The following is a 56,283-nucleotide window of genomic DNA, read 5'->3' as shown; positions in this document are numbered from 1 at the left end:
TGACATTATCGTGAACATTATTGCCGCCAGGCGGTGAAGGAGACGTGAGGATGACCGAGACCAAACCCCGCATAACCATCCGCTATTGCACGCAATGCAACTGGCTGCTTCGGGCAGGCTGGATGGCGCAGGAAATCCTGCAGACCTTCGCTTCCGATGTCGGCGAAGTCAGCCTCGTTCCCTCAACCGGCGGTCTGTTCGAGATCACCGTGGACGGCACGACCATATGGGAACGCAAACGCGATGGCGGTTTTCCCGGCCCCAAAGAACTCAAACAGAGAATCCGTGACATCATCGACCCGGAGCGCGACCTCGGTCATGTGGACAGAACGAAGCATGAAGGGCTCGACACCTGACCCGGCGACATGTTTCAACAGCCCCAACCAAGTTTTTTCCCTTTAAAATCAATGATCGTCATAAAAGTTCAAAAAGTCTGTTGACACCGGGCGGCTGCCCTCGTACATCGCTCTCCGTCGCCCAGATGGCGGAATTGGTAGACGCGCCAGCTTCAGGTGCTGGTACTCGCAAGGGTGTGGAGGTTCGAGTCCTCTTCTGGGCACCATTCCATTTTTGATCTTAGCCAGATCAAGAACTTAGCCGAAAAAACAGCAACATATAGCCGACCGGTAAACGCCGGGAAGCGTGTTGCTTTTTCGCCTTTTCCACTTACAGAAAAGCTACGAACAGGCCGCTTCCGTTTTTGTCGGAAGGCCTGTTTTCCTGTCTGAAATATGATCGACCTTGCCTGTTATGGCTGAGCGTCTTTATCGCCACTATTTTGCGAATGCTGTTCGCAATTCGGCGTACAGGACAGAACGGTCCGCTCCGTCTGCCGGAAAACACGCACCGTATTGCCCTCGTCGATAGAGACGAGAATGCGTTCATCCACGATTGGATTGCCATCGGCATCCAGAAGCACGAGATTGGTTGTGCCGAAACTGCGACCCGTCAAAACAATCGTGGTGGCATCGGCAACCGTGGCATCGGCGACTTTGGAGTTGCCGACGATAACCTTGCTGACGGCGCGATCGAGACGAAGGACACGGGCGTGATTCATCGAAACGCGCAATATGTCATCCTCAGCAAAAGCGGGCTGCAGCGAACCCGATAGAAAGACGGACAAGCCGACCACAATTTTCGCCAGTTTTCCGGATGACACGCGTTTGGCCCTTGCTCACTATCCGCACTTTATTGTTCCACAGAATGCGCGGTTTTAGTGAATGAAGCGTTAAATGGCGAAAATCCGCAAGGAGGATGGTAACCATTCGTAATGTATTGATATTTTCACGTCTCTCCGCCCCGCGTCAAAACTGAACAGCTGCGCCTCTTTCAAAGGAAACTTTGCCGAAAGAGAGAAATGGTCAGTGCCTGAATATATTTGTTTATCAGCAAATATAAAAATGCAGACAATACTTTTTGTTTTTATTTACCAAGAGAAACTCATCCTGCCGTTTACTTTGAGTTAATCGTTTTTTTTAAGCGCTTGGAAATCGCTCGGCTGTAGTTTGAACCCAACCGAACAACGGAGAACAGTTGTCGGCGTGCTGAACCAACACAGAGTTAGGAGAGACCCTATGACCAAGATTTTCGCTCGTTTCCTCAAGGACGAATCCGGTGCGACCGCTATCGAATATGGCCTGATTGCGGCCCTTATTTCTGTTGCCATTATCGGCGGCGCCAAGACCCTGGGCACCAGCCTCAGCACCCAGTTCACGAACCTGGGCAGCTACATGAACGTGAAGACGAATCCGACACCGTAATTTCCGTGTCAAAATGGATTTGATCGTGTTGCCCCGTCATTGCGGGGCAACATAGTTTCTACTTACAGGTATTAAAACCATGACAGTTGCGGCGATATTCCTTATTCTTCCTCTCTGTCTCAGCTTCGCCGCGCTGAACGACCTCTTCACCATGACGATTCCCAACAGGATACCGCTCATCCTGTTATTTTCCTTTATAATTGTCGCGCCCGTTTCAGGCATGGACTGGCAAACTTTTGCCCTTAGTTTCGCCGCCGGAGCCGTAGTTTTTGCCGCCTGTTTTGCGCTCTTCGCCGCCAATGTCATGGGCGGGGGGGATGCGAAGCTCTTGACCGCCGCAGCGATCTGGTATGGCTTCAACATCTCCGTCATCGAGTTTCTACTTGCGGTGACCTTTATCGGCGGTGCTTTGACGGTCGGCATCCTTCTTTTGCGAACACGCTCAAGAGAAATCATGGCGGCCGGCATTCCGGTACCCGATTCCCTGCTGGTGGCAAAAAAAATCCCTTACGGTATCGGCATAGCGATAGCTGGTCTTCTAACCTATGGGGAAACACCACTTGTCAAGGCAGCCATTGCAAGCCTTTCTTGAGTAACCTTGAGGGTTAAGCATCGGTTAACTACAAATCCAAGCATAATATTAACCATAATTATACCAATCGCGCGCCATCCTGACGGGAGAAGAATCTGATTCCCTCAAGGATCGAGCATGAAACCGTCGCGTATCGTCATTCTCTCTGTTGCTCTGGTGGCCGCCGGTCTTGCCGGTGTTGTCGCCATGCAAATTTCCGGCGCGAAGCAGGTCATCGAAAAAGCAGAAACGATCATCCAGAAGGAGCCGACGGTCAACGTTCTCGTTTCGTCGATCAACCTGCCCGTCGGCAGCCGCCTGAATGACAGCTCCGTGCGCTGGACACCCTGGCCACAGGGCAATGTGGTCGACAGTTTCATAACGGAAGCGAAAAGGCCCGACGCCATCACCGAACTCACCGGCGCGGTCGTGCGGCTGCCTCTCTTCGAAGGTGAACCGATCCGGCCGGAAAAAGTGGTCGATTCCAGCACGCGCATCATGTCCTCCCTTTTGCCGGCCGGAAAACGCGCCGTCGCCACCGAGATTTCCGTCTCGACAGGCGCAGGCGGTTTCGTACTGCCGAACGACCGGGTCGATGTGATCATGGTCCGCAAGGGCGACAATAATAACTTTCTGACCGAAAATGTTTTGAACAATGTTCGTGTCCTGGCAATCGATCAGCAGATCAAGGAAGGCGAGGACGGAACGTCGGCGGTGGTCGGCGCAACCGCCACGCTCGAACTCACACCGGAACAGGCGAAGATCATAACGGTGGCGCAGCAAATGGCGGACCGTCTCACGCTTGCTTTGCGCTCCGTCGCCGATGCACAGGAAAACGACACGCTTTCGGCCGGATATCTTCTCAATGGAGGTTCCGGACAACCGGAAATTCAGGTGATCAAATCCGGCTCGATCGTGAAAAGCGGTCAAGGAGCATCACAATGACCGGGGAGCTCATGACAAACCGTCTAAAACAACGCCTGCGTTCATCGATGGCGGGTGGGCTCGCATTCTGCCTGGCCTTTTCAGGTGTTCCCGGCCAGCATGCCCCCGGGTTTCTGCGCGTCAGCGAAGCAGAGGCGCAAAGCGCGAGCGTCGTGCGGATCACCGAAAGCGGCGCTGGCACTCGCAAGCGCTTGAACCTCGGTTTGAACAAGGCGCTCGTCATCGACCTGCCGGAGGATGCCCACGACATTCTTGTTGCCGATCCAAGTCTTGCCGATGCCGTGACCCGCACATCAAGACGCATCTATCTCTTCGGTAAAACGGTGGGACAGACCAACATCTTCATCTTTGGTGAAAATGGCCGGGAAATCGTCAGCCTCGACCTGGAGGTCGAGCGCGACATCTCCGGGCTCGAGGCCAATATCCGCCGTTTCATTCCGGAGTCGGATATCAAGGTAGAAATCGTCTCGGACAACATCGTCCTTACGGGATCCGTGCGTACACCGCAGGACTCCGCGCGCGCCGTTCAACTTGCCGACGCCTTTCTAAAAGGCGGCGAGGCCACCACCCGCAATATATCATTGACGGGCGGCGACAATGGCGGCGATGCGGCGATTTTTGCCGAGCGCCGGCAGGTATCGCAAATCGTCAACATGCTGACGATCGAAGGTGAAGATCAGGTGACGTTGAAGGTCACCGTCGCCGAAGTCAGCAGGCAGGTTCTGAAGCAACTCGGCTTCAATGGCTCCATCAGCAGTTCGACAAGCAACAATGGTTTCGAATTCGCAAACCCTTCCAATCTCGGGAATACAATCGACACTGCATCCAGGATCGCCAGCGGTGCAATAGGCTCCGGCTCACTCAGGTTCGCCTCCTATCTCAATGCCATGGAGCAGGCAGGTGTCATGCGCACTTTGGCAGAACCGAGCCTGACGGCAATTTCTGGTGAACAGGCGAAATTTTACGTCGGGGGAGATTTCCGGATCGCCGCGGAACAGGACGTTTCGCTCGACAAGGATACGAATACCACGGTCGTCAAACGTGAGGTGGAAACGGTCGACTACGGCATTACGCTGAACTTCAAGCCTGTAGTGCTTTCACCCGGAAGAATAAGTCTCAAGATCGAGACCAACGTGTCCGAACCGACTTATGAAGGTAATGTCGTCACCGGAAACTACGGGCGAGGCATTCCAGGTTCAACCTACATGTCTGTCCGCAAGCGTGAAACATCCACAACGGTCGAGCTTCCCTCTGGCGGTTCGATCGTGATCGCAGGTCTCGTTCAGGACAATATCCGCCAGGCAATGTCCGGCCTTCCGGGCATGTCGAAAATACCGATTTTCGGCACGCTTTTTCGCAGCAAGGACTTCCTGCGCAACGAAACGGAACTGGTCATCATTGCAACGCCCTATCTGGTCCGGCCCGTTGCCCGCAATCAGATCGCCCGGCCAGACGATAACTTCAATCCGGAAAACGACGCCGCCATGTATTTCATGAACCGCGTCAACAAGGTCTATGGCCGCAAGGATCAGGTTCAGGCGGCGCCCTATCAGGGGTCAGTGGGGTTCATCTACAAATGACGACACGCACACAAAATCCCCTCTTCACAGCAAGCCCGGTCAGGGCAGGAAACGTCATGAAGGAACCCTATTCCTCCTTTTCCCCCTACCTTTCCGGAAGACGGACCGGCCTCGTCGTCGTTGCCGCGCTTGCCGCTGGCCTTTTGCAGGGCTGCGCACGCGACCCGATGACCACCAACGCCATTCCCGACGATTATCGCACACGCCACCCGATTACCCTGTCGGAAGCGGAGCATTCGCTGGATATTCCGGTCTCGGCCAGCGACAGCCGGCTGACCACAGCGATGGCGGATAATGTCCGCGGTTTTGCCCAGAATTATGCGTCGATGTCGACCGGGATCATCAATATTCAGACCCCGTCGGGATCGGCCAATTCGGCGGCCGCATCGCGAATGGCAAAACAGATCCGCTCGACGCTTTCCGGCGCGGGTGTAGCGCCGGGCAAGATCATGGAGACGCGTTATGCCGCTTCCCCGAATGGCGACACCTCCCCCATCCGCCTGAGCTATGTCGCCGTTACCGCCATGACCGGTCAGTGCGGCCAATGGCCCGAGGATCTCTCGGACAATACCTTCGCCAACAAGAACTGGTACAATTTCGGGTGCGCTTCCCAAAGCAATCTCGCGGCGCAGATTGCCAATCCCATGGATCTGGTCGGCCCGCGCGGTATGAGCCCGATCGATGCCGAGCGCCGAGCGGTCGTCATCGACACCTATCGCGGCAAGACTTCGACCGCGACAACAGATTGATGCAGACCCAACATTTGTCACGGCAGGAAAGACGATGAGCGCTGTAGAATACGATATCAAGCCTAGCGGCGGCGCAGAAGCCGAACCGTCGGTGCGCGCTTCGGATATGGATCGCCTGCGCCCCCTGCCCCGAATTTCCGTTCACGCTTTCTGTGTCAGCGACAATATGCAAGGCGTCATGGACGCATTGTCCAGCGACCGGCGCATGAGCAAGGTCACCCTGCGGGTGACCAAGGGCGATATCAATGCGGCAGCCACGATGTTTTCCACGTCGCCCACGCCCAATCTCATCGTTCTTGAAACGGCAAGCTCAACCGCCTCGCTGCTGGACGATCTCGCGCCCCTGGCAGAAGTTTGCGATCCCTCCACGCGTGTCATCATCGTCGGCCGACACAACGACATAACGCTTTATCGCGATCTCATCCGCAACGGCATTTCCGAATATCTCGTCGCTCCGATCAATATGGCCGATCTCCTGGCCTCTATCGCCGCGATCTTCGTCGATCCGGAAGCGGAGCCGCTGGGCCGCAACATCGCCTTCATTGGCGCCAAGGGCGGCGTAGGCTCATCCACCATAGCGCATAATTGCGCCTTCGGCATTTCGAGTCTTTTCTCCACGGAAACCATTCTGGCGGATATGGACCTTGCCTATGGAACGGCGAATATCGATTTCGATCAGGACCCTGCCCAAGGCATGGCTGAAGCGGTCTTTTCGCCGGAGCGGCTGGACGAGGTATTTCTCGATCGTCTTTTGACGAAATGTTCCGATCATCTGTCGCTTTTGGCAGCGCCGTCTCTTCTCGACAGAACCTATGATCTCGATCGTCAGGCCTTTCTACCGATCCTCGAGGTTTTGCAGCGCAGTGCCCCGGTTGCGGTTCTCGATCTTCCCCACCAATGGTGCGACTGGACACGGGCAGTCCTTTCGGAAGCCGATGAGGTGGTCATAACGGCGGTTCCCGATCTCGCAAATCTGCGCAATACGAAGAACCTCTTCGACGCGCTGATCAAGCTGAGACCCAACGATAAATTGCCGCATCTCGTTCTCAATCAGGTCGGCATGCCCAAGCGTCCGGAAATCGCGCCGACGGATTTCCTTGAGCCGCTGGAAATCGAACCGATCGCGATCATTCCGTTCGACGCACAGTTGTTCGGAAATGCCGCCAATAGCGGCCGTATGATCAGCGAGATGGATGAAAAATCCCAGACGGCGGAAACCTTTTCGCAAATCGCCCATACCATCACAGGCCGCTCCGTGCTGCGCAAAAGCAGGCGCGGCGGTCTGGAAAAACTGAAGAATATTCTCAAGCGCAAGTAGGTCTTCTGCCTGCGTCCTTAAACGGAAACGCCGATGTTCGGAAAACGCGGGCCTGAAGGCCCAGCCAGAAGCACGAAGCCGGATCATGCTGCACCTGTGTCCACGCAGGTGATGACAGCGCCTGAGCCTCGTTCTGCTGCAATTGACACTCTTGAACCCGGCCAATCACCAGTGGTGCGTCAGGCGGCAACGAGCGCACCGCCCGCGCAGAGAAAACGCGCCCGCACGGAAGACTATTACAATACCAAGAGCCAGGTATTTTCCGCGCTTATCGATACGATTGACCTTTCGCAGCTCGCCAAACTCGACGCGGAGAGCGCGCGCGAGGAAATTCGCGATATCGTCAACGACATTATCACGATCAAGAACTTCGCCATGTCGATCGCCGAGCAGGAAGAGCTGCTCGAAGATATCTGCAACGACGTTCTTGGTTACGGTCCGCTGGAGCCGCTTCTCGCACGCGACGACATTGCCGATATCATGGTCAACGGTTCCGGCCAGACCTTCATCGAAGTCGGCGGCAAGACCATCGAATCCGATATCCGCTTTCGTGACAATGCGCAGTTGCTTTCCATCTGCCAACGCATCGTCAGCCAGGTCGGCCGACGCGTGGATGAATCGAGCCCGATATGCGACGCGCGCCTGCCGGACGGATCGCGCGTCAATGTCATCGCTCCGCCGCTTGCCATCGACGGTCCGGCGCTGACGATCCGAAAATTCAAGAAGGACAAGCTAACACTCGACCAGCTCGTGCGTTTTGGAGCGATTACGCCTGAAGGCGCAACATTGCTCAAGATCATCGGTCGCGTCCGCTGCAATGTCGTCATCTCGGGCGGCACCGGCTCGGGTAAGACGACGCTTCTTAACTGCCTGACGAGCTTCATCGACAGGGATGAACGCGTCATCACCTGCGAAGACACCGCCGAACTGCAGCTGCAGCAACCGCATGTGGTGCGGCTCGAAACGCGTCCGCCCAATATCGAAGGGGAAGGCGAGATCACCATGCGCGATCTGGTCAAGAACTGCCTTCGCATGCGGCCCGAACGCATCATCGTCGGCGAAGTGCGCGGACCGGAAGTTTTCGACCTTCTCCAGGCCATGAACACCGGTCACGACGGTTCGATGGGAACACTTCACGCCAATACGCCACGCGAATGCCTCAGCCGTATCGAATCGATGATCGCCATGGGCGGCTTCACCCTGCCGGCCAAGACTGTACGTGAAATCATCTCAGGCTCGATCGATGTCGTCATTCAGGCGGCGCGTCTGCGTGACGGCTCGCGCCGGATAACGCAGATTACGGAAGTGATCGGCATGGAAGGCGATGTCATCGTCACTCAGGATCTGATGCGATACGAAATCGAAGGCGAAGATGCGAACGGCAAGCTGATCGGCAGGCACGTATCGACCGGCATCAGCAAGCCCAATTTCTGGGATCGTGCACGCTATTACGGCGAAGAGAAACGCCTGGCGGCCGCGCTCGATGAGATGGAAAAGACATCCTAAGGGAAAGCGACTGCCATGGACCCGACAATAGTGTTACTGGCCGTACTTGTCGCCATCTCGGCAGGAGCACTCGCCTACGTCTTTCTTTTCCAGCAGATAGAGGTCGAGAAAAAGACCACAAGCCGTTTCAAGCGGGTGCAGGCCGCAGAGACGGATCACGTAAATATCAAAGCTGCACGCGATCGGGTCCAGGAACTCAGCAAGCGCCGCAAATCCATGCAGGACAGCCTGCGGGATATGGAAAAAAAACAAAATGAAAAGGCGAAAAAAGCAAAGAATGTGAGCCTGCGCGATAAACTCGTGCAGGCTGGGCTGGCAATTTCCGTTCGGCAATTCCACCTTCTAAGCGTCGGCGCGGCGGCTTGTTCCGCTTTTATTGCACTTATCTATGGTCTCTCGTTGCTAACCGCTCTCCTCATAGCAGCCGTTGCGGCTTTGGGTTTGCCGCGCTGGGTATTGGCATTTCTCCTCAAGCGCCGGCAGAAAAAATTCCTCGAGGAGTTCCCTAATGCGCTTGATGTCATGTGCCGCTCGATCAAGTCGGGTTTGCCGCTGAACGACGCGGTACGTCTGATCGCCTCGGACGGTCAGGAACCGGTGAAAACGGAGTTTCAGCGGGTTGTCGATGCGCAGCAGGTGGGTATCGGAATCCCACAGGGTATCGAGCGCATGATGCTGACCATGCCGCTTTTCGAAGTCAGCTTCTTCAGCACCGTCATCAATATCCAGGCACAGGCAGGTGGTAATCTTTCGGAGGCATTGTCCAACCTTTCAAGGGTATTACGCGACCGAAGAAAAATGCGCGCCAAAGTGAATGCCCTGTCCATGGAAGCGAAAGCATCTGCCGTCATTATCGGCGCATTGCCTTTTATTGTTATGGTGCTGGTGCACTTCACGTCGCCGGACTATCTCTCGGTACTTTTCACCGATGTGCGGGGCCACATCATTCTGGGCGCATCCGGACTATGGATGCTCATCGGGATTTTCATCATGCGCCAAATGATCAATTTCGATATCTGAGGGGCGGCCATGACAGCAAATCTGCTTTCTCGTCTGACAGACCCGCAGACTATTATCGCCATCCTCGTCACACTGGCGGTTTTCGCGACCCTCTATACGCTGATCATGCCTTTTTTCGAACGGAAAGACTTCGCCAAGCGCATGAAAGCCGTATCGTCAGAGCGGGAACTCATTCGCAGCCGCGAGCGCGAGCGTCTGGCAACCGCGACCAGAGAGGGTAAAACCTCCCTTCGCAGCAATAACAACAAGTCCGCACGGCGCATCGTTGAAAAATTCAATCTTCGCGAAGCGCTCGCCGACAAGAACACGATGAATAAGCTGCGCGCCGCCGGTTTCCGTTCACAGAATGCGCTCAATACATTTCTTGCTGCCCGGTTCGTCTTACCGTTCATTTTCCTGGCCGTGGCATTCACCTGGGTTTTCATTCTCGGAAACCTGGCTGATCAGGCTTTTGTCGTTCGGCTGATGGCGGTGCTTCTCTTCGGCTATGTCGGCTTTTACGCCCCCAATATCTATGTTTCGAACCGCATGACCAAGCGACAGGCCTCGATCAAGCGGGCATGGCCGGATGCACTTGACCTGATGCTGATATGCATCGAATCCGGCGTATCGATGGAAGCAGCCATGCGCCGCGTGGCGGAAGAGATGGGTGAACAGTCGCCTGAACTGGCGGAAGAAATGATCCTGACGACAGCGGAACTATCCTTCCTGCAGGACAGGCGCATGGCCCTTGAGAATTTTGGTATGCGCACCCAGCTGGAAGGCGTCAAAAGCGTGGTGCAGGCCCTTATCCAGGCGGAGCGGTACGGCACCCCGCTCGCTCAGGCCCTGCGCGTTCTCGCGCAGGAAGGCCGGGACGAGCGCATGAATGAAGCCGAGAAAAAGGCGGCTGCACTGCCGCCAAAACTGACCGTGCCGATGATCCTGTTTTTCCTGCCGGTACTCATTGCCGTCATTCTCGGACCAGCCGGCCTTCGAGTCATGGATACGTTCTGACGAAGACACGCGCCGGCAGGTCGAGTGGAACGGAAGTCATAACGTTGCAGGATCGCGCCGGTACAACCGAAAGCGTTATCAACCAGCCGGCTTGCCGTCCTTTTTCGCCAGTTGCTGCCAGGAGTTCTGCTGAGAAAGCATGGCACGCAGATAGGTGAGGTTTGCCTGCGCCTGCTGTGGCGAGAGTTCCTGAACCGCGATGCGCTCGGCTTCGGCAAAGCGGCCCTGTAGACCGACCACGAGCGCGAGGTTCTGGCGAACGCGGCTATCGGCGCCCGGCTGGGCGATGGCGGATTGCAGATATGTTTCGGCAGTGCGCGGATCGCTCGACAGGACATAGGACATGCCGAGGTTGGACAATACGCTCGGGTCGTTCGGCTTCAGGTCAAGCGCCTGCCTGTAGCGGGAACGCGCCTCGTTCGAGCGTCCAAGCTGATCGAGCACGGCGCCCTCGGCGGAATAAAGCCGCCAGTCGGGCCGGTCCGGCGTCTGTGCCCGCTGGATGGTCGAAAGCGCCTGTTCCAGCTGGCCGGCGGCGGCCTGAGATTTGCCATAGGCGGCAAGCACATCACGGTCGGCCGGATTGGCGATGGCGATCTGCTGCATGACCGCAAGAGCCTGTGTGTTCTTGCCGGTCATCATCAGCACGCTGGCATAATTCATGCCGACCGATTTATCCTTGGGGCTGCGTTCATAGGCTTTGCCGGCGCTCTCCTCCGCCTGCCGAAGCTGCTCCATGTTCATGTGATCATAGGAGCGTGTGGCGGCGGGAATGGAGCCGGTGGACATGCGATCAGGCTTGTTGGTGCCCGCGCATCCTGAAACCGCAAGAACCAATGCGGCAAGACATGCTCCCCGCAGCAACCCGGTCCGGCCTGTCTCGCCCAAAGAAAATGCAGTCATGGCAGCGCCCCCGCCCAAGAATGATCAATCTTGCGCCCGACACACGACAGACTCACATGACGCAACTTTCGCTTAAGCAATAATCTGTTAACCCTAACAGAGCGTTAATCGCACCGATTCTCGACATTTACGGAAGCATACAATGGCGCCCTATCAGTTCATCGAACGCCCAACCCCTTTCAGCTCCAAGGCCGGCAGCACATTGCCGGTTTTCGCCGTCACGCCGGCCCATATCGAACAGGGCGCCATCGATCCTGTCGCTCTGGACTGGGCGAAGAAGGCGGGGTTCAAGGCGGAGGCAGGCGCCATCCTCCTGGTTCCTTCCGCCGATGGTTCGCTGGGCGGCGTGCTTCTCGGCCTTGGCGGCAATCCCTCGGAAATCCCCTTCATCACCGGGAAACTTGCCCGTGAGCTGCCGGAAGGCGAATGGCACATCGAGACCGCACCTCTGACGGCCAATCGCCTCGCTCTCGGTTTCGGCCTCGGCAGCTACCGCTTCGACAAATACAAGACCACCAAGACGAACGGGGCAAAGCTCCTTATTCCGCAGGACGCGGAAGACGGCGAGATCAAGCGCGTTCTGGCCGGCGTTTTCCTTGCGCGCGACCTCATCAATGTTCCGGCCAACGATATGGGACCGGATGAGCTTGAGATTGCCTTCCGCGCGCTTGCCGCCCATTACAAGGCAAAGGTGAAGGTCACCACCGGCGATGATCTGCTCAAGGAAAACTTACCCCTGATCCATGCTGTCGGCCGGGCCAGCGAAAGCGCGCCGCGGCTTCTGGAGATGAACTGGGGCAAGAAGGGCAATCCGCGCCTCACTCTCGTCGGCAAGGGCGTCTGCTTCGATACAGGCGGCCTCGATATCAAACCCGCCGCTTCCATGGCGCTGATGAAGAAGGATATGGGAGGTGCGGCCAATGTGCTCGGCCTTGCGCTGATGATCATGGATGCGAAGCTGCCGGTCGATCTTCGCGTTCTCGTGCCCGCGGTCGAAAACTCCATCTCCGCCAATGCCTTCCGCCCCGGCGATATCTACCGCAGCCGCAAGGGGCTGACGGTGCAGATCGACAATACCGACGCTGAAGGCCGTCTTGTTCTGGCGGATGCGCTGGCCTATGCGGACGAAGATGCGCCGGACCTGATGATCGACATGGCGACGCTGACGGGTGCCGCACGCGTCGCGCTCGGCCCGGATCTGCCGCCCTTCTACACCGATGACGAGGATCTGGCGCATGATATCGCGGAAGCCAGCATCGATACGGACGATCCGCTGTGGCGCATGCCGCTCTATATGGGCTACGACAAGGATATCCGCTCACGCGCAGCCGATATCACCAACGCGCCTTCGGGCGGCATGGGCGGATCGATCACCGCCGCCCTGTTCCTGAAGCGTTTCGTCACCAATACCAGGCGCTGGGCACATTTCGATATTTACGGCTGGTCTCTGAGCGAGAGGCATCACTCATCGATTGGCGGGGAGGCGCAGGGTATCCGCGCACTCTTCCACTACATCGCACACCAGTTCGCTAAGTAATCTGCTGATAGGTTCGGGCTTCCACGGGCGCTTCCTTAACCGGAGCGCCCGTTCTCAATTTCGAGCATTTCCGGATGGAAAACGGGGCTCCACTTTTCCTGGAAAGGCTTTAAACCAGAACCTTCTGTTCCTTGTGGTCCTCTTCGCCGAAGAACTTCAGGTAACGCTCCACTTCGGCCGGGTCGCCGGTGGCCTTTTGCGGATTGTCCGAGAGCTTCACCGCCGGCCGGCCATTGGCGTCGCTCACCTTGCAGACGATGGAGATCGGCTTGAGGCTGGCGATGGTTTTTGGCGCGCAGCCGGCAAAATCATTGGTGAGGTTGGTGCCCCAGCCGAAGCTCATGCGAACGCGGCCTTCGAAATGCCTGTAGGTGTCGATAATGGCGTCGACATCCAGACCGTCGGAGAAGATCAGCATCTTCTTGCGCGGATCGCGGCCCATCTTCTGCCACCACTCGATGATCTTTTCGCCGCCTTCGATAGGCGGCGCACTGTCGGGACGGAAACCCGTCCAGTCTGCCACCCATTCCGGCGCGTTGCGCAGGAAGGCCGCCGTGCCGAAGGCGTCCGGCAGCACGATCAGCAGGTTGCCGCCATAAAGCCGGTTCCAGTCCTTCAGAACCTGATAGGGTGCTGCAGCCAGCTCCTCATCCGTCTGCGCCAGCGCCGCGACCACCATCGGCAGTTCATGCGCGTTCGTGCCCACGGCTTCGAGATCGGAATCCATGGCGAGCAGGACGTTACTCGTACCGGTAAAGGCAGGCCCGATGCCTTCCTTCAGCGCTTCGACGCACCAGCGTTGCCAAAGGAAGCTGTGGCGGCGGCGAGTACCGAAATCGGAAATGCGCAGGCCCGGCAGTTCCCGCAGCCGCTCCACCTTCTCCCACATCTTGGCCTTTGCGCGGGCATAAAGCACATCGAGCGTGAAATAACCGAGCGAACGCATGGCGCTGCGCGAGCGCAACTCGTTGATGATGGCGAGCGCCGGGATTTCCCAGAGCGTCGTATCCATCCAGCGGCCATGAAAATTCAGCTCATATTGCCCGTCGCGCTTGAAAAGCTCATATTCCGGCAATTGATAGCTCGACAGCCAGGAGAGGAATTCCGGCTCGAAAATCTGCGAGCGGCCGTAAAACGTGTTACCCGCAAGCCAGATGTTTTCCTTCTTGGAAAGACGCAGGGTGCGTGCATGATCGAGCTGTTCGCGCAGCTCCATCTCGTCGATTTCTTCCGCCAGCCGCACCGTCTTCGTGCGGTTGATCAGGGAAAACGTCGCGTCGACTTCCGGATAGAGTTTCCAGATCATCTGCAACATCAAGAGCTTGTAGAAATCCGTATCGATCAGGCTGCGGACGATAGGGTCGAGTTTCCAGGTATGATTATGGACACGCGTGGCTATATCGGTCTTCGTCATACTCGCATTCCCCAATATCGGCCAAAGGTCAGAATAGCCGATGTCACTCCGCACCCCGGCAGGTATCAACCTGTCATGCGGAAGATTTATCTGAAAAAGCGACAACAAGTCCAGAGCACCGGCCAGGCAAATGCCCGCCGCCACCGCCCGCGCATTGATTTTCCGAAGAGCGCAATGGGGTTTTCGGTCCGCTGCTGGAGCGATGCCGCCTCAGAAGGTCGGGTCTACGGGGTTTATGCCGGGATACCAGTCCTTGGAAACCGGATTTCTGCCGCCGAAGCTGGAAATTCCGTTTTCATCGGTGCAACGATAACCCTGAACGGGAAGTCCACGGCTGCCGAAAACATTCCGGTAGGGGCCGCGCGAATATCCGGTCGAGCCAAGTGCGCTGTGGCAATTGTAACGGACCTTTGGCTGTAGCGTGCGCGGATCCTTGACGCCGGGCAGGTTTGCATAGGCATCCGGTGCGGGGGCAAAACCGTTCTGGAAAACAGTCTGCGCCTGCGCCGACGCGCTCAGCAAAACCGCCGCGAAGATCGCTGCCAATCGTGTCGCCGTTCTTGTCTTCATCGATGCCGGTCCCGAACCATCATCCAACCGATGTAGGCTGTCGGCTGCTCTCGCACAAAGGGCCTCACAGGCACAATTTCGTGAAAGCCGCCTTTTCAGTCTTCCAGGCGGCGGAAAGCCGTCGGCTTTTCGTAAAGCCAGCCGATGCGCTCGATGGCCGCATCGAGATTTTCGCGTGCGACATTCATCGTATGGCCATTGGCATGCAGCAGCGTTTCCTCGTTTTCCATGAGACCGACATGGCCCTTCCAGAAGACGAGATCGCCGCGACGCAATTCATCCCGCTCTATTTCCACGCCGAGCGACTTCACCTGCATGTCGGTATCGCGCAGAACCCGCCGGCCCGTCATGGCCATGGCAAGTTGCACGAGGCCGGAACAATCGATGCCGAAACCGGAGCGGCCGCCCCAGAGATAGGGGGTCTCGATAAAGCGCAGCGCCACCGCCACATAGTCTTCCTCAAGCGCCGCATCGACGGCGCGGCAATGGGCGGCGATGATGCCTTCGCCCTTTTCGGTCAGCAGGTAACGGGTGCCGCGTGTCTCCGCCTCGCCTACGATCTGGATCAAGCTACCCATGGACAGCGCTGCGACCGGCGGTTTGCGCAATTCAGCGGCTGGATAGAGAAAAGTGCGCGGTGCAATCACCCGATGGGTGGCGACAACGACATCGCCGATCGCCGTTTCCGGCACATAGCCGGCATAACCATCCGCATCCGCCTGCACCCATGCCCAGCCGTTCGCCCTGTCGAAAACACGAATAGTTTCGCCAGACAGCAGCTCGGTATCGATGCCGGCGGCAAGGTCCGGCGTCGGCCGCAGGCCAACAACCGGCACCGCGATCTGCGCAGGCGAGCCGCTGACAAAACGTTCGGCCTGCACCACGCCCTGCAGCTTTTCATCGGCGAGATCGGAGCGGAAGACATTCAGGCGGCGGTCGAGCATCATGGGTTTCACATCCAAAGGTTAGATCTTGCGCGCCTGATCAATAATCAGATCGCCGAATTTTTCCAGATAAAGCGCACCGGCCACGGTGCGTTTTATTACGACATTGCGCTTGTCCCGCTCATCGCGAACCCGATCGACCAATCCGAGAGCACCGAGACTGTCGAGGGCACGGGTAATAACCGGCTTGGTCACGCCCAGCATGGCGGCGAGGCCCCGCACGGTGTGCGGCGGCGGCACGAGATAAATCTGCAGCAGGATGGCGGTTTGACGCAAGGTCAAATCCGGCTGATCGTCAATGACCTGCGCCGTGGATACACGATGCCAGAGACCCAGGGCCTCCGTGGGCGACAATTGTGCAGGCAAACCGTGACCCTTCCAGTCGTTGTCTTATCGTTTTCATTCAACCGAACGGAAAACTCAAGAACCATCCCGCACAAACAGAACCGCCGCACGGCGCAGATCGGAAAGATCGCGCGGCGCGGCGGTATTTGTTGACCCGTTTTCGAGCCATAATGTCCCCTCTGGACTTGCAGAATAAGATGCAGGAAGCGTGCCAGTTTTAATGCAACGCACAAATACTCGTAAAAACAGCAACTTAAGGCAAAAATTCCGCCTTATGGCGAAATTTTTCGCAAAGGATAAACAGCAACAAAAACAGGCAAAAAATAATTCAATGCTTAAAAACTGCCTTCCGCCACGACAGCGGAAGGCATGGGTAATTGCGGATCAGATCTCCGCGCCGCGCGCGGCATCGACCGCATCGGCATTCTGTCGCCGGTTATAGCGGATCGACGACCAGAGCGAGATGCCGATCAGGCCCGCACCGCCAAGGCCCGTGATGACCTCCGGAATATGCACCATGGTCTGCACGTACATGATGACGGACAGGATGAGGATTGCATAAAAGGCGCCGTGCTCCAGATAGCGATATTCGGCCAGAGTTCCCTTCTCGACCAGCATGATGGTCATCGAACGCACATACATGGCGCCGATGCCGAGGCCGATGGCGATGATGAAGAGGTTCTGCGTCAGCGCGAAAGCGCCGATAACGCCGTCGAAGGAGAAGCTGGCATCCAGCACTTCGAGATAAAGAAACGCACCGAAGCCGCCTTTCGCCGCACCTTCCAGCATTTCCTGGCTGCGGTCGAGAATGCCGCCGACGACTTCCACCAGCAGGAAGGTCAAAAGACCCCAGATCGCCGAATGGAAGAAGGTGTTGGCCGCGACCGGACCAAGTTCCGGATTGTCGCTTGCGCCGATAATGCGGGAAAAGATCAGCATGACGACCAGCACGAAGGCAATCTCGATGCCCTTGACGGAGGAATAGGTTGCAGCCTTTTCCTCGATCCAGCGCACCCAGTGCACGTCTTTTTCATGGTCGAAGAAGAAGTTGAGACCGACCATCATCAGGAAGGTGCCGCCGAAAGCCGCAATCGGCAGATGGGCGTCACGCATGATTTCCGCATAACGTTCCGGCTGCGTGGCCGCCATGACGAGAGCCGTCCACGGGCCGACATTGGCCGCGACGACCACGATAAGCAGCGGGAAGACGATACGCATGCCGAAAACGGCAATCAGGATACCCCAGGTCAGGAAGCGGTGCTGCCAGACCGGTGTCATATCCTTCAGCTTGTTGGCGTTGACGATGGCGTTGTCGAAGGAAAGTGAGATTTCCAGCACCGCCAGCACGACGCAGATGAAGAAGATCGTCGCCGTGCCGCCGACCGTTCCGGTCATTTCCCAACCGAGATAACCGCCGAGGATCAAACCGACCACGGTGACGATAAAGGCCCACTTGAAGTAGGTAAGGGTGTTTTTCTGGGCGGCGCTCATGTCCGGTCGCCTCCCATAACGAGGGCGTTCACGGACCGACGCAGGGCGTCAGGCCGCACGCAGAAAGCACGCGCGCGAAGCACATTCAGGTTTTTCATAGTTTTTAATCCGCCGGCCAATTTTTGCAGGCGGTACCGACATCGCGAGAGCGCCGTAAAACTCTCGCCAGAGGGGCCCGGCACCTTTGTTTCCTCTGCCGTTGCGAGACAAATCATCGCAGGGCTCTTTCTTACTCCCCGAAGATCACGCCTTCGTCAAGTCCCGTGATCGTGATCAAGGCCCTGAGAAAGATCAAACCTGCTCCACAGCCAGTCCTTCAGCGGTTTCGCGGCGGCGTTTGAGAGTATTTTCGCGGAAGAAGATATAAAGGCCGGAAAGAACGATCAGGCCTGCGCCGACGACGATACTCGTCTGCGGCACATCGCCGAAGAACAGCCAGCCGAAAATCACGGCCCAGAGCAGCAGCGTATATTGCAGCGGCGCGACGGTGGCGGCATCGGCGAGTTTAAGCGCGCGGTTGACCAGCACATGCGCCGTCATGGCGACGACGCCGAGCAGACCAAGGAATGCCAGATCGAAACTGGACTGAACCGGCAGCCATCCCGATGGCGTGAGGAATACCGCGACAATGCCCGCAAGCGCCGCACCGATGATTTGCCAGAAGGCAAGCACCGTATCCGGCGTATTGCGCAGCTGGCGGCCAGATAACATCATGAAGGCGAAAGCGGCGCTGCCGAGGATCGAAAACAATGCGGCGGAGGTGAGGCTTGCCGAACTGGGTTTGAGCGCAATGAGAACGCCGACAAAACCGATGGCGATGGCCGTCCAGCGACGCCAACCCACCTTTTCTCCGAGCAGAAACGGCGAGAGCGCCGCCACATAGATGGGGGCGGCCAGCCAATAGGTCATGACATCGGCGAGCGGCAGGGCCGCGACCGCGAAATAGAAACAGAAAAGCTCTGCGGTGGAAAAGAAAACGCGCGCAAACTGAAGACCGGGACGCTCAATTCTGACAAGGCCGGAGAGGCCGGCACGCCAGACGATCGGAACGAGGATAATAAGCGCCGCCGCGCTGCGAATGAGGATCACCTGACCCTGGCTATAGGTGGCTACGAGCCATTTCCCCATGGCGTCGTTCAGTGCGAAAAGCAGCATTCCAAGCAGCATGACGGCCACGCCGAGGCCAGTCGGCGAAAGCTTACGTATCATAGACATGTCAGTTCCGATCTCTCCCAATGGCTGCATTGGTCGTCCAGCCAGCCATCCTTTGTCAAGCCCCGAACGGCCGGGCCCGAACAATTAATAGTACTAATAATATCGACATGTGGGATGTCAGGTGAAGATTCGCCGTTCTTCGGCTACGAGTTCCTGAAGAAAATCGACCACCGTGCGGACGCGGACCAGTTGACGGGCGGATTCGTGATAGGCGGTCCAGTAGGACCGGCTGATGGTGAGGTGCGGCATGATCCGCAGAAGTTCGGGATATTGCCCGGCGATGTAATTATGCAGGATGCCGATACCCGCACCGGAACGCACCGCCTCGGTCTGCCCGGTGGCGCTGGAGATTTCAAAGGCGGCGTCCCAGTCGCGCATGATCTCACCGGTAAAGTTCAGTGAAGGCGAAAAGATCAGGTCTTCCACATAACCGATCCGCCGGTGGCGCTTCAGCGCCTCGATATCATCAGGCGTTCCATAATCGGCCAGATAGTCCGCGGAGGCATAGAGGCCCAGCGAATAATCGGTGAGCTTCGAAAACATCAGCCTGCCCTGCTCCGGCCTTTCGATGGTGATGGCTATATCGGCCTCGCGCTGCGACAGGGAGAAAGAGCGCGGCACCGGCACGAGCTGGATTTTCAGATCGGGATAACGCGCCGTCAACCGGCCGAGCCGCGGCGCGAGGAAGGAAACGCCGAGACCATCCGGCGCGCCGATGCGCACCGTTCCCGCCACCGCCGTATCGACGCGGCCGAGATTTGCCTGGGCATTCAGCATTTCGGTTTCCATGCGCTCGGCCCCGGCAAGAAGGCGCTGCCCCTCTTCGGTCAGCTCGCAGCCATTGGTGCTCCGCAGGAAGAGCTGCGTGCCGATGGCCGCCTCCAGTGCGGAAATGCGCCGGCTGAGGGTGGCATGGTTGACGCCAAGTTTTCTGGCCGCCGAAAGAAACTGGCCGCTTCGCGCCACGCTTAGAAACAAACGCACATCATCCCAGTTCATGGCACCCTCCTTATGTCTATTTTTGCACAATGGATGCTTATTTCAGGCGATTGATTTGTGCAAATCGAAAGGTAATGCTGCGCCATCACATTCTGGAGGAAAACCCATGAAGGAAATCGGTCATTTCATTAACGGCAAGCATGTGCCGGGCACCAGCGGCCGCACATCGAATGTCTACAACCCGGCCACCGGCGAAGTTCAGGCAACTGTCACGCTTGCAAGCGACGCCGAACTGCGCGCCGCCGTAGAGAGCGCCAAGGCTGCGCAGCCGAAATGGGCCGCCACCAACCCGCAGCGTCGCGCCCGCGTTTTCTTCAAGTTTGTCGAACTTCTGAACCGCGACATGAACGAACTGGCGGTGCTGCTCTCCAGCGAGCATGGCAAGACCGTCGAGGATTCCAAGGGCGATATCGTGCGCGGCCTTGAAGTCTGCGAATTCGTCTGCGGTATTCCGCATCTGCAGAAGGGTGAGTTCACCGAAGGCGCCGGCCCGGCCATCGACATGTACTCGATCCGCCAGCCGGTTGGCATCGGCGCGGGCATCACCCCGTTCAACTTCCCCGGCATGATCCCGATGTGGATGTTTGCGCCGGCAATTGCCTGCGGCAACGCCTTCATTCTCAAGCCTTCCGAGCGCGACCCGTCGCTGCCGATCCGTCTTGCCGAACTGATGATCGAAGCCGGTCTTCCGGCCGGCATCCTGAACGTCGTCAACGGTGACAAGGGCGCCGTCGACGCCATCCTGACCGATCCCGATATCGGCGCGGTCTCCTTCGTCGGCTCGACGCCGATCGCCCGCTATGTCTATGGCACCGCCGCCATGAACGGCAAGCGTGCGCAGTGCTTCGGCGGTGCGAAGAACCACATGATCATCATGCCGGATGCCGATCTCGACCAGGCAGTAAACGCGCTGATGGGCGCGGGTTACGGTTCGGCGGGCGAGCGCTGCATGGCTGTTTCCGTTGCGGTTCCGGTTGGTGAGGAGACGGCAAACCGTCTCGTCGAAAAGCTCATTCCGCAGATCGAAAGCCTGAGAATCGGCCCCTATACCGACGACAAGGCCGATATGGGTCCGCTCGTCACCAAGGAAGCGCAGACGCGCGTCAAGGGCCTGATCGACAGCGGCGTTGCACAGGGTGCGAAGCTTCTGGTCGATGGCCGCGACTTCAAGCTGCAGGGCTATGAAGACGGCTATTTCGTCGGCGGCTGCCTGTTCGACCACGTGACCCCTGATATGGACATCTACAAGACGGAAATCTTCGGACCCGTTCTCTCCGTCGTTCGCGCCAAGAACTACGAAGACGCGCTGGAACTGCCGATGAAGCATGAATATGGCAACGGCGTTGCGATCTATACCCGTGACGGCGATGCCGCCCGCGACTTCGCAAGCCGCGTCAATATCGGCATGATCGGCGTCAACGTTCCGATCCCGGTTCCGCTTGCCTATCACTCCTTCGGCGGCTGGAAGGCTTCGAGCTTCGGCGACCTCAACCAGCACGGGACGGATTCGATCAAGTTCTGGACGAAGACCAAGACGATCACCTCGCGCTGGCCGTCGGGTATCAAGTCGGGCGCTGAATTCGTGATGCCGACAATGAAGTAAGCGGGCAGAGCCCTCTAAATTACAAAGAGCCTCGCTGTTTTCACGGCGGGGCTTTTTTGATTAAAAGATAACTCAAAAAATCACGTTTTCTTCTGTTAAAATAATTCCACTTAAAGCTGTTATGGCGTAAGCGGACGGGTGCGGCGTGGGGACGCTGCAGGACGCCTGCAAATTCAATCCGCCCAGAGAGGGCATGCCATAAAGGATCATTATGAGTGACATCTCTATCAGTGCAGATCAGGGCACGATCGAACGCGGCTCTTTTACCGGAAATGCCAAGGAGTATTTCGGCATCTGGATCGTGAATATTTTTCTGACGATCATAACGCTTGGCATTTATTCCGCCTGGGCGAAGGTGCGCCGCAAGCGTTACTTCAACGGCAATACCGTGCTGGCCGGCCGCGCCTTCGGTTACCACGCTACCGGCGGGCAAATCTTCAAGGGCCGGCTGATCGCCTTTGCCTTCATCGTCATTTCGCAGCTTGTCACCCTCATCCATCCGTTTCTGGTCTTTGCTCCGCTGATCCTGCTGACAATCTTCTTTCCATGGCTGATCACGCGCAGCATTCGTTTCAATGCGCGGGTGACGAGCTATCGCAATGTGCGGTTCGATTTCGTCGGTACAGCCGGTGGTGCTTTCGTCTCGATCATGCTCGGCGGTCTTGTCGCGCTATTTTCCATTGGTATTCTGGCACCATTGAGCAGCCGCTGGGCCAATCGCTACATATTCAGCAACCTGCGATATGGTGATCGTCCGTTCAGTGCCGACCCCAAAATTGTGGAACTGTATGACGTCTGGATCGTGCCCGCCATCATGGTGGTTATCGGAGCCGTTATTTGCGGCCTTGTCGGTTTTTCCATGATGACGTCAAACACCATGATGATCGCGGACGAAGAAACAGCGACGATGATGATCATGGCCGTATTGAATATTGGTCTTTTCGGCGCTTTCGTCGTCTATGGTCTTGCGAGCATCGTCTATCGCGCAGGCGTGCGCAATGTCGTCGTCGCATCGATGCTGCTCGATGGAAAGCATGAGTTGTACAGTGCGATTCAGCGCCGCCGCTACCTGTGGATCGTCATCTCCAACCTCATCGTCACCGTCTTCACGCTTGGCCTGATGCGGCCATGGGCGGCGGTGCGCGAAGCGCGTTACACGGTCGAACGCACGGCAATCCGTTTCAATGGCGATGTCGGTGAGGTTCTCTCCTCGATGGAGGCGACAGGCGCCGCCGTCAGCGCCGAATATATGGATATGGAAGGTTTCGAATTTGGTTTCTGATACCGGAGAAACCGTTGCGGGCGAGTGGCATGCCGCTCGCTCCAACCTTTCCAGCGTCGCCAGGCTGAAGCTTGGCGGCACGGTCCTTCTCGTGCTCGACGCGAAGGACAACCACGTCAGAACCCAGGCCGAGATAAAAACGGTGGAGATCAGCCACCGGGTCGGCACTATCCCCCGGGAGTTGCATTTTCCCGACGGGTCGCTGTTCGAAACCCGTGACAATGACGGCGTGGACCGGCTGCTTGGCCAGCACATTACCAAGCGTTCCGGTTTCGTGCACTGGCTGGAACAGTTCCGCCCACGACTGATCGGCATCACCGCCGCAGCCGTTCTTCTGGCTTACGGCACCTACAAGCTGGCGCTTCCGGCGCTGGTGGAACTGGCGGTCGCCGTAACGCCGCCCATCGTTCCGCAGGTCATGTCGGCCAGCACCATGCAGGCCTTCGACCAGGCGGTATTTTCTCCAAGCGAACTTCCGCAGGAAGAGCAGGACGCCATCCGTGCGGATTTTGCCCGGATCGTCGCCCATGCGGAAGGTTCGCCCGAGGACTACAAGCTGAATTTCCGCAAGGGCGGCTATATCGGCCCCAATGCCTTTGCGCTTCCCGATGGCACGCTGGTATTGACGGACGAGCTGGTGGAACTCGCGGGCGACGACAGGCAGATGATCACCGGGGTTCTCGCCCATGAAATCGGCCATGTGGAATATGAACACAGCCTGCGGCAGCTTTACCGCGCCGCCGGGGTTGCCGGTCTCGTCATGCTGATTGCCGGCGATGTCGGTTCGGCCATGGAAGATATTCTCACCCAGGGCGGCGGTCTTCTGGCGCTATCGCATTCGCGCGATGCCGAGCGGCAGGCGGACCAGCGCTCCGTTGAGCTGATGCGCAAGGCCGGGCTCGACCCAACCGCCATCGAACGGTTCTTTGCGCTGCTGGAGGAAAAGCTGGGCGACAAGGACGGCACCAGTATCGTGTCCACCCATCCCGGAACGCCGGAAAGGCGCAAGGCCATTCTCGATTACAACGCTTCCCTGGACAACCAGCCGGCGGGTAACTGACCCGCCGGTATCGCAACTCTCAGAGTTCGATCAAAAGCCAGCTCAATTGGTGGGGCCGTCGTTGAAACCCACTTCATCAACCAGTTCGGACGCCTGCTTGCGATGGGCCGCTATGTCCGTCAGCGGCAGCTTGTCCGGATTGATGGGGCCGAAGCCCTTCACGACATCGGATGGCTCCGCGCCGGGCAGCACCGGATATTCGAAGACCTGCTTGGCGTAGATTTCCTGCGCCTCGCGCGAGGCCAGGAATTCCATCAGTTTCAGCGCATTGTCTTTGTTGGGGGCGTATTTCGTCAGCGCCATGCCGGAGATATTTACATGCGTGCCGCGATCGCCCGCATTGGGAAAGATCACCCGCACCGATCCGGCCCATTCCTTTTCTTCCGGCTCGCGATCATTGGTCAGCATCAGGCCGACATAATAGGTGTTGCCGAGCGCGATGTCGCATTCACCGGAAAAGATCGATTTCGCCTGGCTGCGGTCGGTTCCGTCAGGCTTGCGCGCAAGATTGTTCTTCAGGCCGGTCAGCCATGTGCGGGTATAATCGACGCCGTGATGGGCGATCATTGAGGCGATCAGCGCGATATTATAGGAATGCTGGCCGTCGCGAATGCAGATCTTGCCCTTCCATTTCGGATCGGCAAGCTCCTCATAGGTAATATCCTTCTGGGTCACCCGCTCCTTCGATGCATAGACCACCCGGCCGCGCGTGGTGAGACCAAACCATTCGCCCTCGGGATCGCGCAGATTGGCGGGGATATCCTTTTCGATGACGGGATCGTTGAGGACCGGCTGGGTAACCTTGCCCTCCTTCGCCTCGACGAGACGGGCGATATCGACCGTCAGCAGCACATCGGCCGGCGAATTGACGCCCTCGGCCTGAATGCGTTCCACCAGCCCCTTATCGAGAAAAAGCACATTCGCCTCTATCCCGGTTTCCTTCGTGAAAGCATCGAGCAGCGGCTGGATCAATTCAGGCTGGCGATAGGAATAGACGTTAACCTCCCCCTCTGCCAAAGCGACGGGCGCGGCGACAAGGATCGTCAGCCCTGAAAAAACGGCAGCGGAAAAGTATGATTTCAAGCTTGCCATTATGAATGCCTCCATTACATTCCGATTCTTGACTTGTTTGTTCATGAATCATCCGGACGGTCAACAAGGCTGTTCGAGAAATATCGGATGGGTGCCAGTTTTTTCAGTTTCTGGAATTGTTCTAAACTGAAAAAGAGACTATATAACTCCACATTGAGAGTTAGGAGACCAGCATGCGCTTGACCAAACAGACCAACTATGCCGTTCGCATGTTGATGTATTGCGCCGCCAATGAAGGCCATCTGAGCCGCATTCCTGAGATCGCCAGAGCCTATGGCGTTTCGGAGCTGTTCCTGTTCAAAATCCTGCAGCCGCTCAATAAGGCAGGCCTGGTGGAAACCGTGCGTGGTCGCAACGGCGGCGTGCGCCTTGGCAAACCCGCCGAAAAGATCAGCCTGTTCGACGTGGTGAAAGTGACGGAAGACAGCTTCGCCATGGCGGAATGCTTCGAGGACGGTGCTGTGGAGTGTCCACTTGTAGATAGCTGCGGCCTCAATTCGGCGCTCCGCAAGGCGCTCAATGCCTTTTTCGACGTTCTGGCGGAATATTCGATCGACGATCTCGTCAAGGCCCGGCCTCAGATCAACTTCCTGTTGGGCCTCGATACGGAAATGCCGAAGATCGCCGCCCTTCCGGCCGCCTGACCGTCCCATTGCCGCATCGGCAATTGCCATAGCCCGTGTCCTTCAGGCCACGGGCTTTTCTTTTATAGAATACGCATGAAATGTAATATTTTTGATCCTGCGTGTTGACGTCGCGAATGGAAGCGGCGCATTTGGTCGCGAGCTTTTTCAAGCAACCAATCAGCGTCGCAATGATCATCAAGCCTGAATTCCATACATTTGCGCTCACCGCGCTCGTCGGCAGCATAGGGGCGCTACTCGCCAGCCTCATCGATATTCCGGCGCCTTTTCTTTCCGGCCCGGCGCTTGCCGTAACGATCACGGGGCTGGCCGGTGTAAGGCTTGGCGTTCCCGCCTTCATCCGCAATGCCTGTTTCGTCGTCGTCGGCATTTCCATGGGAACGAGCGTGACGCCCTCCGTGATCGACGCGGCAAAGACATGGCCCCTGAGCTTCGTCGTTGTGCTCGTCGCTGTCGTTATCATGCTCTATGTCGCCTACTGGATCCTGCATTACGGCTTCGGTTACGACCGGACGACGGCGATGCTGGGCGCCTCTCCCGGTCATCTCAGCTATATCATCAGCCTCGGCGCCGAGACGAAAAGTGACCTTGCGACCGTCAGCATCGTGCAAAGCGTGCGGGTGCTGGCGCTGACGCTTTCCGTGCCGCTGATCGTCGAATATTTCGATCTCGTCAGCACGGAACCGCTTGTGGCCAATCCGCCAATGGGCCTTTTCACGCTGGCGCTGACCATCGGCGCATCGCTTCTGACCGGCTGGCTTTTCCTGCGCTGGAAGTTTCCGGCCGCGCTGCTGCTTGGCGGCGTCGCCATTTCCATCGGCACCCACATTACCGGCCTTACCGAAGGTGGCGTTCCCACCTGGCTCAGCCTGCCCGTCTATGTGCTGATCGGTTGCCTTATCGGCACGCGCTTTTCGAATGTCTCACTGATGGACGTGCGGAAAGGCTTTCTGGCGGGCTTCGTCGTCACCATCGCCGTGATGCTGATTGCCGGCAGCATTGCCTGGATGATTTCCAGCGTGACCGGCGTTCCGCTGAATGCCGTCATGATCGCCTATTCGCCGGGCGGCCTGGAAACCATGGCGGCAATGGCGGTGATGATGCATGCCGATACCGCCTATGTCGGCTCCCACCACGTCATCAGGCTCCTGTTTCTTTCGGTTCTCATGCCGCTGGTCATGGGCAAGGATGCACGCAAGCGCAACGGCGAAACCTGACCATCGGCGTGTAGCCGGAGCCATCGACGCGAAAACGCAGGTGGCATGCAACCATTTTTCCTCCCGGCCGTTTATATTCGGCCGCAATTGCGGCGGCGATCTTTCGCCTGTTCGGCAGGCTGACCCACCGGAGGAACATTCATGAACCGCTTGAAGACGTTGACGGGCGCCGGACTTGCGCTTGCCCTTTCTGTTTCCATCGCTCAGGCGCAGGTGGTTGTGTCGTCGAAGATCGACACGGAAGGCGGTGTTCTCGGCAACATCATCCTCGCCGTCCTTAACCAGAACAAGATCGAAACGACGGATCGCATCCAGCTTGGCGCCACGCCGGTTGTGCGAAAAGCGATAACGGCCGGCGAGATCGACATCTATCCGGAATATACCGGCAACGCCGCGTTCTTTTTCTCCAAGGCCGACGATCCGCTCTGGAAAGATGCAGCCAAGGGCTATGAAGAGGCGAAAACACTCGACTTCGACGCCAACAAGATCGTCTGGCTGACACCATCGCCAGCAAACAACACCTGGGCCATTGCGCTGCGCAAGGATGTTGCCGACAAGAACAATCTGAAGACGCTTTCCGATTTCGGCAAATATGTTGCCGATGGCGGCGAAGTCGTCCTTGCCGCTTCTTCCGAATTCGTCAACTCCGCCGCCGCGCTCCCTGCATTTCAGACCACCTATGGCTTCACCATGAAGCCTGACCAGCTGATCACGCTTTCCGGTGGCGATACCGCGGCCACGATTGCCGCCGCCGCCAACCAGACGAACAACGCCAATGCCGCCATGGTCTATGGCACTGATGGCGGCATCGCGCCTTCAGGTCTCGTGGTGCTGGAGGACGACAAACATGTGCAGCCGGTCTATCAGCCAGCGCCGATCATTCGCGAAGAGGTTCTGAAAAAGCACCCGAATATCGAAGAGCTGCTGAAACCCGTGTTCGAAAAGCTCGATCTGGCAACGCTGCAGGATTTGAACGCCCGCGTACAGGTGGGCGGCGAACAGGCCAAAACCGTGGCGCTCGACTTTCTGACAAAGAACGGCTTCGTCAAGTAACCGTTCGCGGCGCCGGAGCGGGTTGCGGGAACCGGTGCGTTCCCGTGGTCCCGTCCCAATTCAGAGTACACGGGCCAGAAGACAGGGGAGCAGGATTTGACGAAATGGCCTGACAAAGTGGGCGTGGTGATTTCGTGCCTGCTTCTTTATGCGCTTTTTGCGTCGCCTTTCATGACATTCCGTGCCAACCGGATCGTTCAGGGCGAGACACGGACGATCTTCGAAGCTCTTCCGGGTTCGGCTGCAACTGTTCTCGCCACCATCGTTCTTCTTTCAGCCTTCATCGCGTTTTTCCGCTTTCCCACGCGATTGAAGCTCGCATTTGCGCTGGTCGGTCTTGCTGCACTGGCCGTTTTCGTCGGGAAGGCGGCTTCTTTCCTCATGCCGGAGGGTAACGGTTTTGCCCGCGTTTCACCTGCCAGCGGTTTTTGGCTGATATTTGCCGGGCTGGCTCTGCTCGCCACGGATTGCATTGCGCGTCTTGAGCCGAAGCCCACAGCCCGGATTTTGTTGCTGATTGCGGCCATCGCCGCGCTCGCGGCCGTGCTGACAGGCGGCCTCTGGAATGACCTCTCCATCATCAAGGAATATACCGGTCGGGCCGATACATTCTGGACAGAGGCTTTGCGGCACGTGGAACTCGCCATTGGCTCGCTGATCGCGGCGACCATGGTGGGCATTCCCCTGGGGATACTCTGTTACAAGGTTGAGCGGTTGCGCGCAGGCGTGCTGAACAGCCTCAACATTGTCCAGACCATTCCCTCCATCGCGCTTTTCGGCCTTTTGATCGCCCCGCTCGGGTGGATCGCGGCCACTGTGCCGGGTGCCGCGAAAATCGGCATTGCCGGCATCGGCATGGCGCCCGCTTTCGTGGCGCTGTTTCTCTATTCGCTGCTGCCGGTCGTTTCCAACACGGTGGTTGGTCTTTCCGGTGTTTCGCAGGCGGTTCGGGAAGCGGCGCGCGGGCTTGGCATGACGCCGGTGCAACGGCTGCTGCAGGTGGAATTTCCGCTGGCCATGCCGGTCATCCTCACCGGCATCCGCATCGTGCTGGTGCAGAATATCGGCCTGGCGACGATCGCCGCCCTGATCGGCGGCGGCGGCTTTGGCGTTTTCGTATTTCAGGGCATCGGGCAGACGGCCATGGACCTCGTGCTGCTCGGCACCGTGCCGACGGTTCTTCTCGGTTTTGCCGCCGCGATAACACTAGACGCCCTAATAGACAGCAATCTCCTCAGCGCAGGCGGAAGGCAAAAGGCATGATCGAAATCGACACCATTACGAAACGATATGGCGATGCAGCCGTCGTAGATCAGGTATCGCTAACCGTCCCGCCGCGCACCGTCACCGTCATCGTCGGCACGTCAGGATCGGGAAAAACCACTCTGCTGCGCATGATAAACCGGCTGGTGGAGCCGACCTCCGGCGCGATCCGTATCGACGGTGAGGATGTCAGCGCCATACCCGGCTTCAAGCTGCGCCGCCAGATCGGCTACGCCATTCAGGGCCATGGCCTGTTTCCGCACCGGACGGTGGCCGAAAATATCGCGACCGTTCCGCAGCTGATCGGCTGGGATCGCAAGCGGATCGAGGCGAAGATCGACGCGCTGATGCATCTCTTCCAGCTCGATCCCGCGCTTTATGCCGACCGTTTCCCGCATGAACTCTCAGGCGGTCAGCAGCAGCGTGTCGGCGTGGCGCGTGCGCTGGCCGCCGAGCCGAACATTCTTCTGATGGACGAACCCTTCGGTGCGCTGGACCCGGTGATCCGCGCCAAGGCCCAGAACGATCTTCTCGATATCCAGAAAAAGCTCGGCGTGACCGTCGTTCTCGTCACGCACGATATGGACGAGGCCTTTCATCTGGCGGATCGTATCGCCGTGATGGACAAGGGCCGCATTGTGCAGGACTGCCCGCCGGCCGAACTGGTGCTGAAACCCGCGACGGATTTCGTGCGCACCATGATCGGCGAAAACGAACGGGCGCTGAAACTGCTGTCCGTTCTCTCCGTCGCCGATGTCGTGGAGCCGGGAAACGCAGAGGGCGAACCGCTCACCGAACATACGAGCCAGCGCGACGCCCTGTCGGCGATGTTATGGGCGGGCTGCGATGCCCTGCCGGTCGTCAGGGACAATGGGCAACCCGCCGGCCGGGTGCGGCGTGACGTTCTCCTCCAGCGTGCCGCCGGAGCCCCATGAAAAACGCCTTATCCTTCTTTGCCTTCGGTTTCCTGACGCTGGCGCTGGCCATCTTCCTTGCCGTGCCGCAGGTCTTCGCACCGGTGTTCCGCCCTCTCGTGTTGGCCAATGCACCGGCAATCTACACGCAGGCCAATCTGTTTTCCCTCACGCTGTCGCATCTAACCATTGTGGCGATTGCCACGGGGCTCGCCACGCTCACGGCGGGAGCGCTCGCGGTTCTCGTCACCCGGCCATTCGGGGCGGATTTCCTGCCGTTGTCGCGTAGCATCGTCAATATCGGCCAAACCTTTCCGCCGGTAGCGGTGCTGGCGCTGGCCGTGCCGATGATCGGTTTTGGCGAAAAACCCACGCTCATTGCCCTGTTTCTCTACGCGCTTCTGCCAGTATTCGAAAATACGTTGACGGGTCTTACGACCCTGCCCGCCACGGTGATGGATGCCGCGAGAGGCAGCGGCATGACCGGCTGGCAACGCCTTGTCAAAGTGGAGTTGCCGCTTGCCCTTCCAGCCATTCTCGCCGGCATCCGGCTTTCGGCGGTCATCAGCCTCTCGACCGCGACCATCGGCTCGACCGTCGCGGCGCGTACCCTCGGCGAAGTGATCATTGCCGGCCTGCAATCCAACAATCTCGCCTTCATTCTTCAGGGCGGGCTGATCGTTGCGGCGCTGGCGATCCTGATTCACGCTGCCTTTTCCGCCATGGAAAAGACTGCGGCGCGCAAAACCGGGCACTGACCCAGGCAAGCCCCGCATTTTTATATTCCCGATACCTGCCGCACATGGTAGGGGCTGACCGTCGAAACAGAAACATTCGAGGTTCGGGTGACACAGGCAATTGTCGTGATGGGAGTGAGCGGCTCCGGCAAGTCCACGGTCGCGGAAGCAGTGGCGGAGAAACTGAGCGTTGCTTTCATAGAGGGCGACAAGCTTCACCCGAAATCCAATGTCGATAAAATGTCCGAGGGTATTCCGCTGACGGACGAAGACCGCTGGCCCTGGCTCGATCTGATCGGCGCGGAGCTTCGCAAGGGCAGCGAAAGCAACGGTGTCGTCGTTTCCTGCTCGGCGCTCAAGAAAATCTATCGCGACCGCCTTCGCAAGGCCACCGGCGGCCCGCTGGCTTTCGTCTATCTGGATGGCAGCCTGGAGCTTCTCAGCCGGCGCATGGGCGAACGCAAGGGCCATTTCATGCCGCTTTCGCTGCTGCAGACCCAGCTTGCCACGCTGGAAGTGCCGACCGGCGAACCGGGCGTCGTGACCGTCAGCATCGATGCCACACCGGAGGATATTGCGAAGAACGCACTTTCCGGTTTGAAGACGGTGACGTTCTAAAATCCGAGCCTGTCGCGCAGGCCGTACCACCATGCGCCAAGCACGGTCAGCGGCACCCGGAAGGTCTTGCCGCCAGGGAACGGATAGTTCGGCAGCGAACTCCAGATATCGAAACGTTCGGCGTGGCCGGCAACGGCCTCGCCCAGTATCTTGCCGAGCAGATGGGTTGTCGTAACACCATGGCCGCTGTCGCCATGCGAGAAATAGATATTGTCCGACAGCCTACCCATATGCGGAATGCGCGTCAGGGTCAGCGCGAAATTTCCGCTCCAGGCAAAGTCGATTTTCGTTTTTTCCAGTTGCGGGAAGGTTTTGAGCATGTTCGGGCGGATCACACCCGTCAGATCGGCCGGATCGCTGCCGCCATAACCGATGCCGCCGCCATAGAGCAGGCGATTGTCCGAGGTCCGGCGATAATAATCGAGAATGTAGTTGGCATCCTCAACGCAATAATCGGCAGGCAAAAGAGCCTCGATCAGATCGGCATCGAGCGGCTCCGTCGCCATGACCTGGCTTGAGACCGGCATCATCCGGTCGCCGATTTCCGGCAAGAGTTTGCCGAGATAGGCGTTGCCGCAGACGAGGACATATTTCGTCTTCACGCTGCCTGTCGCCGTGCGCACCACGGGGTTTGCGCCCAGCTCCACCGCAATGACCCGCGAATTTTCGAATATGCGCGCACCGAGGCTTTCGGCCGCCGCCGCTTCGCCCTGTACCAGATTGAGCGGGTGGATATGCCCGCCGAAGCGGTCGATCATGCCGCCGGCATATCGATCGGTCTTCACATACTGGCCGACATCTGCCTTCGAGACCATTTCGAGCCCGCCATGGCCGTGTTTTTCCCAATGGGCCTTATGGGCCTCCATCTCGCGGATCTGTTTCGGCGTGAAGGCGGCGAAGAAACCGCCATCGACGAGATCGCAATCGATGGCGTATTTGGCGATGCGGTTGCGGATGATCGCGCCGCCTTCAAGCGACATTTCGCCGAGTTTCACCGCCTTGTCATGCCCATAGCGGCCAGCGATGGTTTCGAGATCGCGGCTATAGCCGTTGACGATCTGGCCGCCATTGCGACCCGAAGCGCCGAAGCCGACGCGGACGCCTTCCAGAACGATGACGGAATAGCCGCGTTCACTGAGTTCCAGCGCGGCGGAAATACCGGTGAAGCCGCCGCCGATGATGCAGACATCGGCGTCCAGCGCGCCTTCGAGCGTGGGCCGCACGGTTTTGACATTGGCGGAGGCCGCATACCATGACGATGTGTGGCCGGGATTGGGAATATTCGTTACCTCAGCCATTTCACACCGTCCTGATATAGGCGTCATATTCGACGTCGGTTACACGCAGGGAAAATTCGGAAAGCTCCTGCTGTTTGCAGGCGGAAAACAGCGTGCGGTACTTCTGGCCGAGCGTCGCATAGGCAAAGCTCGACCGCGTGAAGCGCTGCAACGCATAGTCCCAGTTGGTGGGCAGCGGCTCGTGATTGATCGCGTGGCTGTCGCCGGCAATCGCGCCGCCCGGTTGGCGTTTCTCCTTCATGCCGGCCAATGCGGCGCTCAGGATCATCGCGACAACGAGATAGGGATTGGTATCGGCGCCCGCGACCCGGTGTTCGATACGCGTCGCGGCCTTGCTGGCTACGATGACACGCACAGCCGCCGAGCGATTGTCGATGCCCCAGGAAGCATAGGTGGGTGCATGTTCGCTGGGGGTCAGGCGGCGATAGGAATTGGCATGGGGGGCGAAGATCGCCATGCTTTCACCCATGTTTTCCAAGAGGCCGCCGACGGAATGCATCAGCGCATCCGATGGACCGTCCTCTCCGGCGTAGATGTTCCTGCCGTCCCTGTCGAGAACGGAAAAATGCACGTGCATGCCATTGCCGGCCTGCAACCCGTAAGGCTTGGCCATGAAGGTGGCATCAAGGTCATGCCGCCGCGCCACGCCCTTGACGATACGTTTCAGGAAGACCGCGAAATCGGCCGCCTGCAACGCATCCGGCACATGGTTGAGATTGATCTCATATTGGCCGGGACCGTTCTCCCGCAGCGTCGTATCGGCAAGCACGCCCTGTGCGCGGCAGGCCGTGGCAATATCATGGAAGACGTCCTCGAAATCCTGCAGTTCGGAAATCGACAGAACCTGTGTCTGCCCCGTATGCCACCGGCCCTCGCGGCTGTGCGGCGGACGGACGGGATCGAGCGCTGAGCGGACGGGGTCGATCAGGTAAAACTCGAGTTCGGTCGCCACGACCGGCGTGAGGCCGGCCTTTTTATAAGCGCCCAGAACCTGCGCCAGAACATGGCGCGGATCGCCATAAAAGCCGGTTCCATCCGGATTTTTCATTGCCAGCAGAACCTGTGCCGTCGGGCGGCCAAGCCATGTAACCCGCGACAGCGTGCCTGGAACGGGGAAACAAAACCCGTCCGGATCGCCCGTGCCTTCCGCAAGACCTGCAGCATGCACATCCCGGCCCCAGATATCCAGCGCATAGACCGACCGGGGAATGGCCATTCCCTTTTCAAGAACGTCGATTGCCCGTTCGCGCGGAATCCATTTGCCGCGCGGCACGCCGTTCGCATCTATGACGAAAGCTTCGAGAATTTCGATATCAGGGTTATCGACGAAAAATTTCTTTGCGTTTTCAATATCATCCATCATGCACCAGCAAGCCGTTTCCATCTCGTTTCATGCGCAGCGAGTTGCGCTAACGAAAGTCGTCCTGCTGCTGATAGATGAGAAACCTCGCCACCATGATGACGTTTCGCCCCTTTTCCCTTTGCATGCGACCATGTTACGTGGCCTATCATCGGAAGGCCAGCGGATTTAGCTATCAGGGATTGAACCTTTCCGGGCGATAGGCGTCGATGGCGATAACCGGCGTTTCACCCAGCATGGTTTCCGCCAGCACACGGCCGGTGATCGGCCCAAGTGTGAGGCCATGGTGGGCGTGCCCGAAAGCAAACCACAATGTTTTATGGCGCGGCGCTTTACCAATGATCGGCATCATATCGGGCGTGCAGGGCCGCGCACCCATCCACGGTTCCGCATCCAGCCGGCCGCCGAGAGGAAAGACGGTGCGCGCCACCTGCTCTGTCCGCTCGATCTGCACGGGAGATTTCGGTGCATCGCGTTCGGCAAATTCCGCGCCCGTCGTCAGGCGGATGCCCTTTCGCATCGGCGCGAGGAAATAGCCGCGCTCGGCGTCGATCAGCCAGTTATTGAGCTTCGTGCCTTCCTGCGGCGCATAATGCATGTGGTAACCGCGCTTCACACCAAGCGGAAAGCGGTAACCCAGCCGTTCCGTAACGGTATCCGCCCAGGGGCCAAGCGCCACGACGGCATGTTCGGCCTCGACCGCGCCGGTTTCGGTGCGCACCGTCCACCCGCTCACCGTCTGGCTGAGGGTGGAGGCATCGCCTCTAACGAAGCTTCCGCCGAGGCTCTCGAACAGCCGGACATAAGCGAGCGTCAGCGCATGCGGATCGCGCACCGACCAGGGATCGTTCCATTTCAGGCCGCCGACGAAATCATGGCTCAGATGCGGTTCGGCTGCGGCAAGCTCCTCGGCGTCGAGTTTCGTATGGGAAATGCCATGGTCGCGCGCCAGACGCTCGGCGAAAGCAAAATCGGCATCCCGCCTTGCGGCGGTTCTGTAGGCCTCCATCCAGCCGTTCTTGACGATGAGATCGCCGGCCTTCGCCTCGTCGATCAAAATGCTGTGCTCCGAAACCGAATGCTCGATCAGCGGCGCATAGGCGCGAGCAATTGCCGCGTGGCGCGTGGCTGCGGAATTGTACCAGTAGCGGCCGAGAAACGGCGCGATCTTCGGCAGGGCAAAGAGGTGATAGCGGGCATCGATGCTGTTGTTCAGGGAATAGCGCAGCAGCAGGGCGAGATCCTGCGGGAAGGCATAAGGCACGACGCCTTCTCTCTGGATCAGCCCGGCATTGCCGAAGGAGGTCTCCTCACCCGGCCCGCGCCGGTCGACCAGCACCACCGACTTACCCCTGCGGGCCAGTTGCAGGGCGACGGAGACCCCGATGATCCCCGCACCCAAAACGATCACATCCGCTGCCATGGCAATCAATCCGTTTCCGCATCACATGCCCCTCAACATGGGTCGGCATTTTCCGCGAAGCAACAGAAAAATCATTACCTTAACAGAAACAGCAATGCGGCCTACTGGCTTATCGCCTTCGTTTTCATCGCCTCGATGTTGAAGGCGGCCGCCAGCAACGCCTTGGTATAGTCCTGCTGCGGGTTGGCGAAGATTTCCGCCGCCGGGCCGCTCTCCACCACCTTGCCGTGGCGCATGACGATCAGGTCGTTGGCGAGCGCCTTCACCACCTTCAGATCGTGGCTGATGAAGAGGTAAGCGAGTTCATGTTTCGCCTGCAGATCGCGCAGCAGATCGACCACCTGCGCCTGCACGCTCATGTCAAGCGCGGAGGTCGGCTCATCCAGCATGACGAAACGGGGTTTAAGCACCATGGCGCGGGCAATGGCGATGCGCTGGCGCTGGCCGCCAGAAAATTCGTGCGGATACCGCCAGCGGGTGGCCGGATCGAGGCCGACCTCTTCGAGCGCGGTGGCGACACGCGTATCGCGCTCATCGGCGGAAAGTGACCGCTCATGCACCTTCAGGCCTTCCGCGACAATCTCGCCCACCGACATGCGCGGGCTGAGAGAGCCATAAGGATCCTGAAACACCACCTGCAACCGGTTTCTGAGCGGCTTCATCATTTCATAGGAATAGTGGTCGATCGACTGGCCGATGAAGCTGATACGCCCCTCAGACGCAATCAATCGCGAGAGGGCCAGACCGAGCGTCGTCTTGCCGGAGCCGGATTCGCCCACCACGCCCACAGTCTGGCCGGCGCGCAGGGTGATATCGATGCCATCCACCGCCTTCACATGGTCGACCACCCGGCGCATAAGCCCCGCCTTGATGGGGAACCAGACCTTGATGTCGTCACCCTGCATGACCACGGGTTTGCTGGCGTCAGAATGGGGAGGCTCGCCCTTTGGCTCCGCCGCCAGAAGATGGCGGGTATAGGCGTGCTGCGGATCATTGAAAACCTGCTCCACGGTGCCGGTCTCGACAATCTTGCCCTTGGTCATGACGCAGACGCGGTCGGCAAATTTGCGGACAATGCCGAGATCGTGGGTGATGAACAGCATGGACATGCCATGCTTCGTCTTGAGGTCGCTCAGAAGTTCGAGGATCTGGGCCTGAACCGTCACGTCGAGCGCCGTCGTCGGCTCGTCGGCGATCAGCAGTCTCGGCCGGTTGGCAAGCGCCATAGCAATCATCACACGTTGCCTCTGGCCGCCAGACAATTCATGCGGATAGGCCTTCAGGCGCTTTTCCGGTTCGCGGATACCCACCTGCAGCAGCAGTTCCAGCGTGCGCGCCCGCGCCTCGGCCCCGGTGATTGCCTGATGCAGTTCCAGAATCTCGCCGATCTGCCGCTCGATGGTGTGGAGCGGATTGAGCGAGGTCATCGGCTCCTGAAAAATCATGGTGACGTCGTTGCCGCGGACCGCACGCAGGGCGCGTTCCGGCAAAGTCAGCATGTCCTTGCCGTCGAACAGGATTTTTCCCGACGGATGGCTTGCCGCCGGATAGGGCAACAACTTGAGAATGGAATTCGCCGTGACCGATTTGCCGGAACCGGACTCGCCGACGAGGGCGACGACCTCACCCGGCATCAGATCGAAGGACACATGATCAACGGCGATGCTGGTCGCGCCGCCCTGGTGGAAGGCGACGGAGAGATCGCGGACGGAGAGAAGCGGTTGGGTCTTTGTTTCCGTCATGGCGATCACCGGAACGTCTTGCGTGGGTCGAAGGCGTCGCGCACCGCTTCACCGACGAAAATCAACAGTGAGAGCATGATGGACATGGTGAAAAACGCAGTGAGGCCAAGCCAGGGGGCCTGAAGGTTGTTCTTGCCCTGCGCGATCATCTCGCCGAGCGACGGCGATCCCGGCGGCATGCCGAAGCCGAGGAAATCGAGCGAGGTGAGCGTCGTGATCGAACCGGAGAGGATGAAGGGCAGGAAGGTCAGTGTCGCCACCATGGCGTTGGGCAGAAGGTGGCGGAACATGATCGTCCAGTTGCCGACGCCGAGCGCGCGGGCGGCGCGGACATATTCGAAGTTTCTGGCGCGCAGGAATTCGGCGCGCACGATGCCGACGAAGCCGACCCATGAGAAAAGCAGCATGATGCCGAGCAGCACGAAGAAGCCCGGCGGCAGGATGGCCGCGATGATGAGCAGGATATAAAGCACCGGCATGGACGACCAGATTTCGATGAAACGCTGCAACAGCAGGTCGGTCCAGCCGCCGAAGTAACCCTGGATGGCGCCGGCTGTCACCCCGACGAGGGCCGACGCGATCGTCAGTGTCAGGCCGAAAAGCACGGAAATGCGAAATCCGTAGATCATCCGCGCCGTGACATCGCGCGCCTGATTGTCGGTTCCGAGCCAGTTGAGATTGCCAAGCGTGCAGCCGGCGTCGGCATTGCCCTGCGGGTAGGCCGAGCAACGGTCTTTTTCATCCATCAGCCAGAAGGGCGCGGTGGGCGCAGAGTGCGGAATATTGGAATTGACCGTCTGATAGGAATAACGGATCGGTGGCCAGATCATCCAGCCATTGGCGTTGATCTCGTCCTGGATGAAGGAGGATTTGTAATCGGTCTGGGCCAGGAAGCCGCCGAATTTTTCCTCCGGATAATCCACCATGACGGGCACCAGCAGCTCGCCCTTGTAGGAGGCGAGGATGGGTTTGTCATTGGCGATGAATTCCGCGATCAGGCTCAGGAAAAACAGGAGCAGGAACAGCCAGAAGGACCAGTAACCGCGCCGGTTCGCCTTGAAATTCTGCCAGCGGCGTTTGGTAGTCGGCGAAAACCACGGGCGCTTCGGCTTTTCTATCGTTTCTGCTGCGGCGGTATGGGCAAGCGTCATCACACGTCCCTCCGCTCGAAATCGATACGCGGATCGATCCACGTATAGATCAGGTCGGAAATGAGGCCGACCACGAGGCCCATCAGCGAGAAGATGAAGAGCGTGCCGAACACGATCGGGTAATCGCGGTTGACGACCGAGAGATAACCGAGGCGACCGAGACCATCGAGCGAGAAGATATTCTCGATCAGCAGCGATCCGGTGAAGAAGGCCGAGATGAAGGCACCCGGAAAACCGGCGATCACGATCAGCATCGCGTTGCGGAAGACATGACCATAAAGAACCTTGCGCTCCGTGAGCCCCTTGGCGCGGGCGGTGATGACGTACTGTTTCTTGATCTCGTCGATGAAGGAATTCTTGGTCAGCAGCGTCGTTGTCGCGAAGGCCGAAAGCGACAGCGCGATGAGCGGCAGGGTCAGGTGCCAGAAATAGTCGATGATCTTCTGCCACCAGTTCAGTTGCGCGAAATTATCCGATACCAAACCGCGCAGCGGAAACCAATCGAAGAAGGATCCACCGGCAAAGAGGACGATAAGCAGAATGCCGAAAAGGAAGCTCGGCACGGCATAACCGATGATGATGATGCCGGAGGTCCAGACATCGAAGGTCGAGCCGTCGGACACGGCCTTCTTGATGCCGAGCGGAATGGAGATGATGTAGGAAATAATCAGGATCCAGAAACCGAGCGAGGCCGAGACCGGCAGCTTGTCGATGATGAGATCGATCACCGAGGAATTGCGGAAGAAGCTGTCGCCGAAATCGAAGCGGATATAATTCCACATCATTTCGAGAAAACGGGTGAGCGGCGGTTTGTCGAAGCCGAACTGCTTTTCGAGCTTGGCGATCAGTTCCGGATCGAGACCCTGCGCGCCGCGATATTTCGAACCGCTGTCATCGAAACCACCGGACTGGCCCATGAGATCGCCGCCGCCCGAGAGCCGGTCGGAGGCGCTGTCGCCCTGCCCGGTCAATTGCGCGACGACCTGTTCCACCGGCCCGCCCGGCGCGAACTGGATGACGAGAAACGAAATGCCCATAATGCCGACGATGGTCGGGATCATCAGCGCCAGACGTCTGAGGATATAGGCGCCCATCAGCCTCTGCTCCCGGCCGATACGTCAGCGGTTTTCGTTTCTGTCAAACCCGGTCCTTTCCTGAAAGCGCTGCCTGCGCTTTAAGCGATTCGTCTCGCCCTATGTGAATCAAGCCTTCGGCGCGAAAGCAAGGCCAGCGTCAGTTCGCGGCCTGACTGGACCACCATGCTTCCGGAAAACCGACACCATATTGGGGCAGGTTTTCCGGACGGATGAGCGTATTCCAGTAAGCGATGAACATCTCACCACGGTAGAATTGCGGTATGACGTAACTGTTTGCCAGAAGTACCCGGTCGAGAGCGCGTGCGGCGGCCACCTGTTCATCCCGGTTGGGCGCAAATATGACCTTCCTGACCAACGCATCGACGGCGGGGTTCTTGATGCCGGCAATATTGTTGGACCCTTGCCGGTCGGCGGCGGCCGAGCCCCAGAAATCCGCCTGTTCGTTTCCGGGGTTCGCCGAAGTCGCCCAGAGCTTGACGATGACGTCATAATCGAAGCTGCGAGTGCGGTTGGTATATTGCGAGGCGTCGACGGTCCGGATCGTCGCGTTGATGCCAATCTTCTTGAGGTTCTGGACATAGGGAAGGATGGTTCTTTCCATGCCGGCGGAATCGATCAGAAACTCCATATCGAGCGGCTGTCCGGTTTTCGCATTGACCATGCGGTTGCCGCGCAGCTCGTAACCGGCTTCCTTCATCAGCCTGACCGCCTCGCGCAGATTGTCGCGCTGCTTGGCGGGGTCGCCTGCCACGGGGTTGCGATATTCTGTCGTGAAGACCTCCGGCGGAACCTGATCCTTCAGTTCCTGAAGAATTTCCAGCTCGCGACCGGTGGGCAGGCCGGAAGAGGCCAGCTCACTGCCCATGAAGAAGCTGTTGATGCGCTGGAACTGGCCGTAAGCCAGCGTGCGGTTCAGCTCCTCGAAATCGAAAGCATAATTGAGCGCCTTGCGCAGTTTCGGGTTCTGGAACTTCTCCCTGCGCATGTTCGGCACGAAGGCCTGCATGATGCCGACGGAGCGATAGATATTCGGCAATTCTTCCTTCTTGACGCGGCCTTCCTTGACGGCCGGGAAATCATAACCCGTGACCCAGCGGCTGGAGGAGGCTTCCTGGCGGAAATCGACGGTGCCGGACTTGAAGGCTTGGAATTCCACATCCTGATCGGCAAAGAAGGTGTAGGCGATGGTTTTGAAATTGTTCAGCCCGACATTCACGTTGACGTCCTTGCCCCAGTAGTCGTCGCGGCGTTCATAAGCGATTGTCGAGCCGGGAGAGACTGAGGCAATCTTGTAGGCGCCGGAACCCATCACCGGCTCCAGCGTGCCACGCGATATGTCACGCGGCTTGCCATCCGGGCCGGCGGCTTCCCACCAGTGCTTGGGAACGATCAGCAACTGCCCGACAATCTGCGGCAATTCACGATTGTTCTTTTCATCGAATGTGAAGGTGATGTCCCTTTCGCCGCTCACCTCCGCCTTGGTGACGTGGGTGTAATAGGTCGCTAGCTGCGGGCTCAGATCCTTCGCTTTTTCGAAGCTGAAGACGACATCCTCCGGCGTCACCGGCTTGCCATCGGCCCATTTCGCTTCGGCGCGCAGCCGGAAGGTGGCTTTCGAAATATCGTCCGGATAGCTCACACCCTCGGCCAGAAGACCGTAGGAGGCCGACAGCTCCTCTTCCGTCGATTTCATCAATGTATCGAAAACGAGCGAAAGGCCGGTCGCCGCCTCACCTTTGGCGAGCAGCGGATTGAGGGTATCGAAGGTGCCCGCTGTCGACAGGCGAAGGGTGCCGCCCTTCGGCGCCTTGGTATTCACATAGTCGAAATGATCGAAGCCATCGGGATGTTTCAGTTCCCCGACTGTCGAAATCCCCTTTCGCCACACATCGGCCGATTGTGCGAAGGCCGCCGCCGGTATCAGCAGGGCGGATGCCGCAAGAGCAATGAGGAGACGGGATTTCAGTGGTGCCAATATCATCGGGGGAATGTCCCTGTTTTCGCGTTTGTTGAAGAGAGCATAAAACAAAGATTGGCAAAAAACAGATGCGCTGGCTCACAAGCTCTTTATCCGCGCCTTTATCCTCCCGCTTTGCAACAGGCGGGGCGAAACATGGTTTCAACAAAATCCCGTTCCAGTTTATCTTAAGGGGAAAGAGAATCATCTGATCGGACGGGCACGACGATATGACGGCGGGATCATCGAGAGTTTTCAAGGCGGCCATGCTGGCGATTTCGGTCGTCTCCGCGCTGCAGTTGCAGATGGAAACCGCATCGGCCGAGGACAGGCCCGCGAAAGAAGTGTTCGGCCACATGGCGCTGCCTTCCGCCACGGGCTCGCAGCCGATCGGCTCCTATGCCAAGGGCTGCCAGTCCGGCGCCATCGCCATGCCGACGGATGGTCCCGGCTGGCAGGCCATGCGCCTTTCCCGCAACCGGCGCTGGGGCCAGCCGCAGATGATTTCCTTCCTCGAGCAATTTTCGCAGGATGCCCAGAAGATCGGCTGGCCGGGCCTGCTGCTGGGCGATATTTCCCAGCCGCGCGGCGGGCCGATGCTGACCGGCCATGCGTCGCACCAGATCGGCCTCGATGTGGACATCTGGTGGCGGCCGATGCCGAGCCCACGGCTGAGCGTGGAGCAGCGCGAAACCGTGCCTTTCATCTCCATGCTGGACAAGAGCAAGTTCCTGACGGTCGATGACCGCAAGTGGTCACCGCTCAATGCCCGGCTGGTGATGATGGCTGCAAGCTACCCGCAGGTGGAGCGTGTCTTCGTGAACCCGGCGATCAAGCAGAAACTCTGCCAGACATGGACCGGCGACCGCACCTTCATGGGCAAGATCAGGCCGATCTACGGCCATGACGAGCATTTCCACATCCGTCTCGAATGCCCGCCCGGCGCGCCCAACTGCAAACCGCAGGCGGCCGTGGGCAAAGGCGACGGCTGCGACAAGTCGCTGGCCTGGTGGTTCAGCAAGGAACCATGGGCGCCGCCGAAAAAGGACCCCAATGCCAAGCCGGTGAAACCGCGCCCGGTCATGGTTTCCGATCTGCCCTCGGCCTGCGCCGCTGTGGCCGCTGCCCCTTCCACTAACCCCGAGGGGCTCGCGGCCCAGGCCTATTCGCCTGCTCCGGCAACGCGCCAGCAAAGCGTGGAGCAGGTCATTCAGGCAGCCCCCGCCCTGCAGCCTCCTTCGGATATTCCGCTTCCCACCCAGCGCCCGACATTGAACTGAAACAGAAATGGGGCATTCAACAGCTTCCCTTTTCAAATGGCGGCAAGCTGTTATAGAAGGCTTCAAATCGATTTAATTCTTGATGGAACGGGTTGGGACCATGGAAGAACAACGCTGTATCGCGCTCATCGCTCATGACGAGAAAAAGGACGATATGGCGGATTTCGCCCGTCACCACCAGAAAGCGCTCGCCGGTTTCAGGATCGTCGCCACCGGCACCACCGGCGGACGGGTACAGGAAGCCTGTCCGGGTCTTGAAGTCATTCGCCTCAAAAGCGGGCCTCTCGGCGGAGACCAGCAGATCGGCGCGATGATCGCCACCGGCGAGGTGGACATGCTGATCTTCTTCACCGACCCGCTGACGGCGATGCCGCATGATGTTGATGTGAAGGCGCTGACCCGGCTTGCTACGGTTTACGATATTCCCATGGCGCTCAACCGCGCCACCGCAGAAAATCTCATCGACTTCCACGTCGCCAATTGAACCTCCCAACATGGAACAGGCAATGCCGAAGACGTCCGATACCGAATATCTGTCCTTTCCGATCCTTCTTGGCGACATCGGCGGCACCAATGCCCGCTTTTCCATTCTAATCGATTCCTTTGCCGAACCGGTGCACCTCACCGCCGTGAAGACAGCGGAATATCCGACCATCGACGACGCCATCCAGCAGGCGGTTCTGGACAAGACCTCGCTCCAGCCGGTCTCGACCATTCTTGCGATTGCTGGCCCGATCGAAGGGGACGAGATTCCGCTCACCAACTGCCATTGGGTCGTCAAGCCGAAGGACATGCTGGCCAATCTCGGCTTGAAGGATGTCATCGTCATCAACGACTTCGAGGCGCAGGCTCTGGCGATTGCAGCGCTTGACGACGACAACCGCGAATCCATCGGCTCCGGCCGCAAGGATGTACTGGCATCGCGCGTCGTTCTCGGACCGGGCACGGGGCTTGGCGTCGCCGGGCTGGTTTACGCCCGCCATATGTGGTTCCCGGTGCCCGGCGAAGGCGGCCATATCGATATCGGCCCGAGAAGCGCGCGTGACTATGCGGTTTTCCCGCATATCGAAACCATCGAGGGCCGTGTCGCCGGTGAGCAAATCCTGTGCGGGCGCGGGCTGGTCAATCTTTACCGGGCCGTCTGCACCGCCGATGGCATCGGGCCTGTCTTTTCCGATCCGGCCGACATTACCTCACAGGGCCTTTCGGGCGAGAACCCGCAGGCGAAAGAGACCCTGTCCCTTTTCAGCACCTATCTCGGCCGCGTGGCCGGTGACCTCGCGCTGATCTTCATGGCCAAGGGCGGTGTCTATCTGGCCGGCGGCATTTCGCAGAAGATCATCCCGGCGCTGAAGAGCCCGGAATTCCGCGCCGCCTTCGAAGACAAGGCGCCGCACAGCGCGCTGATGCGAACCATTCCCACCTTCGTCGTCACCCATCCGCAGGCGGCGCTTTCCGGCCTCGCCACCTATTCGAGAACGCCGTCCGATTTCGGCCTGTCGCTGGACGGGCGACGCTGGAGGGCCTGATCGTTTCCAACGGTCAGCCCTTCGTGATGCTTGCGAAGCGGGCGGGCGGTCTTTAACGTCGCTGCTGCAAACATCAATCGACCGATACCGGCGGATCTCGATCCGCCCGAGATGAAAAGTGAGTGACAGCATGGGCAGCAGCGGCATGAAACTGGTGGTGGTCGGCGCGGCGGGCCGCATGGGACAGGCGCTGATCCGCCTCATTCACCAGACGCCCGGCGTCCAGCTACATGCCGCCGTGGCGCGCGAAGGCTCGGCCTTTGTCGGCCGCGATGCGGGCGAGATCGCCGGTCTCGGCCCGATCGGCGTCGAGATCACCAGCGATCCCCTTCAGGCCTTTCTCCATGCGGAAGGGGTGATCGATTTCACTTCGCCGGCAATCAGCGTCACCTTTGCCGGCCTCGCCGCACAGGCCCGCATCGTGCATATCATCGGCACCACGGGCTGCTCGGCGGAAGACGAGGAAAAATTCAAGGCGGCGTCGCGCCATGCCCGCATCGTCAAGTCGGGCAATATGAGCCTCGGCGTCAACCTGCTTAGCGTTTTAACGCAGCAAGCCGCGCAGGCGCTGGACGCGCAGAACTGGGATATCGAAATCCTTGAAATGCATCACAAACATAAGGTGGATGCGCCCTCGGGCACCGCCCTTCTGCTCGGCGAGGCGGCGGCAGCCGGACGCAAAGTCGATCTCACCACATCTTCCGTTCGCGTACGCGACGGGCATACGGGTGCGCGTGAAGTGGGGACCATCGGTTTTGCCACGCTGCGTGGCGGCTCGGTGATCGGCGAACATTCAGTGATCTTCGCCGGAGAGGGCGAGCGCGTCGAGCTTTCGCATTATGCCGGCGACCGCTCCATTTTCGCACGCGGCGCGATTGCTGCAGCCGTCTGGGCCTTCGACAAGAAGCCGGGCTTCTATTCGATGCTGGATGTGCTGGGGCTTTCGCAGGCGGAGTAAGCTTTCGGCTTAATTCTCTACCGTGAATTCGACCGTATCGGCCGAAAAACGGCTGATGGCATATTGCACCGGTACGCCATCCATATCGGCATTCAGCGCCTGAGTAACGAGCAGAATTGCACCCGGCGACAGCTCCAGATCGGCCAGATCCTGCGTGTCCGCATGGCTGGCGGAGATGACGGTGGAAATACGCACGTAATCCGCCACCCCTAGCATATTGAAGGCAGCGGTAATCGAGCCGCTCTTCTGATAGGCCTCCCCTATTCCGGCGAAACGATCCGCCGGAAACCATGTGGTTGAGCGGGACACCGGGCGGTTATCGGCCTTGCGCAGCGTTTCGAGACGTATGAGCGGCGCACCCGCCGGCAATTGCAGCCGCGCCGCCAGATCGGCATTGGCCGGTTCGGTCGTGTGGGAAAGAAGCAGGGCCTCCATTTCCTTGACCTGATCGGCGATCCCCGCCGTGAACCGCGTGCGCCGTGAGATTGGAAAACTCAGGCGCTCCTTGCGGGCGATCATCGTGCCGCGCCCCTGCACCGGCTCAAGGATGCCTTCGCTGGCGAGTGCGGCAATGGCGCTTCGGACGGTATGGCGGTTGACGCCGAATTTTTCAGCCAGCGCCATTTCAGGCGGCAACATGCCGGTTTCATCGTGATCGCCCGCCGCGATCTCGCCTCTGATTCTGTCGGCGATCTGCCGCCAGAGCGCCACGCCGTTCTTTCTTTTCATCGCTGCCGAAGGGCTCATGTCACACGCTTGTCATTCACTAACGTTAAATGTACCTTATATTGTATAGTTGTCTATATCAATAGACATTAGAGGTCAAGCGATGATTCACGAAACTGCAGACTTGCATGCAGACAGAAAGCGGGTGGCGGCGCTTCTTGCCCGCGCCACCGTGCAGGAACTCGAAACCGTCTGGAACCGGCAGGATGAGAGCCCCCGGACGGAAAATGTACGCGGCCCGGAAACCGGGCTCGTCATGGTCAAGGGCCGCATCGGCGGCGGCGGCGCGCCCTTCAATCTGGGTGAGACGACCGTTACCCGGGCAACCGTCAAACTTGCCTCGGGCACTGTCGGTCACGCCCATGTTCTCGGCACCGGCCGCAAGAAGGCCTGGTATGCCGCCGTTTTCGATGCGCTCTGGCAGGAAAGCCCGACCCGCGGCTTCATCGAAACCGAGCTTCTTTCACCGGTCGAGAAACGATTGGCCGAGGAGAAGGACAGGAAAACAAAAGAGACCGCCGCAACACGGGTCGATTTCTTCACCATGGTTCGAGGAGAAGATTGATGAGCGTCAAGGCCGAAGCATTGACGGGCGGTTTCTCCGACGCCGTCTTCGATTCCCAACGGATTTTCAAGAAACTCATGGATGGCATGGCCCGGCCGGGCACGCCGCAGACAATCGAAACCGCGGTCGCCCCACCGTCGCCTCTCGCCCCCGCGACCGGCGCGGTCCTGCTGGCGCTCTGCGATCACGATACGCCGGTCTGGCTGAGCGGCGCGCTACGAAAAACCACCGTCCCCGGCTGGATCGGATTTCATACCGGTGCGGTCCCGACCGAAGAAAAAAGCGTAGCGCATTTCGCCGTCATCGAAGCGGGCAGCGCCATAGCCTCCTTCGGTCTCTTCGCGCAGGGAAGTCAGGAATATCCCGACCGCTCCACCACGCTCATCATCGAGTTGCCTGATCTGGATGGGGGACGGGAATTGCTGCTCTCCGGCCCCGGTATCCGCCACGTCAACATCATCAGCCCCACCGGCCTGCCGGACATATTCTCGCGGCTGTGGGCGGAGAACAACGCCATCTTCCCGCGCGGCGTCGACGTCATCCTGACATCCGCCGACAGATTTGTCTGCCTGCCGCGCACGACGCGCATTCAACCCGTGGAGGCATAAGATGTATGTTGCTGTCAAAGGCGGGGAAACCGCCATTGCCAACGCCCACCGGCTTCTGGCCGACAAGCGGCGCGGAGACCGCGACCTGCCCGCCATGACGGTCGTGCAGATCGTTTCGCAGCTTTCGCTGGCCGTCGACCGGGTGATGGCGGAAGCGTCTCTTTACGATCAGTCGCTTGCAGCCCTTGCCGTCAAGCAGGCCCGCGGCGACATGATCGAGGCCATCTTCCTGCTGCGCGCCTACCGCACGACGCTGCCGCGCTTCGGTTATTCGGTTCCGGTGGATACCGCTGAGATGACGGTGCAGCGGCGCGTTTCCGCGACCTATAAGGATTTGCCGGGCGGACAATTGCTGGGGCCGACCTTCGATTACACCCATCGCCTGCTCGATCCTTCGCTTCTCGAGGACGAGGCCGTTGAGACAGCCACCCAGCGCGAAGGCGAGCCGGAACATGTCATGCGCGTCTCAGACATTCTGGCGCAAGAAGGATTGATCGAAACCGACGGCGATATGCCGGCTGACCATATTGCCGGCGACCTGACGCGGGAGCCGATGGAATTTCCAATGCCGCGTGACCTGCGCCTGCAATCGTTGGCGCGCGGTGATGAGGGTTTCCTTCTGGCGCTCGCTTATTCGACGCAGCGCGGCTACGGCCGCACCCATCCGTTCGTCGGTGAAATCCGCATCGGCGAGGTGGAGGTCGAACTGGAGGTGCCGGAACTCGGGTTTTCCGTCTCGCTGGGCGACATACAGGTCACCGAATGCCAGATGGTCAACCAGTTCAAGGGTTCGGCAAAAGCGCCGCCGCAATTCACCCGCGGCTACGGTCTGGTGTTCGGCCAGAGTGAGCGCAAGGCCATGGCCATGTCGCTGGTTGACCGCGCATTGCGCGCCGGCGAGTTCGGTGAGGATGTCGTGGCCCCCGCGCAGGACGAGGAATTCGTCATTTCACACGCCGACAACGTTCAGGCGACGGGCTTCGTCGAACATCTGAAACTGCCGCATTACGTGGATTTCCAGGCCGAACTCGGTCTGGTCAGGAAAATGCGTGCCGATTTCGAGGCGGTCAACGCCAATGGCGCGGAGTGGATGGGCGATGCGGCCGAATAGCTCAGCGGCTGTGCTGCTCGCCAAACCAGTAAGCGCAAAAGACGGTCGATGCTGCAAACACAGCAAAGAACACGGCTGCAAGAATTCCAATCTCCATGAGCTTGTACTCCTTTTTTCACAAGGCTAACGCGCAATGCTTGAAGAAGTTTCATTTGACGACGGGCTGGCTGCCTACAACTTCGCCTATCTGGACGAACAGACCAAGCGAATGATCCGCCGGGCGATCCTGAAAGCCATCGCCATTCCCGGGTATCAGGTTCCCTTCGCTTCCCGCGAAATGCCCATGCCCTATGGCTGGGGCACCGGCGGTGTGCAGGTAACCGCCTCCATTCTCGGCCCAGACGATGTGCTGAAGGTTATCGACCAGGGCGCGGACGACACGACCAATGCGGTTTCCATCCGTGCCTTCTTCCAGAAGGTGGCGAATGTTGCCGTCACCACCCGCACCAAGGATGCAACCATCATCCAGACGCGGCACCGCATTCCCGAAGAAGAACTGCATTCGGGTCAGGTCCTCGTCTATCAGGTTCCAATTCCTGAGCCTCTGCGCTTCCTCGAACCGCGCGAGACCGAAACGCGTGTCATGCACGCGCTGGAGGAATACGGCCTGATGCACGTCAAGCTTTACGAGGATATCGCCCGCAACGGCCGTATCTCCACCACCTATGCCTATCCGGTGAAGGTGGCCGGGCGTTACGTCATGGATCCGTCGCCTACCCCGAAATTCGACAATCCGAAAATGCATCTCTCGGACGCCCTGCAGCTCTTCGGCGCAGGACGCGAAAAGCGCATCTATGCCGTGCCGCCCTATACCGACGTCGTCAGCCTCGATTTCGAGGACCATCCCTTCGAGATCCAGCGCTTCGACAAGCCCTGCGCGCTGTGCGGTGCGGAGAATGTCTATCTGGATGAGGTGGTGCTTGATGATAAGGGCGGGCGGATGTTCGTCTGCTCCGATACCGACCATTGCGAGGACCGCCGCGCCCATGGCCACAAGGGCCACCTGCTGGCGGATGTGAAGGAGGCCGCAGAATGAGCGACGCACCGCTTCTGAAAGTCAGGGACGTTTCCAAATATTATGGCGACCGCGCCGGTTGCCGCAATGTCTCCTTCGAGCTTTATCCCGGCGAGGTTCTGGCAATTGTCGGCGAATCCGGCTCCGGCAAGACCACGCTTCTCAACTGCATTTCCACCCGACTGATGCCGACGGCGGGCAGTGTGGAATATCGCATGCGCGACGGTTCGGTGCGTGACCTCTATCATATGGGTGAGGCCGAACGACGTTTCCTGATGCGCACCGACTGGGGTTTCGTGCACCAGAACCCGGCGGACGGGCTGCGCATGGCGGTTTCGGCCGGCGCCAATGTCGGCGAGCGGCTGATGGCCGTCGGTAACCGGCATTACGGCAACATAAGGCAATCGGCCAGCGAATGGCTGGAGCGGGTGGAAATCGGCACCGACCGCATCGACGATCAGCCGCGCGCCTTTTCCGGCGGCATGCGCCAGCGCCTGCAGATCGCCCGAAACCTCGTCACCTCGCCGCGCCTCGTCTTCATGGACGAACCGACCGGCGGGCTCGATGTTTCCGTGCAGGCGCGCCTGCTTGATCTGGTACGCGGTCTCGTCAACGATCTCGGTCTTGCCGTCGTGGTCGTCACCCATGATCTGGCGGTGGCGCGGCTGCTTTCCCATCGCATGATGGTGATGAAAGGCGGCGATGTCATCGAACATGGTCTGACCGACCGGGTGCTGGACGACCCGCGCGAGCCCTACACGCAATTGCTTGTTTCCTCTATTCTGCAGGTTTGACGCCATGCCGACGCCTCTTATCGTTTCGGAAGTCTTCAAAAGCTTCACCATGCATCTTCGCGACGGTATCGAATTGCCCGTTGTGCGCGATGTCAATTTCTCCGTTTGCGGCGGCGAATGTGTCGTACTGGGCGGTCCCTCCGGCATCGGCAAAAGCTCGATCCTGAAAATGCTCTATGGCAACTACGCCATCGACAGCGGGCAGATTCTCGTTCGTCATGAGGGCCAGGTCATCGATATCGGCAACGCCTCGCCGCGCACGATCCTCGATATCCGTCACCGCACCATCGGTTATGTCAGCCAGTTCCTGCGAACCGTGCCGCGTGTCGCTGCCATAGATGTCGTCGCCGAACCGCTTCTGGCGCGCAAGGTTGCCGCCGATGAAGCCCGTGAACACGCAGCCATGCTGCTTTCGAAGCTCAACCTGCCACGGGAACTATGGTCACTGCCGCCGGCAACCTTTTCGGGCGGCGAACAGCAGCGCGTGAATATCGCGCGCGGTTTCATCACCAACCATGCGATCCTGCTTCTGGACGAGCCGACAGCCTCGCTGGACGCCCTCAACCGGCGTGTCGTCGTCGATATGATCGTCGAGAAAAAACAGAAGGGCACGGCACTGCTCGGCATTTTCCATGACGAGGAGGTGCGGGAAGCCGTGGCCGACCGCATTCTGGACGTCTCACAGTTTTCTCCCAGAAAGGCAGCGGCATGAGCGTCAAGGTGGGTCCGGAACCCGTCGTCCACGAAAGCGCCCGTGTCAGCAACTCCGCGATCGGCCGCTATACCGAAATTTCGGAACGCTGCCGCATAGAGGAGGTCGAGATGGACGACTACTCCTATGTCATGCAGGATGGCGCGATCTGGTGCGCCACCATCGGCAAATTCGTCAACATCGCCGCCTCCGTCCGCATCAACGCCACCAATCACCCGATGCAGCGGGCGACGCTGCATCACTTCACCTATCGTGCCCACAACTATTGGGACGATGCGGAGGACGAGACGGACTTCTTTGCTGCCCGCCGCGCCAAACGCGTCGTCATCGGCCACGATGTGTGGATCGGCCATGGTGCGACGATCCTGCCCGGTGTCACGGTGGGAAACGGTGCGGTGATCGGGGCGGGTGCAGTCGTCTCAAAAGACGTCGCGCCCTATACCATCGTCGGCGGCGTGCCCGCCCGGCTGATCCGGGAACGCTTCCCGGCGGAACTGGGCCGGCAAATGGATAATCTGAAGTGGTGGGATTGGGACCACGCTACATTGCGCATCGCTCTCGACGATTTCCGCAATCTGGACGCCGAGGATTTCGTCGCGAAATATGGCGGATGAAATCTCCCTCTGCCGAACACCTGCAAATCCCGGGGCAAAACCCCGGGATTTTTATTTATGCGATCAAAAAAGACACGCGGATTTGAACGGTCCAAGATTCCTCCCGAAAGCTTTGTCGGCGAACAGGCGGATGCGAGATCCATGAAATCTGTAATATTTTATTCATCAAACTGACATCCACACTTCACGCACCGCTGTTACGCCGAACCCCGTCAAAAAGAAGATTGGACGGGGAAATGAGCTTTCACCTGAAGCAAGTCACGCGCCGCTTTGGCAACCACACTGCGGTCGATTCCGTGAATGTCGAAATTCCGCAGGGCCAGATGGTTGGCGTTATCGGACGCTCGGGTGCGGGAAAATCGACGCTGCTGCGCATGATCAACCGCCTCGTCGATCCGTCCTCGGGTTCCATCCATTTCAACGACACGGAAGTTTCGGCGCTGAAGGGCGCAGCGCTTCGCAGCTGGCAGCGCGACTGCGCCATGATTTTCCAGCAGTTCAATCTGGTGCCGCGCCTCGATGTGCTCACCAATGTCATGCTCGGCCGCCTCAACCACCGCTCGACGGCGCTCAGCCTGTTCAACATCTTCACCAATGACGAGCGCCTGATGGCCATCGCCGCCCTGGAAAGGCTCGGCATCGAGCATGTGGCCATGCAGGCTGCCGGCACGCTTTCCGGCGGTCAGCAACAGCGCGTCGCCATAGCCCGCGCCCTGATGCAGTCTCCGAAGATGGTTCTGGCCGATGAGCCGATCGCTTCCCTCGACCCGCTGAACGCCAAGATCGTGATGGACGCGCTGCGCGACATCAACGAACGCGAAGGCATTACGGTTATTACCAACCTGCATACGCTGGATACGGCGCGCAATTATTGCGAACGCATCATCGGCATGTCTCAGGGCCGCGTCGTCTTCGACGGAACCCCTACTGAGCTGACGGCTGCGGCCGTCACGGAGATTTACGGAACCGATTCTCAAGGGTCCGGCATCGACGAGACCATGACCTCGACCAGCATCAATATTCCCGGTGCGCAGCTTCCCGCGCGTCCGGTTCAGCAATCTGCCGGCCCCGAACCGCTCGCTCTCGCCGGGCTCTGAGGAACCGCTCAGCATCGTTTGCGCCCGCGTCAAGGGCCGATATTTCACAACAAACTCCGGCTCGCCGGGAAACAGGAGAAAGTCCATGTTGAAGAAAGTCCTTCTTTCGGCAGTCGCGCTTGGCGTTCTGGCCGGTTCCGCCATGGCTCAGGACGTCAAGGTTCTGCGCATCGGTCTCGACGGCTCTGAAAACGAAGCCGACCAGATCCGCAACACCAAGTGCGTTGCCGATGGCCTGAAGGCCGCGACCGGCGTTGCCGAAGTTCAGGTTTTCCCGTCGCCGGACTATAACGGCGTCATCCAGGGTCTTCTCGGCGGCACCATCGACATCGCTTCCATGGGCGCGTCCTCCTACGCCAAGATCGCTCTGGCCGATCCGAAGGCCGTCGATCCAATCCTGACCACCGCCGGCGCTGACGGTTCGACCGGTTATTACACCATCATGGTTGCCCGCAAGGACAGCGGTATCAAGACGCTGAAGGATGCCAAGGGCAAGAAGATCGGCTTCGCCGATCCTGACTCCACCTCCGGCTTCCTCGTTCCGAACGTGGCGATCCCGAAGGAAACCGGCGTTCCGGTCAAGGAATACTTCTCCGAAACCGGTTTCGGCGGCGGCCATGAGAACCTCGTTCTCGCCGTTCTCGACAAGAAGTTCGATGTCGGCACGACCTTCGGTTCGGGCGTCGGCAAATGGGAAGAAGGCTACACCGCCGGCAACCTCTACCAGATGGTCAAGAAGGGCAACCTCGACATGGACGATATCGTCGAAGTCTGGAAGTCGCCGCTGATCCCGAACGGTCCGCTGATGGTTACGAACAAGCTCGGCGACGCGATGAAGCAGAAGGTCGAAGACTTCTTCATGGAACTGCCGAAGAAGGACCTCGCCTGCTTCCAGGGCTTCACCCAGGGCAAGAACACCGCCTACATCAAGGTCGATCCGTCCTTCTACCAGACGATCATCGACGCCCGTAAGTCCGTTATCGGCGGCTGATCCTCAGATCATATTCGGAAGCGGCGGTGCCTTGCGGCAGCGCCGCTTTTGCCAATAAAGGAAAAGCGGCATGGCGACCACACTGCACCATGGTACCCTCTCGCCTGAGGGATTGAGCGCATCGTCCAAGACAGTCATGCGTCACTATCAACAGCAGCTTGCGACACGGCGAATCTATACCGTCATTTCGCTCGTGATCTTTCTCGCCATCCTCGCCGCCTCGCTGAATTTCGCCAATGCGGCCAATTCTGGCAAGTTCTTCGAGCGTCTACCCTACTTTTTCGACTTCATGAAAACCTTCGTGCCCGATAGTCCGCTGGAAATCTTCCGCGCGATGTTCGACCTGCCGTCGCCCTATGCAGATGGCTCGCTGAAATACAATTATGTCGCGGACCGCGTTTACATCACCGACGGCTTCTACATACCGCACTTCATCTATCAGCTGATCATCACGCTCAATATTGCGCTGGTCTCGACAATCATCGGCACGGGTTTTGCGTTCGTGCTGTGCTTCTTCGCCTCCACCAACCTTGTCGGCGCCGGCCTCGTGCGCTGGGTGGTGCGCCGGGTGATGGAAGTGCTGCGCGCTTTCCCCGAAATCGTCGTCGCCGGGCTACTCACCGCCATCCTGTCGATCGGTCCGATAGCGGCGATCATCGCGATTTCGGTCCACACGATCGGCGCTCTGGGCAAGCTGTTCTTCGAAGTGGTGGAAAATGCCGACATGAAGCCCGATGAAGGCCTGCGCGCCGCGGGCGCCAACTGGCTGGAGCGGGTGCGTTTCGCCATCGTGCCGCAGGTTCTGCCCAATTTCGTCTCTTACGCGCTGCTGCGCGCCGAAATCAACGTGCGCGCCTCCACCATCATCGGTGCCGTGGGCGGCGGCGGCATCGGCGAGGTCTTCCGCCTGTCGATCGGCAACGACCACGCCTCCAAGACCTATGCCATCATCATCCTGCTGCTGATCACCATCATCGCCGTCGACCAGTTTTCCAGCTGGCTGCGCCGCAGGCTGATCGGCCATCAATCCTTCGAATTCGGACGGGGAGCGGCCTGATGTCGTCCAGCTTCATTCTCAACACCGCCGACCGCGAGAGGCTGATGGCCGCGCATCCGCAAGTGTTCAATCGCGGTTTCATGCAGCGATATGGCCTGCTCTTCGGCCTTCTCACTGTTACCGTTTATCTCATCGGCTGCTTTTTCTTCTTCAATGTCGGTCCGGCCTTCATGCAGGGCCGGTGGGATCGTGCCTCCAGCTATATTCAGGACTGGTATTCCTGGCGCGCCCAGCCGCGCCTGCGTTTCGAAGACGGCAAGGTGGAGCCGCAATGGTCCAGCCGCGGGCAATATCCGGTCGATGCAAAGATCGACTGGCTGCAGCCCCTGCCGGGCGGTGGCTACAGCGTCGTTTATGCGGGCATGGAAAACCGCCTCGACGTGACCCCGACCCGGGTGGACGTCTATGTCGACGGCAAGAATTATCCCGTCATCATCAATGGAGAACAGGCTCGGGCATCCGACGATGGGCCGCAGGAAATCCAGCAGGACGGCAACAAGGTTCTCGTGCATTTTGGTTTTGCCGGACAGGCGGAAATCCGCACCAGCCAGGTCTATGTACAGCGCCGTTTCCTTGGATGGGCGAATTTCCTGTTCGACACCAAATCGGAATTCTGGGGCAAGGGCTTTGGCGAACTCGCCGCTCTCGCGCTGTGGGGAGAAAGGCTCGATCCCGAGCGCTCCAATATCGGCCATATGGTGGATGATTTCCTCGACAACAGCGTTTGGCAACATGCCGATATTCTTTCCAAGCTGATGCAGACGCTGGTCATGGCCTTTGTGGGCACGCTGTTCGGCACGCTCGTCGCCCTGCCGCTCGCCTTCATCGCCGCGCGCAACATCACCGCCAACAGGGCCGCAAATTGGGGCATGAAGCGGCTGTTCGACTTCCTGCGTTCCATCGACATGCTGATCTGGGCGCTGTTCTTCACCCGCAGCTTCGGCCCCGGACCGATCCCCGGCATTGCCGCGATCTTCTTCACCGACACCGGAGCGCTCGGCAAGGTCTATGCCGAGGCGCTGGAAAATGTCGACGACAAGCAGCGCGAGGGCGTCAAATCGGTCGGCGCTTCCCCAATTGCGGTCAACCGCTTCGGTGTGCTGCCGCAGGTCCTGCCGGTCTTCATTTCGCAGTCGCTCTATTTCTGGGAAAGCAACACCCGCTCCGCCACCATCATCGGCGCGGTGGGCGCCGGCGGCATCGGTCTGAAACTACTGGAAGCGATGGGCACCAATGCCGACTGGGACAAGGTCGCCTATATGGTCCTGCTCATCCTCTTCGTCGTTTTCCTGTTCGACCACATCTCCAATTCGCTGCGTTCACGCCTGATCGGCAAAACACAACACTAGGCCTGAAGGGATGGAATGGCGAACGTCGTAACGATGTTCGTCATATCCAGCCGGACACTCGCGCAGTCCCGATTTATGCCGGCCGTATCCCATCATCATCTCCGCCTGTGTCTTCAGCACATTCGGAAGCTTGCCGCATTTCCAATGCGCTTTTTTCCTTCGGCATCATCATTCTGTCACGGAAACCAATTACCTCGCACTCCTGACCTTGCGGGAAGCCGGCGAGTCACGCCAAATAGCTTCTCATCCCTGGTCTCCCATGACACTGAAGAGTGCTTGCCGTGCGCTATGCCATCTATTTTTCTCCGGCTAAAGATCACCCGCTGACTGAGGCAGCGTCGCGCTGGCTCGGCCGCGACGCATTTTCCGGCACGCTGCATGACGACCACGACGACTATGCCGACATGACGGAGGAGCCACGCCGTTACGGTTTCCACGCGACCCTGAAGGCTCCTTTCGAACTTGCCGAAAAATACAGCGAGGCGGAGCTACTCACGGCCTTC

Annotated in this window: 55 protein-coding genes and 1 tRNA gene (1 of these 56 running past the window's edge); 38 read left to right on the top strand and 18 right to left on the bottom strand. The window is 58.9% G+C overall.

Annotated elements, in window-relative coordinates; translation table 11 throughout:
- The first annotated feature begins 50 nt into the window (after window positions 1-50).
- Together CFBP4996_RS14065 and CFBP4996_RS14060 are read left to right on the top strand one after the other, a co-directional pair.
- Window positions 51-356: an Rdx family protein gene (locus CFBP4996_RS14065; RefSeq protein ID WP_003524477.1), complete on the top strand. Its 306-nt coding sequence runs from the start codon at window positions 51-53 to the stop codon at window positions 354-356.
- Window positions 357-475: 119 nt separating this feature from the next.
- Window positions 476-562 (top strand) — tRNA-Leu (locus CFBP4996_RS14060).
- A 186-nt stretch (window positions 563-748) separates the two neighbouring features.
- Here the strand turns inward: CFBP4996_RS14060 and CFBP4996_RS14055 are convergent.
- Complete coding sequence (locus tag CFBP4996_RS14055) at window positions 749-1,159, bottom strand: pilus assembly protein N-terminal domain-containing protein (RefSeq protein ID WP_020812471.1); 411 nt, start codon at window positions 1,157-1,159, stop codon at window positions 749-751.
- Window positions 1,160-1,574: 415 nt separating this feature from the next.
- On the opposite strand from CFBP4996_RS14055, the gene CFBP4996_RS14050 reads away from it, so the two are divergent.
- The 9 genes from CFBP4996_RS14050 to CFBP4996_RS14010 all read left to right on the top strand — a co-directional run bounded on the left by CFBP4996_RS14050 (window position 1,575) and on the right by CFBP4996_RS14010 (window position 10,445).
- Window positions 1,575-1,760 (top strand): Flp family type IVb pilin, encoded by a 186-nt coding sequence (locus CFBP4996_RS14050; protein ID WP_080852816.1) that lies wholly within the window; start codon window positions 1,575-1,577, stop codon window positions 1,758-1,760.
- Between the two features lie 79 nt (window positions 1,761-1,839).
- Window positions 1,840-2,352: an A24 family peptidase gene (locus tag CFBP4996_RS14045; protein WP_080852817.1), complete on the top strand. Its 513-nt coding sequence runs from the start codon at window positions 1,840-1,842 to the stop codon at window positions 2,350-2,352.
- Between the two features lie 117 nt (window positions 2,353-2,469).
- A complete protein-coding gene (gene cpaB, locus CFBP4996_RS14040; protein ID WP_080852818.1) occupies window positions 2,470-3,276 on the top strand; it encodes a Flp pilus assembly protein CpaB in 807 nt (268 codons plus the stop codon).
- Window positions 3,277-3,287: 11 nt separating this feature from the next.
- Window positions 3,288-4,856, top strand: coding sequence for a type II and III secretion system protein family protein (locus CFBP4996_RS14035; protein WP_424243863.1), 1,569 nt, complete (start codon window positions 3,288-3,290; stop codon window positions 4,854-4,856).
- 56 nt (window positions 4,857-4,912) lie between these two features.
- Window positions 4,913-5,605, top strand: coding sequence for a CpaD family pilus assembly protein (locus CFBP4996_RS14030; protein ID WP_080852820.1), 693 nt, complete (start codon window positions 4,913-4,915; stop codon window positions 5,603-5,605).
- A gap of 34 nt (window positions 5,606-5,639) precedes the next feature.
- Window positions 5,640-6,923 carry a CpaE/TadZ family protein gene (locus CFBP4996_RS14025; RefSeq protein ID WP_080852821.1) on the top strand — a complete coding sequence of 428 codons (1,284 nt, stop codon included), beginning with the start codon at window positions 5,640-5,642 and terminating at the stop codon, window positions 6,921-6,923.
- Between the two features lie 33 nt (window positions 6,924-6,956).
- Window positions 6,957-8,429, top strand: coding sequence for a TadA family conjugal transfer-associated ATPase (locus CFBP4996_RS14020; RefSeq protein ID WP_080852822.1), 1,473 nt, complete (start codon window positions 6,957-6,959; stop codon window positions 8,427-8,429).
- 15 nt (window positions 8,430-8,444) lie between these two features.
- Window positions 8,445-9,449, top strand: a complete 1,005-nt coding sequence (locus CFBP4996_RS14015; protein ID WP_080852823.1) for a type II secretion system F family protein — start codon at window positions 8,445-8,447, stop codon at window positions 9,447-9,449.
- A gap of 9 nt (window positions 9,450-9,458) precedes the next feature.
- Window positions 9,459-10,445 (top strand): type II secretion system F family protein, encoded by a 987-nt coding sequence (locus CFBP4996_RS14010; protein ID WP_080852824.1) that lies wholly within the window; start codon window positions 9,459-9,461, stop codon window positions 10,443-10,445.
- Window positions 10,446-10,523: 78 nt separating this feature from the next.
- On the opposite strand, the gene CFBP4996_RS14005 is transcribed toward CFBP4996_RS14010, so the two are convergent.
- The gene (locus CFBP4996_RS14005; protein WP_003524462.1) at window positions 10,524-11,234 is read right to left on the bottom strand and encodes a tetratricopeptide repeat protein; all 711 of its coding nucleotides are present in this window, start codon (window positions 11,232-11,234) and stop codon (window positions 10,524-10,526) included.
- A gap of 256 nt (window positions 11,235-11,490) precedes the next feature.
- On the opposite strand from CFBP4996_RS14005, the gene CFBP4996_RS14000 reads away from it, so the two are divergent.
- The gene (locus tag CFBP4996_RS14000; protein WP_080852825.1) at window positions 11,491-12,885 is read left to right on the top strand and encodes a leucyl aminopeptidase family protein; all 1,395 of its coding nucleotides are present in this window, start codon (window positions 11,491-11,493) and stop codon (window positions 12,883-12,885) included.
- Between the two features lie 109 nt (window positions 12,886-12,994).
- Here CFBP4996_RS14000 and pncB read toward each other — a convergent pair whose 3' ends face one another.
- From pncB to CFBP4996_RS13965, 7 genes are all read right to left on the bottom strand, one after another.
- Window positions 12,995-14,299 carry a nicotinate phosphoribosyltransferase gene (pncB, locus tag CFBP4996_RS13995; protein WP_065654709.1) on the bottom strand — a complete coding sequence of 435 codons (1,305 nt, stop codon included), beginning with the start codon at window positions 14,297-14,299 and terminating at the stop codon, window positions 12,995-12,997.
- A gap of 210 nt (window positions 14,300-14,509) precedes the next feature.
- Window positions 14,510-14,869, bottom strand: a complete 360-nt coding sequence (locus tag CFBP4996_RS13990) for a hypothetical protein (RefSeq protein WP_080852826.1) — start codon at window positions 14,867-14,869, stop codon at window positions 14,510-14,512.
- 95 nt (window positions 14,870-14,964) lie between these two features.
- Window positions 14,965-15,816 (bottom strand): C40 family peptidase, encoded by an 852-nt coding sequence (locus CFBP4996_RS13985; RefSeq protein WP_080852827.1) that lies wholly within the window; start codon window positions 15,814-15,816, stop codon window positions 14,965-14,967.
- A gap of 18 nt (window positions 15,817-15,834) precedes the next feature.
- Window positions 15,835-16,179 carry a MarR family winged helix-turn-helix transcriptional regulator gene (locus CFBP4996_RS13980; protein ID WP_003524457.1) on the bottom strand — a complete coding sequence of 115 codons (345 nt, stop codon included), beginning with the start codon at window positions 16,177-16,179 and terminating at the stop codon, window positions 15,835-15,837.
- A 363-nt stretch (window positions 16,180-16,542) separates the two neighbouring features.
- Entirely contained in the window at window positions 16,543-17,649 is a 1,107-nt protein-coding gene (locus CFBP4996_RS13975; RefSeq protein WP_020809669.1) for a DUF475 domain-containing protein, read from the bottom strand.
- A gap of 291 nt (window positions 17,650-17,940) precedes the next feature.
- Complete coding sequence (locus CFBP4996_RS13970) at window positions 17,941-18,858, bottom strand: DMT family transporter (RefSeq protein ID WP_031233695.1); 918 nt, start codon at window positions 18,856-18,858, stop codon at window positions 17,941-17,943.
- A 123-nt stretch (window positions 18,859-18,981) separates the two neighbouring features.
- A complete protein-coding gene (locus CFBP4996_RS13965; RefSeq protein ID WP_080852828.1) occupies window positions 18,982-19,863 on the bottom strand; it encodes a LysR family transcriptional regulator in 882 nt (293 codons plus the stop codon).
- Between the two features lie 106 nt (window positions 19,864-19,969).
- Between CFBP4996_RS13965 and CFBP4996_RS13960 the strand changes: the two genes are divergently transcribed.
- From CFBP4996_RS13960 to CFBP4996_RS13950, 3 genes are all read left to right on the top strand, one after another.
- Window positions 19,970-21,466, top strand: a complete 1,497-nt coding sequence (locus CFBP4996_RS13960; RefSeq protein ID WP_080852829.1) for a CoA-acylating methylmalonate-semialdehyde dehydrogenase — start codon at window positions 19,970-19,972, stop codon at window positions 21,464-21,466.
- Window positions 21,467-21,677: 211 nt separating this feature from the next.
- Complete coding sequence (locus tag CFBP4996_RS13955; protein WP_080852830.1) at window positions 21,678-22,748, top strand: YjgN family protein; 1,071 nt, start codon at window positions 21,678-21,680, stop codon at window positions 22,746-22,748.
- Window positions 22,738-23,808: a M48 family metallopeptidase gene (locus tag CFBP4996_RS13950; RefSeq protein WP_121490283.1), complete on the top strand. Its 1,071-nt coding sequence runs from the start codon at window positions 22,738-22,740 to the stop codon at window positions 23,806-23,808. The genes CFBP4996_RS13955 and CFBP4996_RS13950 overlap by 11 nt, the downstream gene beginning before the upstream one ends.
- A 42-nt stretch (window positions 23,809-23,850) precedes the next feature.
- Here CFBP4996_RS13950 and CFBP4996_RS13945 read toward each other — a convergent pair whose 3' ends face one another.
- On the bottom strand, window positions 23,851-24,900 hold the full coding sequence (locus tag CFBP4996_RS13945; protein ID WP_035264601.1) for a Fe(3+) ABC transporter substrate-binding protein: 1,050 nt from the start codon (window positions 24,898-24,900) through the stop codon (window positions 23,851-23,853).
- 173 nt (window positions 24,901-25,073) lie between these two features.
- On the opposite strand from CFBP4996_RS13945, the gene rirA reads away from it, so the two are divergent.
- The 7 genes from rirA to CFBP4996_RS13910 all read left to right on the top strand — a co-directional run bounded on the left by rirA (window position 25,074) and on the right by CFBP4996_RS13910 (window position 31,346).
- The gene (gene rirA / locus CFBP4996_RS13940) at window positions 25,074-25,544 is read left to right on the top strand and encodes an iron-responsive transcriptional regulator RirA (RefSeq protein WP_035264574.1); all 471 of its coding nucleotides are present in this window, start codon (window positions 25,074-25,076) and stop codon (window positions 25,542-25,544) included.
- A 170-nt stretch (window positions 25,545-25,714) separates the two neighbouring features.
- The gene (locus CFBP4996_RS13935) at window positions 25,715-26,761 is read left to right on the top strand and encodes an AbrB family transcriptional regulator (protein WP_080853270.1); all 1,047 of its coding nucleotides are present in this window, start codon (window positions 25,715-25,717) and stop codon (window positions 26,759-26,761) included.
- A 141-nt stretch (window positions 26,762-26,902) separates the two neighbouring features.
- The gene (osmF, locus tag CFBP4996_RS13930) at window positions 26,903-27,814 is read left to right on the top strand and encodes a glycine betaine ABC transporter substrate-binding protein OsmF (RefSeq protein ID WP_080852831.1); all 912 of its coding nucleotides are present in this window, start codon (window positions 26,903-26,905) and stop codon (window positions 27,812-27,814) included.
- Between the two features lie 96 nt (window positions 27,815-27,910).
- Window positions 27,911-29,077: an ABC transporter permease gene (locus CFBP4996_RS13925; RefSeq protein WP_162935944.1), complete on the top strand. Its 1,167-nt coding sequence runs from the start codon at window positions 27,911-27,913 to the stop codon at window positions 29,075-29,077.
- A complete protein-coding gene (locus tag CFBP4996_RS13920) occupies window positions 29,074-30,012 on the top strand; it encodes an ABC transporter ATP-binding protein (RefSeq protein WP_080852832.1) in 939 nt (312 codons plus the stop codon). The genes CFBP4996_RS13925 and CFBP4996_RS13920 overlap by 4 nt, the downstream gene beginning before the upstream one ends.
- Window positions 30,009-30,749, top strand: coding sequence for an ABC transporter permease (locus CFBP4996_RS13915; protein ID WP_080852833.1), 741 nt, complete (start codon window positions 30,009-30,011; stop codon window positions 30,747-30,749). Before CFBP4996_RS13920 ends, CFBP4996_RS13915 begins: the two co-directional genes overlap by 4 nt.
- Window positions 30,750-30,857: 108 nt before the next feature.
- Complete coding sequence (locus CFBP4996_RS13910) at window positions 30,858-31,346, top strand: gluconokinase (protein ID WP_162936000.1); 489 nt, start codon at window positions 30,858-30,860, stop codon at window positions 31,344-31,346.
- Here the strand turns inward: CFBP4996_RS13910 and CFBP4996_RS13905 are convergent.
- The 7 genes from CFBP4996_RS13905 to CFBP4996_RS13875 form a co-directional block, all read right to left on the bottom strand.
- Window positions 31,343-32,644 (bottom strand): NAD(P)/FAD-dependent oxidoreductase, encoded by a 1,302-nt coding sequence (locus tag CFBP4996_RS13905; RefSeq protein WP_162935945.1) that lies wholly within the window; start codon window positions 32,642-32,644, stop codon window positions 31,343-31,345. The genes CFBP4996_RS13910 and CFBP4996_RS13905 overlap by 4 nt on opposite strands.
- A gap of 1 nt (window position 32,645) precedes the next feature.
- Window positions 32,646-34,007: a glutamine synthetase family protein gene (locus tag CFBP4996_RS13900; RefSeq protein ID WP_162935946.1), complete on the bottom strand. Its 1,362-nt coding sequence runs from the start codon at window positions 34,005-34,007 to the stop codon at window positions 32,646-32,648.
- 172 nt (window positions 34,008-34,179) lie between these two features.
- Window positions 34,180-35,427, bottom strand: coding sequence for an NAD(P)/FAD-dependent oxidoreductase (locus tag CFBP4996_RS13895; RefSeq protein ID WP_080853273.1), 1,248 nt, complete (start codon window positions 35,425-35,427; stop codon window positions 34,180-34,182).
- A gap of 101 nt (window positions 35,428-35,528) precedes the next feature.
- Window positions 35,529-37,169, bottom strand: a complete 1,641-nt coding sequence (locus CFBP4996_RS13890) for an ABC transporter ATP-binding protein (RefSeq protein WP_080853274.1) — start codon at window positions 37,167-37,169, stop codon at window positions 35,529-35,531.
- Window positions 37,170-37,174: 5 nt separating this feature from the next.
- Window positions 37,175-38,320: an ABC transporter permease gene (locus CFBP4996_RS13885; protein ID WP_080852836.1), complete on the bottom strand. Its 1,146-nt coding sequence runs from the start codon at window positions 38,318-38,320 to the stop codon at window positions 37,175-37,177.
- Window positions 38,320-39,414, bottom strand: a complete 1,095-nt coding sequence (locus tag CFBP4996_RS13880; RefSeq protein WP_080852837.1) for a microcin C ABC transporter permease YejB — start codon at window positions 39,412-39,414, stop codon at window positions 38,320-38,322. Before CFBP4996_RS13880 ends, CFBP4996_RS13885 begins: the two co-directional genes overlap by 1 nt.
- A gap of 139 nt (window positions 39,415-39,553) precedes the next feature.
- On the bottom strand, window positions 39,554-41,398 hold the full coding sequence (locus tag CFBP4996_RS13875) for an extracellular solute-binding protein (RefSeq protein ID WP_080852838.1): 1,845 nt from the start codon (window positions 41,396-41,398) through the stop codon (window positions 39,554-39,556).
- Window positions 41,399-41,604: 206 nt separating this feature from the next.
- On the opposite strand from CFBP4996_RS13875, the gene mepA reads away from it, so the two are divergent.
- The 4 genes from mepA (at window position 41,605) to dapB (ending at window position 45,141) form a co-directional block, all read left to right on the top strand.
- Window positions 41,605-42,654, top strand: a complete 1,050-nt coding sequence (gene mepA / locus CFBP4996_RS13870) for a penicillin-insensitive murein endopeptidase (RefSeq protein WP_080852839.1) — start codon at window positions 41,605-41,607, stop codon at window positions 42,652-42,654.
- 100 nt (window positions 42,655-42,754) lie between these two features.
- Entirely contained in the window at window positions 42,755-43,138 is a 384-nt protein-coding gene (locus CFBP4996_RS13865; protein WP_020812947.1) for a methylglyoxal synthase, read from the top strand.
- A gap of 22 nt (window positions 43,139-43,160) precedes the next feature.
- Window positions 43,161-44,183 carry a glucokinase gene (locus tag CFBP4996_RS13860; RefSeq protein WP_080852840.1) on the top strand — a complete coding sequence of 341 codons (1,023 nt, stop codon included), beginning with the start codon at window positions 43,161-43,163 and terminating at the stop codon, window positions 44,181-44,183.
- Window positions 44,184-44,313: 130 nt separating this feature from the next.
- On the top strand, window positions 44,314-45,141 hold the full coding sequence (dapB, locus tag CFBP4996_RS13855) for a 4-hydroxy-tetrahydrodipicolinate reductase (RefSeq protein ID WP_080852841.1): 828 nt from the start codon (window positions 44,314-44,316) through the stop codon (window positions 45,139-45,141).
- A 9-nt stretch (window positions 45,142-45,150) separates the two neighbouring features.
- Here the strand turns inward: dapB and phnF are convergent, their stop codons facing one another.
- On the bottom strand, window positions 45,151-45,888 hold the full coding sequence (phnF, locus tag CFBP4996_RS13850; RefSeq protein ID WP_080852842.1) for a phosphonate metabolism transcriptional regulator PhnF: 738 nt from the start codon (window positions 45,886-45,888) through the stop codon (window positions 45,151-45,153).
- A gap of 82 nt (window positions 45,889-45,970) precedes the next feature.
- Here phnF and phnG point away from each other — a divergent pair, with 82 nt between their 5' ends.
- The 12 genes from phnG to CFBP4996_RS13790 all read left to right on the top strand — a co-directional run.
- Window positions 45,971-46,432 carry a phosphonate C-P lyase system protein PhnG gene (gene phnG, locus CFBP4996_RS13845; RefSeq protein WP_020812951.1) on the top strand — a complete coding sequence of 154 codons (462 nt, stop codon included), beginning with the start codon at window positions 45,971-45,973 and terminating at the stop codon, window positions 46,430-46,432.
- Entirely contained in the window at window positions 46,432-47,040 is a 609-nt protein-coding gene (phnH, locus tag CFBP4996_RS13840) for a phosphonate C-P lyase system protein PhnH (protein ID WP_162935947.1), read from the top strand. The genes phnG and phnH overlap by 1 nt, the downstream gene beginning before the upstream one ends.
- Before the next feature lies 1 nt (window position 47,041).
- Window positions 47,042-48,151, top strand: coding sequence for a carbon-phosphorus lyase complex subunit (locus CFBP4996_RS13835; protein WP_080852844.1), 1,110 nt, complete (start codon window positions 47,042-47,044; stop codon window positions 48,149-48,151).
- Between the two features lie 133 nt (window positions 48,152-48,284).
- On the top strand, window positions 48,285-49,187 hold the full coding sequence (locus CFBP4996_RS13830) for an alpha-D-ribose 1-methylphosphonate 5-phosphate C-P-lyase PhnJ (protein ID WP_065654731.1): 903 nt from the start codon (window positions 48,285-48,287) through the stop codon (window positions 49,185-49,187).
- Window positions 49,184-49,960: a phosphonate C-P lyase system protein PhnK gene (gene phnK / locus CFBP4996_RS13825; RefSeq protein ID WP_003524419.1), complete on the top strand. Its 777-nt coding sequence runs from the start codon at window positions 49,184-49,186 to the stop codon at window positions 49,958-49,960. Before CFBP4996_RS13830 ends, phnK begins: the two co-directional genes overlap by 4 nt.
- 4 nt (window positions 49,961-49,964) lie before the next feature.
- Window positions 49,965-50,672 carry a phosphonate C-P lyase system protein PhnL gene (gene phnL, locus CFBP4996_RS13820; protein ID WP_080852845.1) on the top strand — a complete coding sequence of 236 codons (708 nt, stop codon included), beginning with the start codon at window positions 49,965-49,967 and terminating at the stop codon, window positions 50,670-50,672.
- On the top strand, window positions 50,669-51,286 hold the full coding sequence (locus CFBP4996_RS13815) for a transferase hexapeptide repeat family protein (RefSeq protein WP_080852846.1): 618 nt from the start codon (window positions 50,669-50,671) through the stop codon (window positions 51,284-51,286). Before phnL ends, CFBP4996_RS13815 begins: the two co-directional genes overlap by 4 nt.
- 236 nt (window positions 51,287-51,522) lie before the next feature.
- Window positions 51,523-52,383, top strand: a complete 861-nt coding sequence (gene phnC, locus CFBP4996_RS13810; RefSeq protein ID WP_035264410.1) for a phosphonate ABC transporter ATP-binding protein — start codon at window positions 51,523-51,525, stop codon at window positions 52,381-52,383.
- Window positions 52,384-52,468: 85 nt separating this feature from the next.
- A complete protein-coding gene (phnD, locus tag CFBP4996_RS13805; protein ID WP_080852847.1) occupies window positions 52,469-53,374 on the top strand; it encodes a phosphonate ABC transporter substrate-binding protein in 906 nt (301 codons plus the stop codon).
- 70 nt (window positions 53,375-53,444) lie between these two features.
- Complete coding sequence (gene phnE / locus CFBP4996_RS13800; protein ID WP_080852848.1) at window positions 53,445-54,431, top strand: phosphonate ABC transporter, permease protein PhnE; 987 nt, start codon at window positions 53,445-53,447, stop codon at window positions 54,429-54,431.
- Window positions 54,431-55,780 (top strand): phosphonate ABC transporter, permease protein PhnE, encoded by a 1,350-nt coding sequence (phnE, locus tag CFBP4996_RS13795; protein WP_080852849.1) that lies wholly within the window; start codon window positions 54,431-54,433, stop codon window positions 55,778-55,780. The genes phnE (CFBP4996_RS13800) and phnE (CFBP4996_RS13795) overlap by 1 nt, the downstream gene beginning before the upstream one ends.
- 272 nt (window positions 55,781-56,052) lie before the next feature.
- On the top strand, window positions 56,053-56,283 hold the start of the coding sequence (locus CFBP4996_RS13790; protein WP_170988555.1) for a DUF1045 domain-containing protein. 468 nt of this gene lie beyond the right edge of the window; the window shows 231 of its 699 coding nt (coding positions 1-231); its start codon is at window positions 56,053-56,055; its stop codon lies off the right edge, out of view.

The organism is Agrobacterium leguminum (genome assembly GCF_005144435.2).
Taxonomy (GTDB): domain Bacteria; phylum Pseudomonadota; class Alphaproteobacteria; order Rhizobiales; family Rhizobiaceae; genus Agrobacterium; species Agrobacterium leguminum.
Note: the sequence above shows the minus strand (reverse complement) of the source record. Positions and strands in the feature narration are given on the sequence as shown.

Excerpts from the sequence above, each read along its gene's own strand:
- CFBP4996_RS14010 (WP_080852824.1), top strand. The coding sequence starts at position 9,459 with ATGACAGCAAATCTGCTTTCTCGTCTGACAGACCCGCAGACTATTATC.
- CFBP4996_RS13935 (WP_080853270.1), top strand. The coding sequence starts at position 25,715 with ATGATCATCAAGCCTGAATTCCATACATTTGCGCTCACCGCGCTCGTC.
- CFBP4996_RS13915 (WP_080852833.1), top strand. The coding sequence starts at position 30,009 with ATGAAAAACGCCTTATCCTTCTTTGCCTTCGGTTTCCTGACGCTGGCG.
- CFBP4996_RS13905 (WP_162935945.1), bottom strand. The coding sequence starts at position 32,644 with ATGGCTGAGGTAACGAATATTCCCAATCCCGGCCACACATCGTCATGG.
- CFBP4996_RS14050 (WP_080852816.1), top strand. The coding sequence starts at position 1,575 with ATGACCAAGATTTTCGCTCGTTTCCTCAAGGACGAATCCGGTGCGACC.
- CFBP4996_RS14000 (WP_080852825.1), top strand. The coding sequence starts at position 11,491 with ATGGCGCCCTATCAGTTCATCGAACGCCCAACCCCTTTCAGCTCCAAG.
- osmF (WP_080852831.1), top strand. The coding sequence starts at position 26,903 with ATGAACCGCTTGAAGACGTTGACGGGCGCCGGACTTGCGCTTGCCCTT.
- CFBP4996_RS13960 (WP_080852829.1), top strand. The coding sequence starts at position 19,970 with ATGAAGGAAATCGGTCATTTCATTAACGGCAAGCATGTGCCGGGCACC.
- CFBP4996_RS13990 (WP_080852826.1), bottom strand. The coding sequence starts at position 14,869 with ATGAAGACAAGAACGGCGACACGATTGGCAGCGATCTTCGCGGCGGTT.
- rirA (WP_035264574.1), top strand. The coding sequence starts at position 25,074 with ATGCGCTTGACCAAACAGACCAACTATGCCGTTCGCATGTTGATGTAT.
- CFBP4996_RS14035 (WP_424243863.1), top strand. The coding sequence starts at position 3,288 with ATGACAAACCGTCTAAAACAACGCCTGCGTTCATCGATGGCGGGTGGG.
- phnL (WP_080852845.1), top strand. The coding sequence starts at position 49,965 with ATGCCGACGCCTCTTATCGTTTCGGAAGTCTTCAAAAGCTTCACCATG.
- pncB (WP_065654709.1), bottom strand. The coding sequence starts at position 14,299 with ATGACGAAGACCGATATAGCCACGCGTGTCCATAATCATACCTGGAAA.
- CFBP4996_RS13910 (WP_162936000.1), top strand. The coding sequence starts at position 30,858 with ATGGGAGTGAGCGGCTCCGGCAAGTCCACGGTCGCGGAAGCAGTGGCG.
- CFBP4996_RS13955 (WP_080852830.1), top strand. The coding sequence starts at position 21,678 with ATGAGTGACATCTCTATCAGTGCAGATCAGGGCACGATCGAACGCGGC.
- CFBP4996_RS13885 (WP_080852836.1), bottom strand. The coding sequence starts at position 38,320 with ATGACGCTTGCCCATACCGCCGCAGCAGAAACGATAGAAAAGCCGAAG.
- CFBP4996_RS13945 (WP_035264601.1), bottom strand. The coding sequence starts at position 24,900 with ATGGCAAGCTTGAAATCATACTTTTCCGCTGCCGTTTTTTCAGGGCTG.
- phnK (WP_003524419.1), top strand. The coding sequence starts at position 49,184 with ATGAGCGACGCACCGCTTCTGAAAGTCAGGGACGTTTCCAAATATTAT.
- CFBP4996_RS14030 (WP_080852820.1), top strand. The coding sequence starts at position 4,913 with ATGAAGGAACCCTATTCCTCCTTTTCCCCCTACCTTTCCGGAAGACGG.
- phnC (WP_035264410.1), top strand. The coding sequence starts at position 51,523 with ATGAGCTTTCACCTGAAGCAAGTCACGCGCCGCTTTGGCAACCACACT.
- CFBP4996_RS13860 (WP_080852840.1), top strand. The coding sequence starts at position 43,161 with ATGCCGAAGACGTCCGATACCGAATATCTGTCCTTTCCGATCCTTCTT.
- phnF (WP_080852842.1), bottom strand. The coding sequence starts at position 45,888 with ATGAGCCCTTCGGCAGCGATGAAAAGAAAGAACGGCGTGGCGCTCTGG.
- phnE (WP_080852848.1), top strand. The coding sequence starts at position 53,445 with ATGGCGACCACACTGCACCATGGTACCCTCTCGCCTGAGGGATTGAGC.
- CFBP4996_RS14020 (WP_080852822.1), top strand. The coding sequence starts at position 6,957 with ATGTTCGGAAAACGCGGGCCTGAAGGCCCAGCCAGAAGCACGAAGCCG.
- CFBP4996_RS14025 (WP_080852821.1), top strand. The coding sequence starts at position 5,640 with ATGAGCGCTGTAGAATACGATATCAAGCCTAGCGGCGGCGCAGAAGCC.
- phnE (WP_080852849.1), top strand. The coding sequence starts at position 54,431 with ATGTCGTCCAGCTTCATTCTCAACACCGCCGACCGCGAGAGGCTGATG.
- CFBP4996_RS13900 (WP_162935946.1), bottom strand. The coding sequence starts at position 34,007 with ATGATGGATGATATTGAAAACGCAAAGAAATTTTTCGTCGATAACCCT.
- CFBP4996_RS13965 (WP_080852828.1), bottom strand. The coding sequence starts at position 19,863 with ATGAACTGGGATGATGTGCGTTTGTTTCTAAGCGTGGCGCGAAGCGGC.
- CFBP4996_RS14045 (WP_080852817.1), top strand. The coding sequence starts at position 1,840 with ATGACAGTTGCGGCGATATTCCTTATTCTTCCTCTCTGTCTCAGCTTC.
- phnD (WP_080852847.1), top strand. The coding sequence starts at position 52,469 with ATGTTGAAGAAAGTCCTTCTTTCGGCAGTCGCGCTTGGCGTTCTGGCC.
- CFBP4996_RS13830 (WP_065654731.1), top strand. The coding sequence starts at position 48,285 with ATGCTTGAAGAAGTTTCATTTGACGACGGGCTGGCTGCCTACAACTTC.
- dapB (WP_080852841.1), top strand. The coding sequence starts at position 44,314 with ATGGGCAGCAGCGGCATGAAACTGGTGGTGGTCGGCGCGGCGGGCCGC.
- CFBP4996_RS13865 (WP_020812947.1), top strand. The coding sequence starts at position 42,755 with ATGGAAGAACAACGCTGTATCGCGCTCATCGCTCATGACGAGAAAAAG.
- CFBP4996_RS13895 (WP_080853273.1), bottom strand. The coding sequence starts at position 35,427 with ATGGCAGCGGATGTGATCGTTTTGGGTGCGGGGATCATCGGGGTCTCC.
- CFBP4996_RS13835 (WP_080852844.1), top strand. The coding sequence starts at position 47,042 with ATGTATGTTGCTGTCAAAGGCGGGGAAACCGCCATTGCCAACGCCCAC.
- CFBP4996_RS13920 (WP_080852832.1), top strand. The coding sequence starts at position 29,074 with ATGATCGAAATCGACACCATTACGAAACGATATGGCGATGCAGCCGTC.
- CFBP4996_RS13985 (WP_080852827.1), bottom strand. The coding sequence starts at position 15,816 with ATGATGCTCGACCGCCGCCTGAATGTCTTCCGCTCCGATCTCGCCGAT.
- mepA (WP_080852839.1), top strand. The coding sequence starts at position 41,605 with ATGACGGCGGGATCATCGAGAGTTTTCAAGGCGGCCATGCTGGCGATT.
- CFBP4996_RS13890 (WP_080853274.1), bottom strand. The coding sequence starts at position 37,169 with ATGACGGAAACAAAGACCCAACCGCTTCTCTCCGTCCGCGATCTCTCC.
- CFBP4996_RS14065 (WP_003524477.1), top strand. The coding sequence starts at position 51 with ATGACCGAGACCAAACCCCGCATAACCATCCGCTATTGCACGCAATGC.
- CFBP4996_RS13970 (WP_031233695.1), bottom strand. The coding sequence starts at position 18,858 with ATGATACGTAAGCTTTCGCCGACTGGCCTCGGCGTGGCCGTCATGCTG.
- phnG (WP_020812951.1), top strand. The coding sequence starts at position 45,971 with ATGATTCACGAAACTGCAGACTTGCATGCAGACAGAAAGCGGGTGGCG.
- cpaB (WP_080852818.1), top strand. The coding sequence starts at position 2,470 with ATGAAACCGTCGCGTATCGTCATTCTCTCTGTTGCTCTGGTGGCCGCC.
- CFBP4996_RS13975 (WP_020809669.1), bottom strand. The coding sequence starts at position 17,649 with ATGAGCGCCGCCCAGAAAAACACCCTTACCTACTTCAAGTGGGCCTTT.
- CFBP4996_RS14005 (WP_003524462.1), bottom strand. The coding sequence starts at position 11,234 with ATGTCCACCGGCTCCATTCCCGCCGCCACACGCTCCTATGATCACATG.
- CFBP4996_RS13880 (WP_080852837.1), bottom strand. The coding sequence starts at position 39,414 with ATGGGCGCCTATATCCTCAGACGTCTGGCGCTGATGATCCCGACCATC.
- CFBP4996_RS13875 (WP_080852838.1), bottom strand. The coding sequence starts at position 41,398 with ATGATATTGGCACCACTGAAATCCCGTCTCCTCATTGCTCTTGCGGCA.
- CFBP4996_RS14015 (WP_080852823.1), top strand. The coding sequence starts at position 8,445 with ATGGACCCGACAATAGTGTTACTGGCCGTACTTGTCGCCATCTCGGCA.
- phnH (WP_162935947.1), top strand. The coding sequence starts at position 46,432 with ATGAGCGTCAAGGCCGAAGCATTGACGGGCGGTTTCTCCGACGCCGTC.
- CFBP4996_RS13815 (WP_080852846.1), top strand. The coding sequence starts at position 50,669 with ATGAGCGTCAAGGTGGGTCCGGAACCCGTCGTCCACGAAAGCGCCCGT.